The organism is Streptomyces sp. NPDC056224, from assembly GCF_042267665.1.
In the GTDB taxonomy this organism is placed as follows: Bacteria; Actinomycetota; Actinomycetes; order Streptomycetales; family Streptomycetaceae; genus Streptomyces.
Genome location: NZ_JBHJTK010000050.1, coordinates 1 through 48807 on the forward strand (window position 1 = coordinate 1; position 48807 = coordinate 48807).

At 71.2% G+C, this 48807-nt stretch carries 44 protein-coding genes and 2 pseudogenes; 23 read left to right on the plus strand and 23 right to left on the minus strand.

The window, feature by feature from the left end; genetic code table 11:
• Positions 1 to 49: 49 nt before the first annotated feature.
• Entirely contained in the window at positions 50 to 577 is a 528-nt protein-coding gene (locus ACFCZ1_RS33610) for a DUF4245 domain-containing protein (RefSeq protein ID WP_376682106.1), read from the minus strand.
• Between the two features lie 227 nt (positions 578 to 804).
• On the opposite strand from ACFCZ1_RS33610, the gene glpX reads away from it, so the two are divergent.
• Positions 805 to 1836 (plus strand): class II fructose-bisphosphatase, encoded by a 1032-nt coding sequence (gene glpX, locus ACFCZ1_RS33615; protein ID WP_376682066.1) that lies wholly within the window; start codon positions 805 to 807, stop codon positions 1834 to 1836.
• A gap of 126 nt (positions 1837 to 1962) precedes the next feature.
• On the opposite strand, the gene ACFCZ1_RS33620 is transcribed toward glpX, so the two are convergent.
• The 3 genes from ACFCZ1_RS33620 to ACFCZ1_RS33630 form a co-directional block, all read right to left on the minus strand.
• A complete protein-coding gene (locus ACFCZ1_RS33620) occupies positions 1963 to 2361 on the minus strand; it encodes a WhiB family transcriptional regulator (RefSeq protein WP_376682067.1) in 399 nt (132 codons plus the stop codon).
• 183 nt (positions 2362 to 2544) lie between these two features.
• Positions 2545 to 3144 (minus strand): TIGR03086 family metal-binding protein, encoded by a 600-nt coding sequence (locus ACFCZ1_RS33625; protein ID WP_376682068.1) that lies wholly within the window; start codon positions 3142 to 3144, stop codon positions 2545 to 2547.
• Between the two features lie 62 nt (positions 3145 to 3206).
• Entirely contained in the window at positions 3207 to 3884 is a 678-nt protein-coding gene (locus tag ACFCZ1_RS33630) for a DUF1707 domain-containing protein (protein WP_376682069.1), read from the minus strand.
• Positions 3885 to 4041: 157 nt separating this feature from the next.
• On the opposite strand from ACFCZ1_RS33630, the gene ACFCZ1_RS33635 reads away from it, so the two are divergent.
• The 3 genes from ACFCZ1_RS33635 to ACFCZ1_RS33645 all read left to right on the plus strand — a co-directional run bounded on the left by ACFCZ1_RS33635 (position 4042) and on the right by ACFCZ1_RS33645 (position 7438).
• Positions 4042 to 5709 (plus strand): fumarate hydratase, encoded by a 1668-nt coding sequence (locus ACFCZ1_RS33635; protein ID WP_376682070.1) that lies wholly within the window; start codon positions 4042 to 4044, stop codon positions 5707 to 5709.
• Positions 5710 to 5957: 248 nt separating this feature from the next.
• Positions 5958 to 6665 (plus strand): hypothetical protein, encoded by a 708-nt coding sequence (locus ACFCZ1_RS33640; protein WP_376682071.1) that lies wholly within the window; start codon positions 5958 to 5960, stop codon positions 6663 to 6665.
• A gap of 173 nt (positions 6666 to 6838) precedes the next feature.
• Positions 6839 to 7438, plus strand: a complete 600-nt coding sequence (locus ACFCZ1_RS33645) for a hypothetical protein (RefSeq protein WP_376682072.1) — start codon at positions 6839 to 6841, stop codon at positions 7436 to 7438.
• On the opposite strand, the gene ACFCZ1_RS33650 is transcribed toward ACFCZ1_RS33645, so the two are convergent.
• Positions 7404 to 7775 carry a hypothetical protein gene (locus tag ACFCZ1_RS33650; protein WP_376682073.1) on the minus strand — a complete coding sequence of 124 codons (372 nt, stop codon included), beginning with the start codon at positions 7773 to 7775 and terminating at the stop codon, positions 7404 to 7406. The two genes, ACFCZ1_RS33645 and ACFCZ1_RS33650, sit on opposite strands and share 35 nt — an antisense overlap.
• Positions 7776 to 7828: 53 nt before the next feature.
• Between ACFCZ1_RS33650 and ACFCZ1_RS33655 the strand changes: the two genes are divergently transcribed.
• Positions 7829 to 8602: a glycerophosphodiester phosphodiesterase gene (locus ACFCZ1_RS33655; protein ID WP_376682074.1), complete on the plus strand. Its 774-nt coding sequence runs from the start codon at positions 7829 to 7831 to the stop codon at positions 8600 to 8602.
• An 86-nt stretch (positions 8603 to 8688) separates the two neighbouring features.
• Here ACFCZ1_RS33655 and ACFCZ1_RS33660 read toward each other — a convergent pair whose 3' ends face one another.
• On the minus strand, positions 8689 to 10242 hold the full coding sequence (locus tag ACFCZ1_RS33660; RefSeq protein ID WP_376682075.1) for a ricin-type beta-trefoil lectin domain protein: 1554 nt from the start codon (positions 10240 to 10242) through the stop codon (positions 8689 to 8691).
• A 108-nt stretch (positions 10243 to 10350) separates the two neighbouring features.
• Between ACFCZ1_RS33660 and ACFCZ1_RS33665 the strand changes: the two genes are divergently transcribed.
• The 3 genes from ACFCZ1_RS33665 (at position 10351) to ACFCZ1_RS33675 (ending at position 15170) form a co-directional block, all read left to right on the plus strand.
• Positions 10351 to 11754 (plus strand): class II fumarate hydratase, encoded by a 1404-nt coding sequence (locus ACFCZ1_RS33665; RefSeq protein ID WP_376682076.1) that lies wholly within the window; start codon positions 10351 to 10353, stop codon positions 11752 to 11754.
• 139 nt (positions 11755 to 11893) lie between these two features.
• A complete protein-coding gene (locus tag ACFCZ1_RS33670) occupies positions 11894 to 12601 on the plus strand; it encodes a DUF402 domain-containing protein (protein WP_376682077.1) in 708 nt (235 codons plus the stop codon).
• Between the two features lie 256 nt (positions 12602 to 12857).
• Complete coding sequence (locus ACFCZ1_RS33675) at positions 12858 to 15170, plus strand: SpoIIE family protein phosphatase (RefSeq protein WP_376682078.1); 2313 nt, start codon at positions 12858 to 12860, stop codon at positions 15168 to 15170.
• Between the two features lie 270 nt (positions 15171 to 15440).
• Here ACFCZ1_RS33675 and ACFCZ1_RS33680 read toward each other — a convergent pair whose 3' ends face one another.
• Positions 15441 to 17729, minus strand: a complete 2289-nt coding sequence (locus tag ACFCZ1_RS33680) for a transglycosylase domain-containing protein (RefSeq protein WP_376682079.1) — start codon at positions 17727 to 17729, stop codon at positions 15441 to 15443.
• 242 nt (positions 17730 to 17971) lie between these two features.
• Between ACFCZ1_RS33680 and ACFCZ1_RS33685 the strand changes: the two genes are divergently transcribed.
• The 3 genes from ACFCZ1_RS33685 (at position 17972) to ACFCZ1_RS33695 (ending at position 20619) form a co-directional block, all read left to right on the plus strand.
• The gene (locus tag ACFCZ1_RS33685; RefSeq protein WP_376682080.1) at positions 17972 to 18889 is read left to right on the plus strand and encodes an SPFH domain-containing protein; all 918 of its coding nucleotides are present in this window, start codon (positions 17972 to 17974) and stop codon (positions 18887 to 18889) included.
• Positions 18835 to 19122: a hypothetical protein gene (locus tag ACFCZ1_RS33690; RefSeq protein ID WP_376682107.1), complete on the plus strand. Its 288-nt coding sequence runs from the start codon at positions 18835 to 18837 to the stop codon at positions 19120 to 19122. The genes ACFCZ1_RS33685 and ACFCZ1_RS33690 overlap by 55 nt, the downstream gene beginning before the upstream one ends.
• A 123-nt stretch (positions 19123 to 19245) precedes the next feature.
• Positions 19246 to 20619, plus strand: a complete 1374-nt coding sequence (locus ACFCZ1_RS33695; protein WP_376682081.1) for a serine hydrolase domain-containing protein — start codon at positions 19246 to 19248, stop codon at positions 20617 to 20619.
• Between the two features lie 19 nt (positions 20620 to 20638).
• Here the strand turns inward: ACFCZ1_RS33695 and ACFCZ1_RS33700 are convergent.
• Both ACFCZ1_RS33700 and ACFCZ1_RS33705 read right to left on the minus strand, forming a co-directional pair.
• Positions 20639 to 20779 (minus strand): annotated as a pseudogene (locus ACFCZ1_RS33700) (IS982 family transposase); the annotation flags it as partial.
• A gap of 85 nt (positions 20780 to 20864) precedes the next feature.
• Positions 20865 to 21596: an SDR family NAD(P)-dependent oxidoreductase gene (locus tag ACFCZ1_RS33705; RefSeq protein WP_376682082.1), complete on the minus strand. Its 732-nt coding sequence runs from the start codon at positions 21594 to 21596 to the stop codon at positions 20865 to 20867.
• Between the two features lie 95 nt (positions 21597 to 21691).
• Between ACFCZ1_RS33705 and ACFCZ1_RS33710 the strand changes: the two genes are divergently transcribed.
• Positions 21692 to 22543 (plus strand): LysR family transcriptional regulator, encoded by an 852-nt coding sequence (locus tag ACFCZ1_RS33710; RefSeq protein WP_376682083.1) that lies wholly within the window; start codon positions 21692 to 21694, stop codon positions 22541 to 22543.
• Between the two features lie 60 nt (positions 22544 to 22603).
• Here ACFCZ1_RS33710 and ACFCZ1_RS33715 read toward each other — a convergent pair whose 3' ends face one another.
• Positions 22604 to 23551 carry a hydrogen peroxide-inducible genes activator gene (locus ACFCZ1_RS33715; RefSeq protein ID WP_376682084.1) on the minus strand — a complete coding sequence of 316 codons (948 nt, stop codon included), beginning with the start codon at positions 23549 to 23551 and terminating at the stop codon, positions 22604 to 22606.
• A 135-nt stretch (positions 23552 to 23686) separates the two neighbouring features.
• On the opposite strand from ACFCZ1_RS33715, the gene ACFCZ1_RS33720 reads away from it, so the two are divergent.
• Both ACFCZ1_RS33720 and ACFCZ1_RS33725 read left to right on the plus strand, forming a co-directional pair.
• On the plus strand, positions 23687 to 24241 hold the full coding sequence (locus tag ACFCZ1_RS33720; RefSeq protein WP_376682085.1) for a peroxiredoxin: 555 nt from the start codon (positions 23687 to 23689) through the stop codon (positions 24239 to 24241).
• A 3-nt stretch (positions 24242 to 24244) separates the two neighbouring features.
• Complete coding sequence (locus tag ACFCZ1_RS33725; RefSeq protein WP_376682086.1) at positions 24245 to 24784, plus strand: alkyl hydroperoxide reductase; 540 nt, start codon at positions 24245 to 24247, stop codon at positions 24782 to 24784.
• 60 nt (positions 24785 to 24844) lie between these two features.
• On the opposite strand, the gene ACFCZ1_RS33730 is transcribed toward ACFCZ1_RS33725, so the two are convergent.
• The 5 genes from ACFCZ1_RS33730 to ACFCZ1_RS33750 all read right to left on the minus strand — a co-directional run bounded on the left by ACFCZ1_RS33730 (position 24845) and on the right by ACFCZ1_RS33750 (position 30538).
• Positions 24845 to 25522, minus strand: coding sequence for a hypothetical protein (locus tag ACFCZ1_RS33730; protein WP_376682087.1), 678 nt, complete (start codon positions 25520 to 25522; stop codon positions 24845 to 24847).
• A complete protein-coding gene (locus tag ACFCZ1_RS33735; protein WP_376682088.1) occupies positions 25519 to 26856 on the minus strand; it encodes an AI-2E family transporter in 1338 nt (445 codons plus the stop codon). The genes ACFCZ1_RS33730 and ACFCZ1_RS33735 overlap by 4 nt, the downstream gene beginning before the upstream one ends.
• Before the next feature lie 138 nt (positions 26857 to 26994).
• On the minus strand, positions 26995 to 27699 hold the full coding sequence (locus ACFCZ1_RS33740) for a transglycosylase SLT domain-containing protein (protein ID WP_376682089.1): 705 nt from the start codon (positions 27697 to 27699) through the stop codon (positions 26995 to 26997).
• A gap of 423 nt (positions 27700 to 28122) precedes the next feature.
• Positions 28123 to 29439: a PhoH family protein gene (locus ACFCZ1_RS33745; RefSeq protein WP_376682090.1), complete on the minus strand. Its 1317-nt coding sequence runs from the start codon at positions 29437 to 29439 to the stop codon at positions 28123 to 28125.
• A 337-nt stretch (positions 29440 to 29776) separates the two neighbouring features.
• Positions 29777 to 30538 (minus strand): isoprenyl transferase, encoded by a 762-nt coding sequence (locus tag ACFCZ1_RS33750; RefSeq protein WP_362399049.1) that lies wholly within the window; start codon positions 30536 to 30538, stop codon positions 29777 to 29779.
• A gap of 127 nt (positions 30539 to 30665) precedes the next feature.
• Here ACFCZ1_RS33750 and mgrA point away from each other — a divergent pair, with 127 nt between their 5' ends.
• A complete protein-coding gene (gene mgrA, locus ACFCZ1_RS33755; RefSeq protein ID WP_376682091.1) occupies positions 30666 to 31703 on the plus strand; it encodes an L-glyceraldehyde 3-phosphate reductase in 1038 nt (345 codons plus the stop codon).
• A gap of 142 nt (positions 31704 to 31845) precedes the next feature.
• Here the strand turns inward: mgrA and ACFCZ1_RS33760 are convergent, their stop codons facing one another.
• Complete coding sequence (locus ACFCZ1_RS33760) at positions 31846 to 32571, minus strand: prepilin peptidase (protein WP_376682092.1); 726 nt, start codon at positions 32569 to 32571, stop codon at positions 31846 to 31848.
• Positions 32572 to 32968: 397 nt separating this feature from the next.
• Between ACFCZ1_RS33760 and ACFCZ1_RS33765 the strand changes: the two genes are divergently transcribed.
• The 3 genes from ACFCZ1_RS33765 to ACFCZ1_RS33775 all read left to right on the plus strand — a co-directional run bounded on the left by ACFCZ1_RS33765 (position 32969) and on the right by ACFCZ1_RS33775 (position 35637).
• Complete coding sequence (locus ACFCZ1_RS33765) at positions 32969 to 33337, plus strand: DUF192 domain-containing protein (RefSeq protein WP_376682093.1); 369 nt, start codon at positions 32969 to 32971, stop codon at positions 33335 to 33337.
• Between the two features lie 59 nt (positions 33338 to 33396).
• Positions 33397 to 34014 carry an SMI1/KNR4 family protein gene (locus ACFCZ1_RS33770; RefSeq protein ID WP_376682094.1) on the plus strand — a complete coding sequence of 206 codons (618 nt, stop codon included), beginning with the start codon at positions 33397 to 33399 and terminating at the stop codon, positions 34012 to 34014.
• Between the two features lie 336 nt (positions 34015 to 34350).
• On the plus strand, positions 34351 to 35637 hold the full coding sequence (locus tag ACFCZ1_RS33775) for an extracellular solute-binding protein (protein ID WP_376682095.1): 1287 nt from the start codon (positions 34351 to 34353) through the stop codon (positions 35635 to 35637).
• A 246-nt stretch (positions 35638 to 35883) separates the two neighbouring features.
• Here ACFCZ1_RS33775 and ACFCZ1_RS33780 read toward each other — a convergent pair whose 3' ends face one another.
• Entirely contained in the window at positions 35884 to 36540 is a 657-nt protein-coding gene (locus tag ACFCZ1_RS33780) for a hypothetical protein (protein ID WP_376682096.1), read from the minus strand.
• A 189-nt stretch (positions 36541 to 36729) separates the two neighbouring features.
• Here ACFCZ1_RS33780 and ACFCZ1_RS33785 point away from each other — a divergent pair, with 189 nt between their 5' ends.
• Complete coding sequence (locus ACFCZ1_RS33785) at positions 36730 to 37887, plus strand: serine hydrolase domain-containing protein (protein ID WP_376682097.1); 1158 nt, start codon at positions 36730 to 36732, stop codon at positions 37885 to 37887.
• 1 nt (position 37888) lies between these two features.
• Here ACFCZ1_RS33785 and ACFCZ1_RS33790 read toward each other — a convergent pair whose 3' ends face one another.
• The 3 genes from ACFCZ1_RS33790 to ACFCZ1_RS33800 all read right to left on the minus strand — a co-directional run bounded on the left by ACFCZ1_RS33790 (position 37889) and on the right by ACFCZ1_RS33800 (position 41184).
• Positions 37889 to 38215 (minus strand): nuclear transport factor 2 family protein, encoded by a 327-nt coding sequence (locus tag ACFCZ1_RS33790; RefSeq protein ID WP_376682098.1) that lies wholly within the window; start codon positions 38213 to 38215, stop codon positions 37889 to 37891.
• 234 nt (positions 38216 to 38449) lie between these two features.
• Entirely contained in the window at positions 38450 to 39280 is an 831-nt protein-coding gene (locus ACFCZ1_RS33795) for a polysaccharide deacetylase family protein (RefSeq protein ID WP_376682099.1), read from the minus strand.
• A 296-nt stretch (positions 39281 to 39576) separates the two neighbouring features.
• Entirely contained in the window at positions 39577 to 41184 is a 1608-nt protein-coding gene (locus ACFCZ1_RS33800) for an MDR family MFS transporter (protein WP_376682100.1), read from the minus strand.
• 143 nt (positions 41185 to 41327) lie between these two features.
• Here ACFCZ1_RS33800 and ACFCZ1_RS33805 point away from each other — a divergent pair, with 143 nt between their 5' ends.
• From ACFCZ1_RS33805 to ACFCZ1_RS33815, 3 genes are all read left to right on the plus strand, one after another.
• Positions 41328 to 41927, plus strand: a complete 600-nt coding sequence (locus ACFCZ1_RS33805) for a TetR/AcrR family transcriptional regulator (protein ID WP_376682101.1) — start codon at positions 41328 to 41330, stop codon at positions 41925 to 41927.
• A gap of 100 nt (positions 41928 to 42027) precedes the next feature.
• On the plus strand, positions 42028 to 42798 hold the full coding sequence (locus tag ACFCZ1_RS33810; protein ID WP_376682102.1) for a hypothetical protein: 771 nt from the start codon (positions 42028 to 42030) through the stop codon (positions 42796 to 42798).
• A gap of 47 nt (positions 42799 to 42845) precedes the next feature.
• On the plus strand, positions 42846 to 45653 hold the full coding sequence (locus ACFCZ1_RS33815; RefSeq protein ID WP_376682103.1) for a VWA domain-containing protein: 2808 nt from the start codon (positions 42846 to 42848) through the stop codon (positions 45651 to 45653).
• A gap of 69 nt (positions 45654 to 45722) precedes the next feature.
• Here the strand turns inward: ACFCZ1_RS33815 and ACFCZ1_RS33820 are convergent, their stop codons facing one another.
• Entirely contained in the window at positions 45723 to 46145 is a 423-nt protein-coding gene (locus ACFCZ1_RS33820) for a nuclear transport factor 2 family protein (RefSeq protein WP_376682104.1), read from the minus strand.
• Between the two features lie 95 nt (positions 46146 to 46240).
• On the opposite strand from ACFCZ1_RS33820, the gene ACFCZ1_RS33825 reads away from it, so the two are divergent.
• Positions 46241 to 46795 (plus strand): TetR/AcrR family transcriptional regulator, encoded by a 555-nt coding sequence (locus ACFCZ1_RS33825; RefSeq protein ID WP_376682105.1) that lies wholly within the window; start codon positions 46241 to 46243, stop codon positions 46793 to 46795.
• A 312-nt stretch (positions 46796 to 47107) separates the two neighbouring features.
• Here the strand turns inward: ACFCZ1_RS33825 and ACFCZ1_RS33830 are convergent, their stop codons facing one another.
• Positions 47108 to 47752, minus strand: coding sequence for a hypothetical protein (locus tag ACFCZ1_RS33830; RefSeq protein ID WP_376682108.1), 645 nt, complete (start codon positions 47750 to 47752; stop codon positions 47108 to 47110).
• Positions 47753 to 47766: 14 nt separating this feature from the next.
• A pseudogene (locus ACFCZ1_RS33835) lies at positions 47767 to 48807 on the minus strand (hypothetical protein); the annotation flags it as partial.

A 48807-nucleotide genomic window follows, 5' to 3' on the forward strand; every position in this document is an offset into this window, starting at 1 on the left:
CACCCCGGACACCGGGGTGCGCGGCCGTTTTCACGTACCGCCGGAAGGGCTACTGGCCCTGCTGCCCCTGCTTGAACTCCAGCGCCGCCGCCATCGCGCCGAGCCCGTCGAAGGAGGCCGTCCCGGTGACCACCGTGACGTAGCCCTGCTCCTGCTTCACGAGGGCGTCGTACTTCTCGCCCTCCCAGCGCTCCCAGGCCGCGTCGCCGACCTGCTGGGTCTGCCCCGTCGGCTTCGCCTGCTGGGTGATCCTGCCGAGGTACTTGCCCGAGGTGTCCGTGGACTGCTCCACCGCCACGTACTGCTTGCCCGGGTCGAGGAAGCCCAGGTGCCAGGCGGCGGCGTTCTTGCGCTGGTACGACACCGAGGTCGCCCGCCAGTCCTCCGGGAGGCCCACGGGGGCGGCCACGGGGTACGGGGCGGCGCGCCGGGCCGTGAGCGTCTCCACGCGGTAGTCGACCGTGCGCGTCGGATCGGCGTTCTCGTCATGCGGGATGAAGAGATAGATCCCCGCGACCACGACGCCGATCACTGCCAGCGACCGGACCATGTCCCAGATCGTCTGCTTGCCTTTCATACCTGCCACGGCACCATCGTCCCGCATCGCCGGGAGCGATCTCCGCCGGGGTGGGCCCCGGGCGGCGGCGCGGCGCGCCCGCGGGCGGCGCAAGACGTCCGCTCAGGCCAATCGGCTGACCGATATTCCGCTCATACGTGACCCGCCCTGCTCAATATGTCGACGTACCGATAGAGTTCCAGTCACCCTCACATCCCGGCCGTCGTCGTACAGAAAGGTGCGCTCCGATGACCGAGCACAACCTGCCGCCCCAGCTCGAAGTCTCTCCCGAGGCCCCCGACCGCAACCTCGCCCTGGAACTCGTCCGGGTGACCGAGGCCGCCGCCATGGCCGCGGGCCGGTGGGTCGGACGCGGCGACAAGCTCGGCGCCGACGGCGCCGCGGTCAACGCGATGCGGACCCTGATCTCCACCGTCTCGATGAACGGCGTCGTCGTCATCGGCGAGGGCGAGAAGGACGAAGCCCCCATGCTCTTCAACGGCGAGCGGGTCGGCGACGGCACCGGCGCCGAGGTCGACATCGCCGTGGACCCGATCGACGGCACCACCCTGAACGCCAAGGGCATGCCGAACGCCATCGCGGTGCTCGCCGCCGCCGACCGCGGCACCATGTTCGACCCGTCCGCGGTCTTCTACATGGAGAAGCTCGTCACCGGCCCGGAGGCCGCCGACTTCGTCGACATCAACGCCCCCGTCTCGGTCAACATCCGGCGCGTCGCCAAGGCCAAGAACATGGCCGTCGAGGACGTCACCGTGGTCATCCTGGACCGCCCCCGCCACGAGGGCATCGTCAAGGAGATCCGCGAGACCGGCGCCCGGATCAAGTTCATCTCGGACGGCGACGTCGCCGGGTCGGTCATGGCGGTGCGCGAGGGAACCGGCGTGGACCTGCTCCTGGGCATCGGCGGCACCCCCGAGGGCATCATCTCGGCCTGCGCCATCAAGTGCCTCGGCGGCACGATCCAGGGCAAGCTGTGGCCGAAGGACGAAGCCGAGCGCCAGAAGGCCCTCGACGCGGGCCACGACCTGGACCGGGTGCTGCACACGAACGACCTGGTGTCCGGCGAGAACGTCTTCTTCGTCGCCACCGGCATCACCGACGGCGAACTGCTGCGCGGCGTCCACTACCGCTCGGAGACCGCGACCACGTCCTCGCTGGTCATGCGCTCGAAGTCGGGCACGATCCGGCAGATCGACTCGACGCACCGCCTGTCGAAGCTGCGCGCCTACAGCGCCATCGACTTCGACCGCGCGCAGTAGGCGCGGAGGCGGGCACAACGAGAGGGGCGGTCACCGTGTGCGGCGGCGACCGCCCCTCTGCCGTGTCCTGTACCTCGCTACCGGGCTGCGCGCTCCCGGGACGGGCCGGCCCGTCCCGGGCGGCCCCTACCCGGCGGCGGCTATCGATCCGGTCCCCGGCGCCTGGCGCAGCTCCGCGGTCCTGCGCCGCATCCGCCCCAGCACCACCCGGCGCTCGGCTGCGGTGAGGCCGCCCCAGACCCCGTACGGCTCGGGCTGGAGCAGGGCGTGCTCCCGGCAGGCGACCATGACCGGGCAGCGGGCACAGACGCGTTTGGCGGCTTCCTCGCGGGACAGCCGGGCAGCGGTGGGCTCCTTGGAAGGGGCGAAGAAGAGCCCCGCCTCGTCGCGGCGGCACACCGCCTCCGCATGCCATGGACCGTCTTCTTCCCTCGCCGGCACCCGCGGCTTCGGCACGGCGGACGCGCGCTCCTGAAGACTCTGGACGGCGGCAACCTGCAGGGACTGATGCGGCGGATGCGGCACGGTCTACTCCTGACGACGGATACGGGAGCGAGAGACGATGCACCTGTCCCTACCCGCTGTGCGCGCCCCTATGCACTGGGTGCCAGGGCGCGGCGGGGGTTCGTCCGAAACGCGCCCCTGCCCGCACCCACGCGGCGCCCCCGTCGGCGCCCCAGCCCGGCAGGGCCCCCGCCCGGCGGGCCGTCACGCCCCCGGCGGCGCCCAGGCGGGATCACGGCCCAGGAAGGCGAGCAGCGAGGCGACCGGGCCGGTGTCGGCCCCGGGCCCGGCGGGCAGCGCGGGGCCGTAGGCGAAGCCGCGCAGGGGCTCGGCGAGCGCGTCGGCGGCCGGGCGCAGGGCGGCGGCGAGGGCGGGGGTCAGCGGCGGCTCCTGGCCGGTGGCGACGGCGATGTCCCAGGCGTGCACGGCCGCGTCGAGGGCGGCCGCGCCGACGGCCGTCTCGGCGGACACCGTGAACGGGGGCAGCGGTACGGCGACCTCCGCGGCCCCGGGAGCGACCCCGGTGAAGGCCTCGGCCGCGGCGGCGAGCGCCGGCTCCAGCAGCTGCGCCGGGGGGCCCGCCATGGCGCCGGAGGGCGCGAAGGGGTCCTCGGTGGGGCCGGGGCCGCCGGTGAGGCCGGCGGCGTACGCGAGCTGGTCGCCGGCCGCGTGCTGGAACACCTGGGTGACGTTCCACTTCTCGCACGGCGTCGGGCGGTCCCAGCCGTCGGCGGGTACGCCGATGACGGCGATGCGCAGGGCTTCGTGCGCCTGGTCGAGCAGGTCCCACTTGGATGCGGTCATGGGCCGGATCCTAGAAGCTCTCCGGCCAAATACCGTTGGAGCACGGTCGTTTGGCGCGGCGGTCAGCCGTCCAGCCGCTTGCGCAACCTGTTGGCCAGATCGACCAGGCGGGCGCCGGGCTTGGGCCGTGCCTCGATGTTGCCCAGCAGCGCGAAGCCGCGGACGATCACCACGGGGGCCTGCGGGTCGGTCTCCCCGCGGCCCTCGCCGCGCACCTCGAAGTTGCCGAGGACGCCGCTGCCGTAGCCGCGCAGGGTGATGTTCTCCGGAACCAGGATCTCGACGTTGCCGAGGACGGAGGTCACGTTGACCTCGGTGACCTGCTGCTCGAAGACCGCCTCGGTGAGGTCGATGGTGATGTCCCCCATGACCGAGACCGCGCGGGTGAAGGCCCCCGGGCGCCAGCGGCCCTTGCGGGCGGAGCTGCTGCACACGGCGACGATCGTCTCCACCGGTCCGCCGGGTCCGCCGGGTCCGGGAGCCGGGGCGTACGCGAACGGGGTATGGCCGGCGCCGGGCGCGGGAAGGTCCCGTACGAGCACGTCCAGCTCACCCACCGTCTTGACGGCATACAGCGAATCCAGGCGCTCGGAGTGCTCCTCGGAGCTCAGCCGGCCCTCGGCCAGGGCGTCGGCCAGGATCTGTGCGATCCGGTCCCGGTCGGCGTCGGAGGCGCGCAGCCCGGCGGGGGCGGGGGCCGAGGCGGCGGCGGGGGCGGCGGGGTGCTTTTCCAGGTCCACGGCACCCAGCATAGCGAGACACGATAGATCGCGATACTCCCGCACGGACGCGAGTGAGCCTTACCTCACAACCACGGGCACGGCGGGAGGTTCTACGCTGGTGAACTGCGCTGCCAATTGGTCGTCAGTGCTGTCTGCCGAGTGAGGAATGGCCCCAATGCCGGAGTTCGCGTACACCGACCTGCTGCCCCTGGGCGAGGACACCACCCCCTACCGGCTGGTGACCGCCGAGGGCGTGTCCACCTTCGAGGCGGACGGCCGTACGTTCCTCAAGGTCGAGCCGGAGGCGCTGCGCAAGCTCGCCGAAGAGGCCATCCACGACATCCAGCACTTCCTGCGCCCGGCGCACCTCGCGCAGCTGCGCCGCATCATCGACGACCCCGAGGCCTCGTCGAACGACAAGTTCGTCGCGCTCGACCTCCTGAAGAACGCCAACATCGCGGCGGCCGGCGTCCTGCCCATGTGCCAGGACACCGGCACGGCGATCGTCATGGGCAAGCGCGGCCAGAACGTGCTGACGTCGGGCGGCGACGAGGCGGCCCTCTCCCGCGGCATCTACGACGCGTACACGCGGCTGAACCTGCGCTACTCGCAGATGGCCCCGATCACCATGTGGGAGGAGAAGAACACCGGCTCGAACCTGCCCGCGCAGATCGAGCTGTACGCGACCGACGGCGGCGCGTACAAGTTCCTCTTCATGGCCAAGGGCGGCGGCTCGGCGAACAAGTCGTTCCTCTACCAGGAGACCAAGGCGGTCCTCAACGAGGCCTCCATGATGAAGTTCCTGGAGGAGAAGATCCGCTCGCTGGGTACGGCGGCCTGCCCGCCCTACCACCTGGCGATCGTGGTCGGCGGCACCTCGGCCGAGCACGCGCTGAAGACCGCCAAGTACGCCTCCGCGCACTACCTGGACGAGCTGCCGCGCGAGGGTTCCGCGCTGGGCCACGGCTTCCGCGACGAGGCGCTGGAGCAGCAGGTCTTCGAGCTCACCCAGAAGATCGGCATCGGCGCGCAGTTCGGCGGCAAGTACTTCTGCCACGACGTCCGCGTCGTGCGCCTGCCGCGCCACGGCGCGTCCCTGCCGGTCGCGATCGCCGTGTCCTGCTCGGCGGACCGCCAGGCCACCGCGAAGATCACCGCCGAGGGCGTCTTCCTGGAGCAGCTGGAGCGCGACCCGGCCCGCTTCCTCCCCGACACCACGGACGAGCACCTGAACGAGGCATCGGACGTCGTCTCCATCGACCTGAACCAGCCGATGGACGACATCCTGGCGACGCTGACCAAGCACCCGGTCAAGACCCGCCTGTCGCTGACCGGCCCGCTGGTCGTGGCGCGCGACATCGCGCACGCCAAGATCAAGGAGCTGCTGGACTCGGGCGCGGAGATGCCGCAGTACCTGAAGGACCACCCGGTCTACTACGCGGGCCCCGCGAAGACCCCCGAGGGCTACGCCTCGGGCTCCTTCGGCCCGACGACGGCCGGCCGCATGGACAGCTACGTCGAGCAGTTCCAGGCGGCGGGCGGCTCGAAGGTCATGCTGGCCAAGGGCAACCGCTCGCAGCAGGTGACGGACGCGTGCGGCGCGCACGGCGGCTTCTACTTGGGCTCGATCGGCGGCCCTGCGGCCCGGCTGGCCCAGGACTGCATCAAGAAGGTCGAGGTCCTGGAGTACGAGGAGCTCGGCATGGAGGCCGTCTGGAAGATCGAGGTCGAGGACTTCCCCGCCTTCATCGTGGTCGACGACAAGGGCAACGACTTCTTCCAGAACCCGGCCCCGGAGCCGACGTTCACCCACATCCCGGTCCGCGGTCCCGGCCTCGGCTGACCCCGTACCGGCACCTGTCGAGAGCCCCTGGCGCACCCGCCGGGGGCTCTTTGCCTGACGGCGAACACACGGGTGGGCCGCGGGCGAGGCTGTTGGCGTACTCAAACAGCCCACCCGATGCGGGAGTTGACGATGAAGAACCGTACGCGCGCCCTTGCCCTCGCCGGATCCGCCGCCCCGGCGGCCCCGGAGCCGACGTTCACCCACGTCCCGGTCCGCGGCCCGGGATCCGGGACAACCACGAAGCCATGGGCAAGGGCCTGGAAAAGGCCGGAGACGGCATCGCCGACGGTGCCAAGAAGCTCGGCAGCGCGCTGAACCCGTTCGGCCAGGAGGGCAGAGACATGCACACCCAGAGCACCCCGTTCCAGCTGAGCACGTGGCAGGGCGGCGACAAGGGTCAGATCCGCCGGACCGGTTGGCAGGGGAAGTCTCCGGAGTGGGGCGAGATCACGGTCGCCTCGCTGCCCCACGCACACGACAACGTCCGCGCCACCGAGGTCACCGGCGGCCACATCCCCACCGTCGTCTTCGAGTCCCGCGGCATCCAGGTGATGGTCACCGAACGGCCGACGCTGAACGGGCCCACGCTGCGCGTCGGGGGCGCCTCGGTGTACCTGAAGCGGAACCGGTGGGGGGCCACGCACCGGGGCCGCGCCCTGCACATGAGCTACGGCGGCGACAAGTACCGGCTCTGGGCGGTCAATCGCCGAGAGTACGTCCTCATGCGCGAGGCGGACAACGAGGACCGCGGTGTCACCGTCAAGGTCAAGGAATCCGGCATGGCCAGGTGGAAGCGCGTCGACGTGAGCGTGACCGGCCGGGCCCTCGGGGCCGACATCGCGCTCGCCCTCGTCTTCGCCGGGGTCGACCGGTCCGTACTGACCAGGCGGGGTGCCGTGCGCGCGGGCCTCTCGCGGGTCTTCCACGTGGCGGCGGACTCCGCCCTGGGGTGACCACCGACCGACCGATGGATGGCGCCGCACCGGCGGCCGGGCGGGTGGGGGTTCCTCCCCCGTTCGGGGGAGGAACCCCCACCCATGTCCGCCGATCGGCAGATGGATCACGGGCGGGCCGCGGGCGAGGCTGTTGGCGTACTCAAACAGCCCACCCGATGCGGGAGTTGACGATGAAGAACCGTACGCGCGCCCTTGCCCTCGCCGGATCCGCCGCCCTGGTGGCCACCCTGGTCGCGGCGGCCCCCGCCCCGGCGGCCCCGGCCGCGCCGAAGGTCGCCTCCGTGCACGGGGGCGGCACGATCTTCTTCCCCTACTCCGCCAAGGACGACATCCGCTTCACGGTCGACGCCGAGTCGACCCCGTGGACCAGGCCGTTCCCGGCCCCGGGCGGCGAGAAGGGGATGCCGACGGACGCGCGCGGCCGGGTGACCATTTCCCACTACTTCACGGAGTCCGGCTCCACCGCCACCGCCGAGGCGGAGGTGGACTGCCTGGTCACGGGCGGCAAGACCGCCACCCTGACGGCCGTGGTCAAGACCTCGAACGTCGGCTGGGAGGGCAAGCGGATCGGGATCAGCGTCCAGGACGGCCAGCGGGGCGAGCCGGACCGCGTCGGCTTCTCCTGGGCCGTCGCCAACGTCGACGTGAAGCCGGACGGCACGGCAGCGGCGGGAACGGTGGGCACCTGCATGGCCCCGGCCCCCTTCACGGAGGTCACGAAGGGCGGCTTCAAGGTCAGCCCGGCTCCGCTGGCCCCGCTGCCGCGCTGAGCACCTGCGCCTCGACCGGGGTGGCCTCCACGCCGTGCTCCCGCGCGTGACGCAGCTGGGGCAGGGAGAGCCCGAACACCTCGCGGACCGCCTTGAGCGGGGCTCCGTCCGGTCCGCCGACGGCGAGTCGGACGGAGCCCTCGCAGGCCACGATGCGCTCCCGGACCCATTCCGGCGCCGGACCCCAGCCACCCCCGCACGCGTAGACCCCGGACGCGTCGCAGGACTGCGACTCCTCCCACCTGAGCCTGCCGTCGACGATGCGCTGCCATGCCTCGAAGCGGCAGTCCTCGCAGGGCTCGCAGTGCAGGACGGCGTACATCTCCTGTTCCGGCATCGGAGCAGCATGCGGCACCGGGCCGGTCGCCGCATCCGGATAACGTCTACTCCATGAACCGGCAGTCCATGCTCCCCGCCACCGCCCTCGACATCCGGGTGGTCGCCCACCGTGGGGCCTCCCACGAGCACCCCGAGCACACCATGGCCGCCTACCGGCAGGCCATCGCCGATGGAGCCGACGCGCTCGAATGCGACGTACGGCTCACCGCCGACGGGAAGCTGGTGTGCGTGCACGACCGGCGCGTGGAGCGGACCTCCGACGGGCGGGGGGTGGTCTCCGAGATGACGTACGCGGAGCTCGCCTCGCTCGACTTCGGGCGGTGGAAGGGCGAGGAGCACCGAGAGGCCCGGGTGCTGCTCTTCGAGGACCTGCTGCGCGAGGCCCTGGCCGCGCCCCGGCCGGTCGGGCTCGCCGTCGAGACCAAGCACCCGACCCGGGCGGGCGGCCGGCTGGAGGCCGAGCTCGCGCGGATGCTCCGGGAGTACGGGCTCGCGGACGGGGGTTCGAGGCGCGTCGAGGTGATGAGCTTCTCCCGGAACGCGTTGACGAGGATGCACCGGCTCGCGCCCGGGCTGCCGACCGTCTACCTGATCGAGCGGGCGGTGCGGCCCGTACGGCCTCCGTTCGCGACGCACGCGGGGCCGGGGATCGACCTCGTCAGGCGGGATCCGGGGCTGGTGGGGCGGCTGAAGGCGAAGGGACTGCGGGTGCGCGTGTGGACCGTGGACGAGCCCGAGGACGTGGATCTCTGCGTGCGGCTCGGCGTGGACACGATCATCACCAACCGGCCGCGGGAGATCCGCAAGCTGCTCGACACCCGCTGAGGGAGGGCAGCCCTGCCACAGCAGTGGGAAACACCCGGCCGGGGTGCGCCGGCCGGGTGTGGGGGGTCTTCGGTCGAGCGGGGCGGTTACGACGCGAAGCGCTGGTTCGCCGAACCGTTGCAGGTCTGCAGGCGCAGCGCGTCATGGGCGGCGGCGACCGTCAGGCACATGCCCGGGGCGGCCGCGGGGCGCAGGGTGGCACCGTCGCGGACGAACCGCTGGTTCGCTCCGGCGTGGCAGTTCCACAGGATCAGGCCGGTGCCGGAGCCGTAGCCGGCGCCGGGCACGTCGAGGCAGCGGTCGTGGGTCAGCCCGATGTGGACGGACTTCTTCGCGGAGTCGTACCACCAGTCCTGGTTGCGGCCGCCGTGGCAGTCCCAGCCCAGGACGGCCGTTTCGTTGGCGCTGGAGCCGCCCTTCGCGTCGAGGCAGTTGCCGTTCGCCTCGTTCTTCAGCGGTGCGTAGAGGGAGTCCCAGGCTCCGGCCTGGAGCACCGGGGTGCCCGTGCTCGCGGGGTCGGCGCAGGAGGCCTCGCGCAGGCCCGAGTCGTAGAGCTGGGTCAGGCAGGACGCGAATGCCCCGTGGCCCCTGTAGTTGGGGTGGAAGGACTGGCGGGCGGTGTTCTCGTCCCACGGGAAGTGGTCCCCGAGGTCCAGGTAGAGGCCGCGGGCCCAGGTGTCCTCCATGCACACCTCGTGGCCGTGGAAGAGCCGCGAGTTGTCCAGGTAGGTCGCGCCGGAGGCGAGGGCGGCTGCGCGCATGCCCTTCTCGAAGGTGGGCACCGCGTAGTTGCGGCCCCAGGTGGCGTCGGAGTCGTAGCCGGCGCAGCCCCCGGGGAGCTTGCCGGGGAAGTTCGGGTTGTCGTAGAAGTCGGGGCCGATGGGGCTGGGGTAGCCCATCACGACGAGCTTGTAGTCCGAGTCGGCGTAGCCCGCGTCGCGCATGACCGTCTTGAGGTCGGCGACGGTCGCCTCCACCTTGGGCCTCAGGCCGTCGACGCGCGCCTGCCAGCCGGGACCGTACTTGGGCTCGCAGGTGCCCTGGCTGAGCACCCAGCGGGTGACGCAGTCGGTCATGACGGGGCCGAACTGGAGGTCGTCGTTGGCTCCGGCGACCAGCAGCACCATCTTGATCTTCGTGTTGCGGGCCTTGACGGCGAGGTTGTCGCTCTGCACCAGTTCGTCGGCGTACTGCTTGCTGCCGCCGATCCTGATGTTCCCGGTGTACCCGCCGGAGCAGGCGACGTTGAAGGTGAGGTCGGCCGGGATGCCCGTGCGGTGGATCGCCGAGTCCGGCGAGCGGTGGCACTGGTTGGACGACGTGTTGGTCGCGGGGTCGTAGTTACCGACCCCCTCGCCGGATATCTCGCTGTCGCCCAGCGAGATCAGGCCGGTCTTGCGCTCGTTCAGCGGCCGGACGGCCGCGTCGCCGTAGATCTTGACGGCCTCCGCCGCGCGGATCGCCTCCAGCTCGGGCGACAGCGGGGTCACGACCCCCGCCGAGGCGGCCGCGGGGGCGGCCGCAAGGGTGGCCGCCTGGGCCATGGGGGTGATGGCGGTGACGCCCCCGAGGGCGGCCGCGACCGCCGCGACGGCGGCGAAGGTACATCTGAACCTGGATTTCGCGTGTGCACGTGCCATGAACGCCTCCCCGAATGCCGGTGTTACCCACGGTATTTACTGGTCAGTAGGGGACTTGGGAACACTTCGAACAAGACAATTGCTCAACTTTTTGAGGAGGCCCCGAACATGACAGACGATCAGCAGGCCGAAGCGTTCCGGACCGAGCACGACTCCATGGGTGACGTACGGGTGCCGGCGCACGCCAAATGGCGCGCCCAGACCCAGCGCGCGGTGGAGAACTTCCCCATCTCGGGGCAGCGCCTGGAGCGCGCCCACATCGAGGCACTCGCCCGCGTCAAGGCGGCGGCGGCCTCGGTCAACGCCCGCCTCGGCGTCGTGGACCAGGACATCGCCGACGCGATCCGGTCCGCCGCCGCCGAGGTCGCGGACGGCCGCTGGGACGACCACTTCCCCGTCGACGTCTTCCAGACCGGGTCCGGCACCTCGTCCAACATGAACGCCAACGAGGTGATCGCCACCCTGGCCACCGAGCGGCTGGGCCGTGACGTCCACCCCAACGACCACGTCAACGCCTCGCAGAGCTCCAACGACGTCTTCCCGTCCTCCCTCCACATCGCCGCCACCGCCGCCGTCACGCGCGACCTGATCCCGGCCCTGGAGCACCTGGCCGCGGCGCTGGAGCGCAAGTCCGCCGAGTTCGCCCAGGTGGTCAAGGCAGGGCGGACCCACCTGATGGACGCCACCCCGGTCACCCTCGGCCAGGAGTTCGGCGGGTACGCCGCCCAGATCGGCTACGGCGTCGAACGGCTGCGCGCGGCCCTGCCCCGCCTCGCCGAACTGCCCCTGGGCGGCACCGCGGTGGGCACCGGGATCAACACCCCGCCCGGGTTCTCCGCCGCCGTGATCGCCGAGGTCGCCGCGGACACGGAGCTGCCGCTCACCGAGGCCCGCAACCACTTCGAGGCCCAGGGGGCGCGGGACGCACTGGTGGAGACCTCCGGCATGCTCCGCACGGTCGCCGTCTCGCTCACCAAGATCTCCAACGACCTGCGCTGGATGGGCTCCGGGCCGCGCGCCGGATTGGCCGAAATCAATCTCCCCGACCTCCAGCCGGGGTCCTCGATCATGCCGGGGAAGGTCAATCCGGTCGTCCCGGAGGCCGTACTGATGGTCGCCGCACAGGTGATGGGCAACGACGCGACCGTCGCGGTGGCGGGCGCGGCCGGCAACTTCGAACTCAACGTGATGCTCCCGGTGATGGCCCGGAACCTCCTGGAATCGATCCGGCTGCTCGCGAGCGCGAGCCGCCTGCTGGCCGACCGCACCGTCGACGGAATCACCGCCAACACCGCCCGGGCCAGGGAGTACGCCGAGTCCTCGCCCTCCGTCGTCACCCCGCTCAACCGGTACATCGGCTACGAGGAGGCCGCCAAGGTCGCCAAGAGGGCGCTCGCCGAACGGAAGACGATCAGGGAGGTCGTCCTGGAGTCCGGATACGTCGACCGCGGCGCCCTGACGGCGGATCAGCTGGACGAGGCCCTGGACGTCCTGCGCATGACGCACCCCTGAGAGGCCCGGGAACCGGCCCCGGGCGGGGGCCGGATCCGGTCGGTTCCCGTCCCCCGACCCTCCCCCTGGCTTCGCCGCCGGGACCCCCAGGTGACCCGCACCGCAGCGGGCGCCGGGGCCCCCGCCCTAAGATCTGCGCATGACAGGTACCTTCCGGCCCGGGAACGGCGCGGCGCCGCGCGGCGTGCAGGGCACGCGCTGGGCGCCCGGGGAGCAGATCCTGTGGCGCTACCGTGACCACGCCCCGGGCCTGAAGGGCCAGGTGCACATCTGCCGCCCGATGACCGTCGTACAGGACACCGAGGAGCTGCTGGCCGTCTGGATGGCCCCGGGCACCGAGTGCGTCAAGCCGGTCCTCGCCGACGGCACGGCCGTCCACCAGGAGCCGCTCGCCACCCGCTACACCGCGCCGCGGACCACCGCACGGGCACACTGGTTCGGCGCGGGGGTGCTGAAGCTGGCCCGGCCCGGCGACCCGTGGTCGGTGTGGCTGTTCTGGGGGCACGGCTGGCGGTTCAAGAACTGGTACGTGAACCTGGAGGAACCCCTGTCGCGGTGGTCCCGGGGGGTCGACTCCGCGGACCACTTCCTCGACATCGCCGTCTACCCGGACCGCAGCTGGGAGCTGCTGGACGAGGACGAGTTCGCCCAGGCGCAGCGTTCCGGCCTGATGGACCGTGAGCAGGCGCGGCGGGTCCGGGAGGCCGGCCGGGCGGCGGTCCGGGTGATCGAGGAGTGGGGGACGCCGTTCTCCGGCGGCTGGCAGGACTGGCGGCCCGATCCGGCCTGGACGGTTCCGGTCCTGCCGGAGGACTGGGACGCCACCCCGGCGCATATGACCTCATGAGACCCTTGATGCGCCCCCGGGGTCCAACCGTAGGATCGTCCTCCGGAAGGTCGCGCGCGCGAGGCGGTGCGGTCGTACCGTGCACCTGCAAGTGTCGTGCCGTACACGGAACTTGACCGGAGGTCGACGCAGGGCGAGAGGTAACGAGGGGGACGCGGAATCCGGAGTGATGGTGCCCCGGCCGCAGAGCGGGTATACCGCGACTGACCGAGTTGAGTGCAGCGCACATCGAGCGCAGACGGACGGAATTCCACGCGTGACGGAGTACCCCACCTCTCAGGAGGGCCCGCAGCCCGTCGCCTCCGGCGGAGGTACGGACGAGGCCGGCCACGGCAAGGCGCCCATCGCCGCCGCCGAGGCCGTACGCACGCATGCGCCGGGCACCGGCGCCGGCTCCGGAACGGTGCCGGGCGGACCGGACGCCGCGGCTTCCGACGCGCGCGCGGCCCGCTCCGCGGCGGGCGCGGGCGGCGCCGCCGGGCTCCCGCGGCCCCGGGGAGAGGGCGGTGCGGCCGCGGCCGCCTCGGCCGACCTGCCGGCCGCCGCAGGGCCCGGCGAGGGCCGGGGCAGCGCCCGTCCGCGGGACGGCGAGGCCGCCCGCAACGCGGCGGGACCGGGCGGGGCCCAGGAGGCCGCCGGGCCGGTCCGCGGCCCTCGCGGCGCCGGGGCCGGGTCCCCGCTCGACGGCGAGGCCGTCGGCGCGGGCATGGACCTCATCGGTGCCGCGCGCGGCCCGCAGGACGTCCCCGGGCAGGGTGCCGCGCACCCGGCGGGGGGTGAGCCGGCGCGCCGCGAAGGGGACCGGCTGCGCTTCGTCGGCGCCGCGACCCGGCGGATCGCCCGCGGCATCGACCTCGACGAGATCGTCCTCGGCCTGTGCCGCGCCACCGTGCCCACCTTCTCGGACGCGATCCTCGTCTACCTGCGCGACCCGCTCCCGGTCGGCGACGAACGCCCCGTCGGCCCGGTCGCCTTAAGGCTGCGCCGCACCGACCGGCTCCGGCCGATCGACGATCTCACCGACGCCGCGCTGAACGGCACCATCGGGGCGGGCATGGACGTCGCCGGGGCCGCGGGGGCCACCGGCGAACTCGACTTCAGCCAGCTGCCGCTGGTCGGCCCGCAGGGTGACCTGCCCGCGGCCGAGGTGTGCGAGATCCGGCCCGGCGGAGCGCTCGCCGAGGTGCTGCGCGGCGTACGGCCCGTCTTCGGTTCCTCCGCCGCCGCCAAGGCCGCGCTGCCGGAGCTGCTGGGAGTGGACCATCCGCTGCCGCGCGGCAACCGGGCCGTCCTCGCGCCGCTGCGCGGGCGCCGCCGGGTGATCGGCGCCGCCGTGTTCCTGCGCAGCCCCGAGCGGCCCGCCTTCGAGCAGAACGACCTCCTGGTGGCCGCCCAGCTGGCCACCCACACCGCGCTCGGCATCGACAAGGCCGTCCTGTACGGCCGCGAGGCGTACATCGCCGACGAACTCCAGCGCACCATGCTGCCCGACAGCCTGCCGCAGCCCACCGGCGTGCGGCTCGCCTCGCGCTACCTGCCCGCCGCCGAAACGGCGCGGGTCGGCGGCGACTGGTACGACGCCATACCGCTGCCCGGCAGCCGCGTCGCGCTCGTCGTCGGCGACGTCATGGGCCACTCCATGACCTCCGCCGCGATCATGGGCCAGCTGCGCACCACCGCGCAGACCCTCGCCCAGCTGGACCTGCCGCCCGCCGAGGTCCTGCACCACCTGGACGAGCAGGCGCAGCGCCTGGGCTCCGACCGGATGGCCACCTGCCTGTACGCCGTCTACGACCCGGTCGCGCACCGGATCACCATCGCCAACGCCGGCCACCCGCCGCCGGTGCTGCTGCACCTGGGCGGCCGGGCCGAGGTGCTCCGCGTACCCCCCGGCGCCCCCATCGGCGTCGGCGGCGTGGACTTCGAGGCCGTGGAGCTGGACGCGCCCGCCGGGGCCACCCTGCTGCTGTACACCGACGGCCTGGTGGAATCGCGCCTGCGGGACGTGTGGACCGGCATCGAGCAGCTCCGCGAGCGGCTGGCGAACACCGCGCAGCTGACCGGCCTGGACCACCCGCCGCCGCTGGAGGCGCTGTGCGACGACGTCCTGGACATGCTCGGCCCGGGCGACCGGGACGACGACATCGCGCTGCTCGCGGCCCGCTTCGACGGGATCGCGCCCAGTGACGTCGCGTACTGGTTCCTGGACCCGGAGGAGACCGCACCGGGCCGGGCCCGCCGGTTCGCCCGCCGCGCGCTGACCCGGTGGGGCCTGGAGGAGCTCCAGGACTCGCTGGAACTTCTGGTCAGCGAGGTGGTCACCAATGCCGTCCGGTACGCGGAGCGGCCCGTGACCCTGCGCCTGCTGCGTACGGACGTACTGCGCTGCGAGGTCGGGGACGACTCCCCGCAGCTGCCCCGGCAGCGCCGGGCCCGGGACACCGACGAGGGCGGCCGCGGCCTGTTCCTGGTCAACCGGATGGCCCGCCGGTGGGGTGCCACCCGGCTGAGCAGCGGAAAGGTGGTCTGGTTCGAACTCGCGTTGCCGGGGGCGCATGACCGGCGTTGACGCTTCGGGGCGTCGAACGCGGCCCGCCCGTACACGCCCCGCCCTTTCGCGCCCGCCCCGTACGGCGGGCGGGCCACGGCGGGCGGGCCGGTCCGCGAGGCGCAGTCGCCGCACCGCCGGGACGCCGGCGGGGCCGGCCCGGCCCGAGGGCCCGCCAGGTCCTGGACGACGCGGCTCCCGGGCGGCTGAGGCCGCTCAGCACACCGCCGCCCCGCAGCGATCACGCTGCGGGGCGGCGGTGTCTGTTTTTCTGTCCGTCGCGTCAGTCCGTCACTGGTGGGACTCCGGGAACAGCGGGTCCGGCGGCTTCGGGCCGCCGGTCTTGGTCGCCGTCGGCGTCGGGGTCGGCGTCGGGGTGGCCGACTTCGTCGGAGTGCCGGTCGGGTCCGGCGACTTGGTGGCGCTCTTCGTCGGGTCCGGGGACTGCGGCGCGCTGCTGGTGGCGGCCGGGGAGCTGGAGGACGGGCTCGCGGTGGCCGACGGGGAGGCGCTGCGGGACGGCGCCTGCGGGACGCCCATCTCCGCCTCCTTCAGGTCGAACTTGTCGGTGTCCTCGCCCTTGAGCACGGCGAGGGTGTAGGCCCTCCAGATCGAGGCCGGGAAGCTGGAACCGCCCGCGCGCCCCAGGCCGGCGGTGCCGGTCAGGGTGACCTGGCTGTGGCTGGTGGGGTCCTCGCCGAACATCGCTACGACGGTGACCAGCTCCGGCGTGTAACCGGTGAACCAGCCCGCCACGTTGGACTCGGTGGTGCCGGTCTTGCCCGCGGCCTCGTAGGCGCTGCTGCGGACCTTGTTGCCGGAGCCGCCTTCGTCGTTGACCACGCCGGTGAGCACCTTGGTGACGGTGTCGGCGGTCTTGCGGCTGATGGCCTGGCTGCCGATGGCCTGCTCGGGAACGAAATCGCGGTCCTTGTGCCCGGCCTTCTTGATGATGGTCGGCGTGACCTTCTTGCCGTGGTTGTCGAGCGTGGCGTAAACGCCCGCCATTTCCACGGTGTTGGCGCTCATGGTGCCCAGCGCCATGGCCGGCTTGTCCTCGGGCCAGCCCTCGCGGTCCTTCATGCCGAGTTCCAGGGCCGTCTTCTTCACGGCGGGCGGCTTGACGTCAACGATCATCTGGGCGTAGACGGAGTTCACCGAATAGTTGGTCGCGTCCTGGACCGTGATCATCGGGTCGCCGAAGTTCCGGTTGTCCTGGTTCTGCGGGTTGAACGGGATCTTGCTGCCGATGACCTGACGCTTGCTCGTGCCGTCGTAGAGCGTGTTCGGGGTGATCGGCTTGCCGTCCTGGGTGGTGGCGTTGTTCTCCAGGGCGGAGGCGAGCACGATGGGCTTGAAGGTCGAGCCCGGCTGGTAGTCGGTGCGCAGGGCGTTGCTCTCGGACTTCTCCTCCAGGCCCTGGCCGCCGTACATGGCGACGATCGCGCCGGTCTTGGCGTCCACGGAGGTCGCGCCGGCCTGGACGCTCTGGTCCTGGGGCTTGCCCTTGGTGTCCTTGCGGTCGAGCTTGGACTCCAGCTCGTCCAGGACCGCCTTCTCCAGCGCCGCCTGCTTCGCCTTGTCGACGTTGAGCGTGACGTTCCAGCCGCCGGCCGTGATCTGGGCGTCGGTGATGCCCTGCTTGTTCATCTCGTCGTTGGCGGCCTGGACCAGGTAGCCCTTCTGCCCGTCCATGCCCGGGCGGGGCTTGGGCTTGATGGGCGGCGGAAGGGTCATGGTCTTGCGCTTGGCCGCGTCCAGCTTGCCCATCTCGACCATGTTGTCGAGGACTGCGTTGAAGCGGATGTTGACCAGCCTGGTGCCGTTCGGGCCGGCGGTCGCCAGGTCGTACTGGCTGGGGGCCTGGATGACGGCGGCGAGGTACGCGCCCTGCTCCAGGGTCAGCTTCTCGGCGTCGACGCCGTAGAAGGCCTGGGCCGCGGCCTGGATGCCGTAGGCGTTGCGGCCGTAGAAGTTGGTGTTCAGGTAGCCGGCGAGGATCTCGGGCTTCTTCATGCGCTGGTCGACCTTGAGGGAGATCACGAGCTCCCGGATCTTGCGCGTCGGCGACTGGTCCTGCGTCAGGTAGTAGTTCTTGACGTACTGCTGAGTGATCGTCGAGCCGCCGGCCGTGCCCTTGCCCCGGACCGTGTTGAACAGGCCCCGGGCCACGCCCACCACGTCGATGCCGCGGTCCTCGTAGAAGGACTTGTTCTCGATGGCGATGAACGCGGTCTGGACTTCCTCGGGGATCTTGTTGATCGGCACGATCTCGCGGTTCATCTCACCGGTACGGGCCATGACCGAGCCGTCGGAGTACCGGTAGGTGTTGCTCTGGAGCGTGGCCTGCTTGTTCGGGTCGGTGGGTTCGTTCACCGAGAAGTAGAGGATGACCGCCGTGGCCATCAGCAGCAGGATCAGCCCGAGGAACGTCCCGAGGATCTTCTTCCAGGTGAAGAAGCGGCGTATGCCGGAGCGTTTGCCGCTGGCCCCCTTGCCCGTGGCCCCCTTCGCGCGTCCGCCCGGCGTACGCCGCGCACCGCGCTGCTGCTGTGCCTTACGCGCCTCTGCTCGGCCCATCGCTCCCGCTCCGCTCGATAACCCCCCGACGTCAGCTCAGAAAACTAACACCGCAGGCTGTGACAAAGGTTGACCAACCAAGGCCAATATCGGTCAATTCGGACGTGAGAATCAGCACCCACACCAATGGAACCGACGCACATCAGAGCCCGAGGGTTGCCGCCCGTGCGAACCGGAAAGAAAAGTGATATCACTTTGCTAGGCGGCTGGACCGGCCGCGACCACAGGAACGGGGACAGATCATGATCAATGCGACGGGCACCGAGGGCGCACCGGCCGGGGTGCGCGAGTTCACCGCGCGCAGCGTGGGCGGCGGCCTCGCGCTGCTGCTCGGTCTGGCCGGCGTCGCGGCGGGCGCGGGCCTGATCGCGACCGGCGCGGTACTGACGGCCGTCGCCGCCAAGGCCTCCCTGATAGCCGCCGGCGTCCTGCTGGTCGTCGCCGCCCTCATCGCGATGAGCGGGCTCAACACGGTCGCGCCGGGCGAGGCCCGGGTGGTCCAGCTGTTCGGCCGCTACCGGGGCACCATCCGCGCGGACGGACTGCGCTGGGTCAACCCGCTGACCTCGCGCGAGAAGATCTCCACCCGGGTGCGCAACCACGAAACGGCCGTCCTGAAGGTCAACGACGCCTACGGCAACCCCATCGAGCTGGCGGCCGTCGTGGTGTGGCGGGTCGAGGACACGGCGCGGGCCACCTTCGAGGTCGACGACTTCACCGAGTTCGTCGAGACCCAGACCGAGGCGGCGGTCCGGCACATCGCGATCGAGTACCCGTACGACGCGCACGAGGAGGGCGGCCTCTCGCTCCGCGGGAACGCCGAGGAGATCACCGAGAAGCTGGCCGTCGAACTGCACGCGCGGGTCGAGGCGGCCGGGGTGCACATCATCGAGTCGCGCTTCACGCATCTCGCGTACGCTCCGGAGATCGCCTCCGCGATGCTCCAGCGCCAGCAGGCGGGCGCGGTCGTGGCGGCCCGCAAGCAGATCGTCGAGGGCGCGGTGGGCATGGTCGAACTGGCTCTGACCCGTCTGCAGGAGGAGGAGATCGTGGACCTGGACCCGGAGCGCAAGGCCGCCATGGTCTCGAACCTGATGGTGGTCCTCTGCGGGGACCGCGCCGCGCAGCCGGTGCTCAACACGGGCACCCTGTACCAGTGACCTCGTCCGGGGAAGGCGGCCGGGCGGGCCGGCAGCCGCGCAAACAGGTGCTGCTGCGGCTCGACCCGCAGGTGTACGACGCGCTGGCCCGCTGGGCGGGCGAGGAGCTGCGCAGCGCGAACGCGCAGATCGAGTTCCTGCTGCGCCGCGCCCTGGCCGACTCCGGTCGCCTGCCGGGCGGGGCCGCCCCGATCCCGCCGCGGGGCCGCCCCCGCACCTCGCCCGACTCCTGACCCGCCCTCCGGGCCGACCGGCCGGGTCGGCCGAACCGGCCGGCACACCCCTGTCGGGTACCTCCGGCCGGCCGGAGGTACCCCGGACCTGCCGAACATGGCGTTTCCGCCCAAAATGGTGGCATGAGGACCTCCCGAACGGTTGAGAGCACCTCGAACGGACCGCGCCGGAGAGGGGTCCGCGAACTCCTCCGCGGATCAGTCCGCGCCGGAACCCCGCGCCGCGCCCACCGCACGGCCCTGCGGGCGGTGTGCGTGGCCGTCCTGATCGCGGGCGGCGCCCTGCCGCCCGGCGCGACGGCCCTGGCGCTCGATGATCCGTCGCGCCCGCCCGCGGCGAGCGCGACCCCCGTTCCACCCGCCCTGAAGCCGATCGATCCGGCCGCCTTCCAGGCCGCCGTGGACCGCGCGGCGAAGAAGCTCATGGTGCCCGGCGCGGTGGTCCTGCTCCGCACCCCGCAGGGGACCTTCCGCGCGATCGTCGGCACGACGGAACGCGGCACGGCCGCACCGCCGGACAGTGGCGACCACTTCCGGATCGCCTCCAACACGAAGACCATGACGGCGGCGCTGATCACCCTGCTCGCCCAGGACGGCAAGCTCCGGCTGAGCGATCCGGTGTCCGCGTACGTCGCGGGGGTGCCGGGCGGCGGGCACATCACCATCGCCGACCTGCTGAAGATGCGCAGCGGGCTCTACAACTACACCATGGCCCCCGAACTCTCGGCAGCCCTGGACGCCGACCCCGCGAAGGCCTACACCCCCCAGGACGTCCTGGCCCTCGCGTTCCGCCGCCCGCCGAACTTCGCGCCCGACGCGTCCTACGAGTACAGCAACACCAACTACGCCCTGCTGGGCCTGGTCGCCGAGAAGGCCGGCGGCCGGCCCCTGGCCCGGCAGTTGCAGGACCGGCTGTTCACCCCGCTCGGGTTGAAGGGGACCTCGCTCCCGGGCATCCACGACCGGTCGCTCCCCCAGCCCTACTCGCACGGCTACATGTACGGCAAAACGGCGTACGCCCTGATAGACCAGCCCTACCCCGCCGCGATGAGCGAGGCGGCGCGGACGGGGAAGCTCCAGCCCCTCGACTACACCCACCAGAACCCCTCCTACGCCACGGCCCCCGGAGGAGTCGTCTCCACCGCGGACGACCTGGCCACATGGATCAAGGCGCTGGTGACGGGCAGGGTCCTGAACGCCGCGTCCCAGCAGCAGTGGCTCCGCAGCCCGCAGGCCGAGGATCCGGCGGCCCCGGACGGCCAGAAGTACGGCTACGGCATCGCCTACCAGCGCTTCGGCCCGGGCGCCGCGATGTACTACCACGGGGGTGAACTCCCGGGCTTCAACTCCTTCATCGGCCACGACCCGGACAACGACGTCACCCTCGTGGTCTGGACGAACCTGACCCTGTCCCCCGACGGCCGCACCACGGCCCAGGCCCTGCTGCCCACCGTCCTCAACCAGATCTACGCCGGGCTCGACCTCCCCACCGCCTGAGCCCCGTCCGCTAGATGGTGGCCTTGCGCAGGCGCCGGTTGTAGCCGGACTGTCCGGGCAGGTAGGGGAACAGGTGCCGCAGGTGGGCCTGGGCGTGGCGGGTCCAGCGGCGTTCGGAGGTGAAGCCGAGCAGGGCCTGCATCACCGCGAGGGTGACCAGCCAAGAGCAGGGACGGCCATCACGGATCTGTTCGAGATGCGTGGGCGCGGCGGCATCAGCCTGGCGGGGATGGCCGCGGTGCACATCACCAGGGCACTGCGCCGGCGTCGTCGAAGAACCGTCCGGTGGGGCCGTCGTCGGGCAGGGTCGCGAGTTTGATGGCGATCGCCGCGCCCTGTTCGGGGGTGCGCACGCCGCGGAAGCCGTTGAGGTCGGTGGCGACGTAGCCCGGGCAGCCGGTGTTGATCAGGATGTTCGTGCCGCTCAGCTCCCGGGCGTATTGGAGGGTGACGGCGTTCAGGAACGTCTTCGACGGCGCGTACGCCGCGGACACCGGACCTGTCGTCTGCTCGGCGGCGGGTCCTGACTGCCGGGTGAGGGAGCCGACGCTGCTGGACATGTTCACGATCCGTGGTGCGGCGGAGCGGCGCAGCAGCGGCAGCATCGCGTTGGTGACGCGGATGACGCCGATCACGTTGGTGTCCACGACCGTGTGGATGGTGGCGGGGTCGATCCGGGTGGGCTCCTGTGGCATGTCGCCTGCGATGGCGGCGTTGTTGACGAGCACGTCGAGGCGTCCGGCCCGTTCGTCGATCAGCCGTGCGGCGGCGGTCGCGCTCGCGTCGTCGGTCACGTCCAGCGGTACGGCGAACGCGTCGATGCCGGCGGCGCGCAGTTTCTCCACCGCGGCGCTTCGGCGCCGGTCGTCGCGGGCGCCGACGCCGACGCTCCAGCCGAGGGCGCCCAGGCCTACGGCGATCTCGTAGCCGATTCCCTTGTTCGCGCCGGTGACCAGCGCGATCGTTCGTTCAGTCATAGGGACGATGCTGCCTTCGGGCCCCGGCGGGGGTCCAAGACCGATCGGGTGCGCAACGATACCGTCAGGGTATTGATCCGGGATAGCGTGGCCGGATGGAGACCCGGGAACTGCGGTATTTCGTCGCTGTCGCTGAAGAGCTGCATTTCGGGCGTGCCGCGCAGCGGCTCGGGATCGCGCAGCCACCGTTGTCACGGGCGATCCAGCGGCTCGAACGCCGGCTCGGGGCGGTGCTGTTGGATCGGACCAGTCGCGCTGTCACGCTGACCGAGGCCGGCTCGGTGCTGTTGGTTGAGGGCCGGGCGGCTCTCGACGCGGTCGAGGCCGCCGAGCGTCGGACCCGCCGCGCCGCCCTTTCCGTGACCGGCCGCCCCGGCCTGGTCCTGGTCACGAAGGCCAGCGCGTCCAGGGAACTGCTGGCGAGACTGCTCGACGCGTACGCCGCCGAACCCGGCGCGGTCCCCGTCGACGTCATCCTGTGCGGTCCGGCCGAGCAGGAACGACTCCTGCGCGAGGGCCGGGCCGACGTGGCGCTGCTGCACCGGCCGTTCGACTCGACGGCCGGATTCCACACCGAAGAGCTCAGCACGGAGAGTCAGGTTGTGGTCCTGCCGGCCGGGCATCCGCTCACCGCCCGGGCCCATGTGCACATGGCCGACATCACCGGGCTGCCGGGCCTGCCCCTGCCACGCTGGCCCGACCCCGACGGCACCTACCCGCCCGGCCCCGGACCGCAGGTCCGCGACCACGCACAGTTGTTGCAGCTCGTCGCGCTCGGCCGTGCCTGTGCGGTCTCACCGGAGTCGTGCCGAGCCCAACTGCACGGTGACCTCGCCGCCGTGCCCGTGCTGGACGCGCCGACGGTCACCACCGTGATCGCCTGGCCACCGCACAGCCGGTCCAGGGCCGTCGCCGACCTCATCCGGACTGCGACACGTCTCCAGTAGCTCCCACCCGCCCGGCCAGGCTCCACCCATCTCGACCACTCACACCTTCGCCTCATTCATCTAGCCGGCGGGCCACACCGGCAGCGGGCGCACCGCTTCGCGCAGGGCTCCCGCGATCGCCCGGAACTCCTCCTGCCGGGCCGTCCCCGTACGCATCGCGAGCGCGATCCGCCGGGACGGCGCGGGTTCGGCGAAGTACCCGGTGGCCAGGTAGTCGTTGCGGGCGGTCTCCAGCCGCAGCGCGGTGCGCGGCAACAGCGTCACGCCCAACCCCCCGGCGACCAGCTGTACGAGGGTGGACAGTCCGGCGGCGGTCGTGGTGACGTCCGCCCCGTCGGTGCGCCCGGCCTCGCGGCAGATGTCCAGGGCCTGGTCGCGCAGGCAGTGCCCCTCGTCGAGCAACAGCAGTTGCAGGCCGCGCAGTTCCTCGCGCGGGATGTCCTTGCGTCCGGCCAGCGGATGCTCCCGCGGTGCCAGGAGGACGAAGTCCTCGTCGAAGAGGGGCAGTTCGGTGACCCCGGGGACACCGAGCGGCACCGCGAGCAGCAGCAGGTCCAGCCGCCCGCCGGCCAGCCCCTCCAGCAGCGAGGCCGTCTGCTCCTCGTGCACCTGGAGGTCCATCCGCGGATAGCGCCGGTGGAACAGCCCGAGCACGGTCGGCAGCAGGTACGGGGCCACGGTGGGGATCACCCCGAGCCGCAGCGCGCCGGTGAAGGGGGCCCGTACGGCCTCGGCCTCCTCCAGCAGCCCGCCCATGGCGTCGAGCACCACTCGCGCCCGCGCCGCGATCCGCTCCCCGGCCGGGGACAGCAGCACCTTGCGGGTGGTGCGCTCCAGCAGCTGTACGCCGAGCGCCTCCTCCAGCGCGGACACGGCTCCGGACAGCGCGGGCTGGCTCATCCCGATGGCCGCGGCGGCGTCCCGGAAGTGCAGATGCTCGGCGACGGCCGCGAACGCCCGCAACTGAGCGAGGGTCGGTTGCTTCGCTCCCCTATTACCCACAGCCACTGATAGGTACCTCCGATCACCCACCACAAGAGTAGCTATTTCCGTAATCAATGCAGCTGTGTCAGCATGTGAGATCCGTCCAACCCTCTCGGAAAACCCCCAAAAGGGGCAATTTCCATTCTGCAAGGAGAGCACGTGCTCACTGTCGGCGACCAGTTCCCCACGTACGACCTCACCGCTTGTGTCTCGCTCGAAGCCGGATCCGAGTTCGCGCAGATCGACCACAAGACGTACGAGGGCAAGTGGAAGGTCGTCTTCGCCTGGCCTCTCGACTTCACCTTCGTGTGCCCGACGGAGATCGCCGCCTTCGGCAAGCTGAACGAGGAGTTCGCCGACCGCGACGCCCAGATCCTCGGCTTCTCGCTCGACTCCGAGTACGTCCACCACGCCTGGCGCAAGGACCACGCGGACCTGCGTGACCTGCCCTTCCCGATGATGTCCGACATCAAGCGCGAGCTCTCCACCGACCTCGGCATCCTCGGCCAGGACGGCCTTCCGATGCGCGCCGTCTTCATCGTGGACCCGAACGACGAGATCCAGTTCTCGATGGTGACCGCCGGTTCCGTGGGCCGTAACCCCAAGGAGGTCCTGCGGGTCCTCGACGCCCTGCAGACCGACGAGCTGTGCCCCTGCAACTGGAACAAGGGCGACAGCACCATCGACGCCGGCGCGCTGCTGGCCGGTGAGTGACGGATGTCCCTCGACACCCTGAAGTCCGCCATACCGGACTTCGCCAAGGACCTGAAGCTGAACCTCGGCTCGGTCATCGGCAACCAGGACACGCTCTCGCAGCAGCAGCTGTGGGGCACCGTCCTGTCCTGCGCGATCGCCGCCCGCTCCCCGCGCGTCCTGCGTGAGCTGGAGCCCGAGGCGAAGGCGAACCTGTCCGCGGAGGCGTACACCGCCGCCAAGTCCGCCGCGGCGGTCATGGCGATGAACAACGTCTTCTACCGCACGCGGCACCTGCTCTCCGACCCGGAGTACGGCACCCTGCGCGCCGGCCTGCGGATGAACGTCATCGGCAACCCGGGCGTGGAGAAGGTCGACTTCGAGCTGTGGTCGCTCGCGGTCTCCGCGATCAACGGCTGCGGCCAGTGCCTCGACTCGCACGAGCAGGTCCTGCGCAAGGCCGGTGTCGACCGGGAGACCGTCCAGGAGGCCTTCAAGATCGCCTCGGTGATCCAGGCCGTGGCCGTCACCCTCGACGCCGAGGCCGCCCTCGCCACCGAGTAGCGGCGGCCCGTACGACGAGCAGGGCCCCGCGGCCGTTCCCGGCCGCGGGGCCCCTGTCGTTCACCTCTTCAGTGCGGCCATCAGCGTGCGCACGTCCTCGATCATGGCCGCCTTGATCGCGTCATCGTCCGGTTCGGGCGTGTCCGGCTCTCCGTACCAGTCGAACTTGAGCGTGAAGACCGCACCGCCGTCCAGCACTTGGAGCCGGTGACCCACGCCCGAGCGGCTGATCAGTGCCCGCTCGCCGAGCCCGGGCACCTGCTCCACCTCCGCGGCCGCGTCCCACATGTAGGACAGGGACTCGGGAGCGGCGCCGAACTCCGCGCGGGGGTCCGTCTTCTTGTGCAACTGGACCAGCGCCTCGGCCCCGTACCTCATGCTGCCTTCGGCGGGGTACGTGTTGTACATGCAGTACGACCAGTCCAGCGCGGGGTGCTCGCCGTGGCGCGGGGCGTCCCCGCTGAGCTTCGTGGCGGCCCTGGAGACCGCGCTCAGCGGCGCCTCCTTGCAGAGGTTCTCCGCGTTCCGGTACGCGATCCTGGGCGCACCGCTGAATCGATCCTGCGACCCGGCCAGCGTCCCGGCCCAGACCAGCGAGGCCAGCAGCGCCCCGCCCAGTGCCCACAGCCACGGCCGCGCGGGCCGTCGTGCGGGCCCGCGCGACGCGTCCGGCTGCGCCTCCCCGGCGGGCGGTGCGTCCGGCCCCCATTCCCCGTCGAGCTCGGGTTCGCCGATCACCGCTGCTCCGTGCCCGCCTGGCCCAGAGCCGTCGATCCGTGCGGCGCGGGGCCCACCGAGGTCGCGTCGTGCAGGTGTTCCTCGTGCGAGTACGCCCGCAGGTAGCCCACCACCGTGTTGGTGACCGCGACCAGCGGTACGGCGACCACCGCTCCGCCGATGCCCGCGATCATCCCGCCGGCCGCCACGGCGAGCACCACCGCGAGCGGGTGCACCCGTACGGCCCGGCCCAGGATGAAGGGCTGGAGCACGTGACCCTCGATCTGCTGCACCGCCAGCACCACGATCACCACCATCAGCGCGGTGAACACGCCCTGGGTCACCAGCGCCACGACCACCGCGAGCGCGCCCGAGACCACGGCGCCCACGAGCGGGATGAAGGCGAACAGGAAGATGAAGACGGCCAGCGGCACGGCCATGGGCACGTTGAGGAAGTAGAGGCCGAGGCCGATGAAGGTGGCGTCGATGAGCGCGACGAGGACGGTGCCGCGCACGTACGCGGTCAGCGTGCGCCAGGCGCGCGGGCCCGCTCCCGCCACTCCGGGCCGGGCGGCGGCCGGGACGAGGCCGAGCGTCCAGGTCCAGATGCGCTTGCCGTCGTAGAGCAGGAACAGCGTCGAGAACATCGCGAGCAGCATCCCGGTCAGGACCTCGACGAGCACCGTCACGCCTTGCAGGCCGGCCGAGGTGATCTGCTCGGTGTTGGTTCCGATGGTCTCGCTGAGGTTCTTCGCGATGTCGGTGATCTGCTTCTCGGTCACGTGGAACGGACTGTCCAGTGCCCAGAGTTTCAGTTCGTTGATTCCGTCGCGGACCCGGTCGGAGAGGTCGTCGAGGTTCTCCATCACCTGCCAGACCACGAACCAGCCGACCAGTCCGATGACCACGAAGCCGAGGATCGCGGTGACCGCGGTGGCGAGGCCGCGCGGCAGGCCGAGGCGGCGCAGCCGGACCACGAAGGGCTGGAGCAGCGCGGTGACCAGCATCGCGGCGGCGAAGGCGAGGACGACCAGGCGGACTTCGCTGATGACCTTCATCATCACCCAGAGCATCCCGGCCAGGAGCAGGAGCCGCCAGCTGACCTCGGCGGCGACCCGCATGCCCCAGGGGACCACCGACAACGGGTCGGGGCGTTCGGGGACCGCGGGGACGACGCCGGCGGGAGCGGCGGATCCCGGCGCCGCGGCAGCGGCCTGCGCCCGGTCGGCCCCGGCGGGGAGCGGCAGGTCGCCCCTGCTCTCGGCCTCGACCTCGGCCCGCCGTTCGTCGAGCCGCGCCTCCATCCGGTTCAGCTTGCTCCCGAGCCGGCCGAGCCAGCCTGCCCTCTTCGACATGTCGTTCCCTTCCCCCCGCCCACTGGTCACACCTCGAAAGACCGTACACGCGAGAGCCCCGCACCGTAGGACGGTGCGGGGCTGTCGGAAGTTGAGCGAGGTGCGGCGGGGCTGCCCGTCGGCCGCCCCGGCCCGGTGCTAGTACCAGTCGTTGGCCTGGTGGAAGCTCCAGGCTCCGCACGGGCTGCCGTAGCGCTCGTTCATGTAGTTCAGGCCCCACTTGATCTGCGTGGCGGGGTTGGTGCGCCAGTCGGCACCGGCCGAGGACATCTTCGAACCCGGGAGCGCCTGGACCAGACCGTAGGCACCCGAGGACGAGTTGACGGCCTTGTAGTTCCAGGTGGATTCCGCGTTGACGATGTTCGAGAAGCACTGGAACTGGCCGGCCGGGATCATCTGCTGGGCGATGGCCTTGACCTGCGCGACCGTGTAGGAGCTCTGGACCGCGAAGTCACCGGCGTCGCGGGCGGCGGAGCGGCTGGCGATCTGCTCCTTCTCCTCGCGTTCCCGCTTGGCCTTGGCGTCCGCCTCCGCCTTGGCCTTCTCCGCTTCCGCCTTCTTGGACTTGGCGTCCTCGGCGGCCTGGATGCGGGCCGCCTCCTCGGCCGAGCGCTTGGCGTCGGCGTCGGCGGCGTGGGCGATGGCGTCGGCCTGCTGGGTCAGGGACCCGCTCTGGACCTGCGCCTGGTCGCCGACCGGGATGTCAGTGAGGAGAGTCGCGCCGGACGCTGTCGTTTCGAGATCGTTCGTGGGGTCGCCAGTGGCAACGCCAACGACTGCGCCGACGGTGGTGACCGCGGTGGCCGAAGCCACTGCGAACCCCCGGACCGAGATCCGGCTCACATGATGTCCTTCCAGCAACGTCCGCAGTGACCGCGCGGGCGCGAGAGTGCCCCTCGACACTGGCCTCCGTGGTTCTGCGGTCACTGGAGACGCTGGCCCGTGGGCAACTCCCTCGCGGGGGCTGCACGTGAAACTCCGGGCGGCATACGGCGATCGACTGTGGAGTTGTGGTGCTGCGCGTACCTTCCGGGTGGTACCGGAGATACAACTGTGCCGTATGCGGGGCCTGACGGAAAACAGACTCTGCCGGACCTCGACACCGCAGGGCAATTCTGTGTTGCGTGGGAAAGGTCACACCTGGGATGTCCCCGCAATTTTGGCAAAAGGGCTGTGCAGCGCGACGCCGCCCGGCTAGGCTCTCGGGCCTTTGCCGGGCGGCGTCAACTCACCTTCCCGCTATGGGGGTTTTGCCCCCTGTGCGCCTTACAGCGATTCGAGCATCTCGGTGACGAGCGCGGCGATCGGGGAACGCTCGGAGCGGGCCAGCGTCACGTGCGCGAAGAGCGGATGCCCCTTCAGCTTCTCGACCACGGCGACGACTCCGTCGTACCGGCCGACCCGCAGGTTGTCCCGCTGGGCGACGTCGTGGGTGAGAACGACCCGCGAATTCGCACCGATTCGGGACAGAACGGTCAGCAGGACGTTCCGCTCCAGCGACTGGGCCTCGTCCACGATCACGAAGGCGTCGTGCAGCGAGCGGCCGCGGATGTGCGTGAGCGGCAGGACCTCCAGCATCCCGCGGTTCAGCACCTCCTCGATGACCTCGCGCCCGGCGACCGAGGAGAGGGTGTCGAAGACCGCCTGCGCCCAGGGGCTCATCTTCTCGTGGGCGTCCCCCGGCAGGTAGCCGAGGTCCTGGCCGCCCACCGCGTACAGCGGCCGGAAGACCATCACCTTCTGGTGCTGCCGCCGCTCCAGTACGGCCTCCAGGCCGGCGCAGAGCGCCAGCGCCGACTTCCCGGTACCGGCCCGGCCGCCCATCGAGATGATCCCGATCTCTGGATCGAGGAGGAGGTCCAGGGCGATGCGCTGCTCGGCGCTGCGGCCGTGCAGCCCGAAGGCCTCGCGGTCGCCCCGTACGAGCTTCACGTTGCCGTCGGCCGTGACCCGGCCCAGCGCCTTGCCGCGCTCGGACTGCAGGACCAGCCCGGTGTGCACGGGCATCTCGGCGGCCTCGGGCACGTAGAGCCGCTCCTCCGAGTAGAGGAGGTCCACCTGTTCCCCGGAGAGGGCGAGTTCGCTCATGCCGGTCCAGCCGGCGTCCGTGATGGCGAGCTCCGCCCGGTACTCCTCGGCCAGCAGGCCCACGGAGGAGGCCTTGATGCGCAGCGGGAGATCCTTCGAGACCACCGTGACGTCGTAGCCCTCGGCCTGGAGATTGCGGGCGACCGCGAGGATCCGCGAGTCGTTGTCCCCCAGTCGGAAGCCGGCGGGCAGGACACCCGGGTCGGAGTGGTTGAGCTCGACACGCAGGGTGCCGCCGAGATCGCCCAGCGGGATGGGGGCGTCGAGGCGTCCGTACCGGACCCGGAAGTCGTCGAGCAGGCGCAGGGCCTGGCGCGCGAAGTAGCCGAGTTCGGGATGGTGCCTCTTTGCCTCCAGCTCGGTGATCACCACGATCGGGAGCACGACCTCGTGCTCGTCGAAACGGGTGATCGCGTGGGGGTCTGCCAGCAGGACGCTGGTGTCGAGGACGTAGGTCCGCCTGTCTGGCAGGCGGCGCTTTGTGCTGGTCACCACGGAAGGACGTACCCCCTCGGAAGAGGTCGGGCCATGAAGACCGGACCGGTCATCGGCACCCATGCCGGGGCCGATTTCCGGCCCTCCCACTTCGTCCGTGCGAACCGCACGTGCGTCCTGGTGCAAAGGGCCTCCCGGGCGGACGACCCCATGTCGTCCGCTGAGATTCGACACCCGTGGATCGGGCGTCGACCTGAAAGGGGTATTCCCAGATCAGGCCAGGCCATGCCATGGCATATGACGGACGCTCTGTGAATCCTGGGTGAAGGCTTGGGAGGGAGGGTGCGGCGGTGACCGAGGGGGCGCCGGAGGACACTCCGGGTGAACTTGGAGCGGATCAGGTGCCGTAGCGCCGGTGGCGGGCGGCGTAGTCGCGCAGCGCCCGGAGGAAGTCGACCTTGCGGAAGGCCGGCCAGAAGACCTCGCAGAAGTAGTACTCGGAATGCGCGCTCTGCCACAGCATGAATCCGGACAGCCGCTGCTCGCCGCTGGTGCGGATCACGAGGTCCGGGTCGGGCTGGCCGCGCGTGTAGAGGTGCTCGGCGATGTGGTCGATGTCCAGGATCTCGGCGAGCTCCTCGAAGGAGGTGCCCTTCTGCGCGTGCTCCAGGAGCAGCGAGCGGACCGCGTCGGCGATCTCCTGACGGCCGCCGTAGCCGACGGCGACGTTGACGAGTATCCCGTCGACGTCGTGCGTGGCTTGCTCGGCCTCCTTCAGCACGGTCTGCGTCCGGGCGGGCAGGATGTCGAGGTTGCCGACGTGGTGGACGCGCCAGCGGCCGTCCGCGGCGAGGCCCCGCACGGTGTTCTCGATGATGTTGAGCAGCGGGCGGAGCTCGACCTCCGGCCGGTCCAGGTTGTCCGTGGAGAGCATCCACAGGGTGACGACCTCGACGTCGGTCTCGGTGCACCAGCCCAGCATCTCGGAGATCTTGTCGGCTCCGGCCTGGTGGCCCTGTTCCGTCGTACCTCCGGACGCCTTCGCCCAGCGCCTGTTCCCGTCCAGGATGACGCCGATGTGCTTGGGCGCCGCGTCATGGTCGAGGCGGCCTTCCACCCGGCGTGCGTAGAGCCTGTACACCAGGTCGCGCAGCTTCACGATCTTCCAGCCCCTCCGTGCAATGCCCCCGTGCGAATTGCGGTCTCCCCCGAGGCGGCCACATTACTGCGCGGCGAGAGGGGGTACCCAACTCGGTCTGTCACAACTCCGTGATAGGGAGGACAACGTGACTGATACCAATCCCTATCGGGCAGAGCCCTCGCGCTACGACTCCATGGAGTACCGGCGCACCGGCCACAGCGGCCTCAAGCTTCCCGCCGTCTCCCTCGGCCTCTGGCACAACTTCGGAGACGACAAGTCCCTGGAGTCCCAGCGGGCGATCCTGCGCCGGGCCTTCGACCTCGGCATCACCCACTTCGACCTGGCGAACAACTACGGTCCGCCGCCCGGCTCGGCCGAGCTGAACTTCGGCAAGATCTTTTCGCAGGACTTCGCGCCCCACCGCGACGAGCTGATCCTGTCGACCAAGGCCGGCTACCTGATGCACCCGGGGCCGTACGGCGAGTGGGGCAGCCGGAAGTACCTCCTCAGCTCGCTGGACGCCTCGCTGAAGCGGATGGGCGTGGACTACGTCGACGTCTTCTACTCGCACCGCTTCGACCCGGAGACCCCGCTGGAGGAGACCATGGGCGCCCTGGCGTCCGCGGTCCAGCAGGGCAAGGCGCTCTATGTCGGCGTCTCCTCGTACACCGCGGAGCAGACGGCCGAGGCGGTGCGGATCCTTCGCGGGATGGGCGTGCGTCCGCTGATCCACCAGCCCTCGTACTCCATGATCAACCGGTGGACGGAGGAGGACGGGCTGCTGGACACCCTGGAGGACGCCGGTATGGGCTGCATCTCCTTCGCACCGCTGGCGCAGGGGCTGCTGACGGGCAAGTACCTGAAGGAGATCCCGGCGGGCTCACGGGCCACCCAGGGCAAGTCCCTCGATCCGGGTCTGCTGTCGGACGAGGTGATCCGCAGGCTGAACGGGCTGAACGGCATCGCCGCGCGGCGCGGCCAGTCGCTGGCGCAGCTGGCGCTGAAGTGGGTGCTCCGCGACGACCGGATGACCTCGGCGCTGATCGGCGCGTCGAGCGTGAAGCAGCTGGAGGAGAACGTGGCCGCGCTGGGCGGGGATCCGCTCTCCGAGGCCGAATTGAAGGAGATCGATTCCTTCGCGGTCTCCACCCCCGGCACCAATCTCTGGGCCCAGCGCGGCTGACCTGCGCGTTTGACGCGCAGCGCGGCTGGGTTGCGGGGAAACAAAAAACGGGCCGGTCCGTGGGGGGGATACGGACCGGCCCGAGGGGGGGGTTCCACCATAACCCTTCGTAAAGCGAGATGCGTGCATTGCCGCGAGATGATTACGCTCCGAAACCGCCCAGCAGCACTCCGGTGAGTGCTCCGGCCGTCATGAAGGGGCCGAACGCGAAGCCCTGCTTGCGTGTCGCGGCGCCGCTCAGCACGAGGGACAGGCCGTACAGGGCCCCGTAGAGGAGGCCGAGGAAGGCCCCGGCGGCCCATACCCCCCACCCGTACCACCCAAGAGCGACCCCCAGCGAGAGCGCCAGCTTGACGTCGCCGAAGCCCATCCCGCCGGGGTTGATCAGGAACAGCACGAGGTACCCGGCGGCGAGCAGGCCGCCGCCGAGCAGCGCGTGCCGCCAGTCGCCTCCGGCGCGGGGCAGGAGGGCGGCCGACCCGAGCCCGGCGGCGACGGCCGCGGCGAGCGGCAGCGTCAGCACGTCGGGGAGCCGGTGCACGGCCCGGTCGACGAGGGCGAGCAGCACGAGCGCCGGGGCGAGTCCGACGTAGGCCACGGCCTCGGGGCGGGCCCCGACGGCGGCCCCGAGGGCGGCGCAGACCGCCCCGGTGAGGGCGGCGAGGGGGGCGGCGCGCCTGCCGTACGCGTGGCGCGCGGTGGACCGGCAGCGGGCAGGACCGAGCCAGCCGGGCAGCACGTGCCCCTCCGGGCAGCGCTCGCGCCAGGGCTCCCCGGGGTCGACGGACAGCCGGTAGGCGGCGCGCGGCAGGAGCAGCCCCGCGGCGGTGCCGTACGCGGCGGCGAGAACGATCACGATGACGCCCATCCGGCGACGGTAGGGCCGGCGGGCGGTCGCGGCATAGCCCGGAATGGCCGGGACGGGGGCGGGACGGTCGCGGCACGGCGCAGGCGGGGGCAGGCCGACGTGGCACGGCCGAGGCGAGGCCGGGGCGCTCCCGGATGGCCCGGCATGGCCGAGGCGGGAGCCGGGCGTGGCCGGGCATGACCGAGGCGGTCGCGGCACGGCCAGGCATGACCGAGGCGGGGCCCGGGCGTGGCCCGGCGTGGCCGCGGCGGGAGCCGGCCAGGCCGAGGCGTGGCCCGGCACGACCGGGGCGGGAGCCGGCATGGCCGCGGCGGGAACCGGCATGGCCGCGGCGGGGCCCGGGCGTGGCTGTGCCGGGGGCCTGGGCGGGCCCCGGCGGAGCCCTTAGGCTGCCGCCATGGCGAACTGGCGGGACGGCGAGGGCCTCCTCACGGTCGGGACGGTGACGGTTCCGCTGGAGGTCGCCGCCTCGTACGGGGCCCGGACGCGGGGGCTGCTCGGGCGGGACGGGATCGAGGGGGCCATGCTGCTCACCCCGGCGGCGAGCGTGCACACCTTCCGGATGCGGTTCGCCATCGACGTGGCGTACCTCGGCAGGGACCTCGACGTGCTCGCCGTCGTCACGATGCCCCCCGGACGCCTCGGGCTGCCCCGGCTCCGGTCGCGGCACGTCCTGGAGGCCGAAGCCGGGGCGATGGCCGGGTGGGGGCTCCGGATCGGGACCACCGTGAACCTGGACGTACCCGGGCGTCTCACGCGCGAGTAGGCGGGGCCCGGCACCGGCGGTAGGTTGGGGCGGTTGAGCTGGGGTGTCAGGGGAGCCGCATGACGGAGAACGCGCACATCAAGGCGCTGGAGCAGATCATGCCGGCGACGCACGGCGCCGACGAGGACATCGACTGGCAGGCGGCCGAGGCGGCCTGGGGTACCCGGTTCCCGGCGGATTTCGTGGCCTTCATGGGGCGCTTCGGAGCCGGATCCATCAACGGCGAGGCCAGCGTCCTGCTCCCCCTCCCCAAGCCGGGCCTCCAGTGGGACCCGGCGGAGATGGCCGAGGAGACCGACAACGCACGCCAGGTCTGGGAGGCGGAGGGCGGCCGGTCCGCCTTCGACGTGGACCCGGAGTCGATCATCGCCTGGGGCGTCACCGGCGGGTCCGACATCCTCTGCTGGCTCACCTCCGACCCCGACCCGGACCGGTGGCCGGTCCTGGTGTGCGGACGGCACACCGCCGACTCGTTCGCGGTGTATCCGTACGGCATGGCCGAATTCCTCCACCGGCTGTGCGCCGACGAGTTCGACGTCAGCCCGGTCAGCATCACCTTCTGGGACGGCGGCCACCTCAGCTTCGTCCACTGGCGCAAGGCCCAGCGGCGCTGGCAGGAGGGCCGCAACCCCGAGACGGGCGAGCCCGACCCGTACGCGGGCGAGTTCGCCGACTAGCCGGTCCGGGACCTGTCCGGCCGATCGTGTGCGGAGCCGGATGACCGCCAGGACACGTCCCGGCCGAAAAGAACGCCGTCAGACCCGCCGAGCCCGTTCCGTGACCGGAAACGGGCTTTTCGGCGTGTCTACGCGCGTCCATTGCGTTGACCGCATATCGGAAAACACCAGCCGGAAAAGCCCCGGTTGGAGCATTGCCCACAAGTGCGGCCCCCATGGAATCAACCGTCCGTCCTCAGGAGAGAATTCCGGCCAACGGGCCACGGATGGACACCCCCGCCCGGAGCAACTCATAGGTAATAACGGGATCCAAAAGAAAATCAGGGGAATACACCCGTGCGACGAAGAAATTTCGGCGCGACCTCCACCACGGTCGTGCTCGGTCTGCTGATACCTCTGGCCGGATGCGGCGGTTCCGGAGACACCGCAGGTGGCGACGGCACGCTGCACCTCGTCGCCGCGGAATACGGCGATACTCCGGCCACCAGCTCGAAGGCTTTCTGGGACAAGGTGACCGGCGATTTCACCTCCGCCCACCCCGGCATCAAGGTCGAGGTCGAACTCCTGCCGTGGGCCGACATCGACCGCGAGGTCTCCCGCATGGTCAAGGCCGGGAAAGCACCGGACTTGGCACTCATGGGCGCGTACTCGGACTTCGCCGCCCAGGGCAAGCTCTATCCCGCGGACGAACTGCTCTCGGTCAGCGCCGAGGCGAACTTCCTCCAGCCCCTCGCCGAGGCCGGCACCGTCGGCAGCACCCTCTACGGCCTGCCCTTCGTGGCGAGCAGCCGCCTCCTCTTCTACAACGAGGCGCTGTTCAGGCAGGCCGGCGTCAGTACTCCGCCCAAGACCTGGTCCGACCTCAAGTCCGCGGCCGGCAAGCTCAAGGACAAGGGCGTGAAGTTCCCGTACGCCCTGCCCCTGGGTCCGGAGGAGGCGCACGCCGAAGCGATGATCTGGGAGCTGAGCAACGGCGGCGGCTATGCGGACAGCAGCGGCAACTACAGCCTGGCCTCCGACCAGAACATCCAGACCTGGCGCTGGGTCAAGGAGCAGCTGGTCGCCCCCGGGCTGACCGGCCCGACCCCGCCGTCCCGGCTCAACCGCGCCGACGCCTTCGCCGCCTTCCTGAAGGGCGAGGTCGGCATGCTCAACGGATACCCCTCGCTCCTCCACGAGGCGCGCGCCAGGGGCATCGGCGTCGGCGCCGTCACCATGCCGGTCTCGGACACCCTGGGCTCCGGGGAGAGCCCGCCGACCGTGGGCGTGGCCGACTGGATGATGGCCTTCAGGCAGAACGGCAAGCGTGCGGAGATCGGCACGTTCCTGGAGTTCCTCTACCAGGACAAGAACCTGTCGGACTTCGCCAACCGCTACCACCTGCTGCCGTCCACCGTCACCGCCTCGCGCCCCCAGTCCGGCGGCGGCCTCGACAAGAACGACCAGCAGTTCCTCACCGCGCTCTACGGCGCCCAGCTCTACCCGGTGAACGACCCGTCCTGGGTGACGGTCAGCGACACCGTCAAGCGCAACATCGGACGTGCGGTGGAACCGGGCGCCGACGCCAAGGACGTCCTGGAGGACATCGCAGCCAAGGCGCACGAGGCCACCAAGAAGCACTGACGGACAGCGGATCGCCAGACCACCTGACCGTCGGACCACCGGACCACAGGACCGTCGAACTGGCGAACCGTCGAAGGAGCTCGTGACACGCGGCCTTCACCCCGTGCCGCAGCCCGTCCCATGCGGCACCATGGCCTATTGCGGCTCTTGATCCAAGGCCGCCGGCCCAGTCGCCCACCGAGCACCCACAAGGTGCGCAGGGCGGCCGGCCTCACCTCTGACGGCCCTGCCGCCCCTGCGCCTCGCCTACACCTGCCCCGGTCCCCGCCCCGGTCCCTGCCCCTGCTTCCCGTGGTCCGCGGAGAACGCCGTCCGGTGCTGCTCACAGCTGGAGTCCCAGCGCAGCGTGCCCGTGAGCGTCCCGTAGCCGGAGCGCGTCACCGACCACTCCACCGTGTACTCCCCGGTGTCGCAGGCGATCCGCTCGCCGCCCGCGATCCGCTCCCGCCCCGTCGCCGGCTTCCCGGCCAGCTCCCGGCGCACCTCCCCCGCCTTGGCGCCCTTGGAGGTGCGCAGCACGGCGTGCACGACGACCGGGTGCGTGCCCTCCTTGGTCGTCATCGCCTTCTTCACGAGCGTCGAGTCCGACACCGACCAGGCGAACTCGTACGAGGGCTGCCACGCGAGGGTCTTCGGGTCGGGCACCCGCCGCTCGTGGTCCGGGGCTGCGGAGTGGCCGGGGCGGGTGACCATCTTGTACATGATCCCGGGGTGGAAGCGGAACTGCCCCTCCACCTTGTGCATCTCGTCCTTGGTCCACATCGACTTCATGCTCTGCTCGCCGCCGGCGGGGTCCTGGAGGTACGCCGTTCCCTCCGCGGCGGTGGCCGCCTGGCCGAGGGCGGGGGCGAGGGCCGCGGCGGTGGTCACGAGGGCGAGGGCGGCGATGCGGGTGCGCTTCATGCCCGGTCCAACGGGGCCCCGCGGCGGGCCGGAACGACGCCGGACGCGCATTCACCCGTACGGGAGGCGGACGCATCGGACCCGGAGCCGGGAGCCGGAGCCGGGAGCCGGGGCCGGGAGCCGGAATACCGGCTGATCAACTCCCGTTGCAGACAGTCGGATACGACGAGACGATCTACGGGGGATCCGATGAGCGTACGTACGAGTGTGCCGGCGGGCGTGCCGGTGAACGGGACGGTGGCGCCCGGCTGGGAGCCGGTGCGGGAGGAGTTCGCGGCCGTGGTGGCGGCCCAGCCGCACTCGCCCGAGGCCCAGTTCGTGGTGCACCACCGGGGCCGGCGCGTGGTGGACCTGTGGGCCGGCGAGGACACCGACGCGGACACCCTGAGCGGCGTCTACTCGATCGCGAAGGGCGCGGCCCACCTGGTGGTGGCGCTGCTGGTACAGGACGGCGTACTGGACCTGGACCGGCCCGTGTCCTCGTACTGGCCGGAGTTCACCGGTTACGGCAAGGAGCGGCTGACGCTGCGCCGGCTGATGAGTCACCAGGCCGGGCTGATCAACGTCGACGAGGGTTTCGACTACGACGAGATGGCGGACGACGCGCTGATCGCTGCGCGGCTGGCCGCCCAGAAGCCGTACTGGGAGCCCGGGACGGCGTACGGCTACCACGCCTTCGTGATCGGCGCGCTGACCGGCGAGGTGGTGCGGCGGGCGACGGGCCGCACCATCCAGGAGGTGTACGAGGAGCGGGTGCGCGCCCCGTACGGCCTCGACCTCTACCTGGGGCTGCCCGCCGCCGAGGAGGGCCGGTGGAAGCCGGTGCTGGAGATGCTGCCGACGCCGGAGCAGCTGGCGGAGCGGGCCGCCGGCGGGCCGGCGCCGGAGCTGCTGGCCATCGCCTTCAACGCGCACCGGGAGACGCCGATGGACCTGATCGCCTTCGCCAACCACCCGAAGGTACGGGCGCTCGGCCCGGCCTCGGTGGGCGGCACCGGCACGGCCCGCGGTATCGCCGGCATGTACGCGGCGGCCATCGGCGAGGTGGACGGCCGGGCGCCGCTGCTGAAGCCGGAGATCCTGGCGGAGTGCGCGAAGCCGCACACCCCGGGTGTGGACCTGGTGACCGCGGAGGCGGACCACTTCGCGCTGGGCTTCGCGCGGCAGCCCGCGGTGGGCCCCGAGGCCTTCGGGCACAGCGGCGCGGCGGGCGCCCAGGGCTTCGCGGACCCGGTCACGGGCATCGCCTACGCGTACACGCGCCGGCGTTACGCCTTCCCGGGCGGGGCGGCGCCGGAGAACGGGCGCCTGACGGCGGCGGTGCTGGGGGTGGCGCGGGGCCTGTGATTCAGGCCTGGCCGGTCTCGAAGCGGCTGATCTTGCCGTCGGGGGTGACGTCGAAGCGCCATGCGGTGCGCATCTCGCCCCAGGTGTCGTTGCGGTAGGCCACGATGAGGGCGCGGCCGCCGTCGGACTCCTTCTGGACGTCCATGTGGCCGCCGGAGTCGAAGATCTCGCGGTCGATCCACTCGCGGAGGTCGCGGTCCGAGCCGTCGTCGGACATGGTCGCATCGGGGGTCAGCAGCGCGAGGAAGGCGTCCTTGTCGTGCGCGTTGACGGTGGTGACGAAGGAGCCGACGGCGGGGTCGGAGAGTTTGCCGGGGCTGATGGTCACGGGGGCCTCCTGGTCGGGGCTGGTGCGAACCGGCCGGTCCGGTGGGACCGGCCGGCCTGATTGGACCGGCCGGTCCGGTTGGACTGGCCGGCCTGGTGGGACCGGCCGGGCCGACCGGTCTGGCCGGGCGTACGTTCGTGCGTGCGTGCGTGCGCGACCAGGGAACACCCCGGGGCGGTCCGGGTCGTCGACCCTCACCCGTTCGCCGCCGGACGGCGTGTCAGCCCACCCGCGTCAGGACCCGTCGGGGGTCTCCGGGGCGGTGCGGACCGGGAAGCCGGTCGGTCGGCCCTGCTCCCCCAGCCAGGCCAGCACCTGGTCGAGCGCCTCGACGGTCTGCGTGCGGTTGCCGCCCCCGTCGTGGAAGAGCACCGTCGGGCCGTTGCCGATCTCGCGCTTCACGGTGTCGACGATGGCGGCCGTCCCCGGCTTGCCGAAGTCCTTGGTGTCGACGTTCCAGCCGAGCGGGCGCATGCCGTTCGCGGCGGCCAGGCGGCGGCTGTCGGGGGTGAAGGCGCCGCCGGGGGCGCGGTAGTAGTCGACCTTCGCGCCGCCGCCCGCGGCTTCCTCGATCAGCCGCTTCGCGTCGAGGATCTGCTGCTCCTGGTAGGCCACGGGCTTCTTGTCCATGGCCGTGTCGTGGTCCATGGTGTGGTCGCAGAGCCGGTGGCCGGCCGCGACGACCTTCTTGACAAGGGCGGGGTGGGCCTTGGCCTGCGGGCCGACCATGCAGAAGGTCGCCTTCGCGTCGTGCTTCTTCAGCACGTCGAGGACCTTCGGGGTCCACCGTGGGTCGGGGCCGTCGTCGATGGTGATGTTGACCGCGTTCCCGCCGCTCTCCGACGCGTGGGCTATGCCCTCGGGTATCCGCTCCGGTTGCCGCTGCGGCCCGCCCGCGGCGTCGCCGCCGTCCGGCTGGCGCGACACGTTCGAGCCGGGGGTCTCGTGCCCCGACTCCACCAGCGTCGTCACTCCCCAGATCGTCGCGGCGACGGCGACGGCCGACGCCGCGACGGCTGCGCGGGCCCGGATGCCCTTCTCGTTGACGCGCGCCAAGAAACCCATGTCCACTCCCCATCCGCCTGTGAGCGTTCTGTGGATCAGGACGTGCGCCGACGGCGGGGAGTTCCAGCCGATTAGCCGGTAAATTCCATGTAATAGAGCGTTGGTCACCAGATGCCGGAGTTGCGGGAGTTACGACGGTTGCTGAACTGGCCGAAGCGGCGGCGCGGTTGACGCACGCAGCGGAAAGGCCCGGCCCCGGGGGATCCGTTCATCCACCAGGGCCGGGCCGTTGTACGCCGAGCCGTCGTGCGCCGACTTCGAGTGTCAGTACGTCGGCGCGTCAGTGCGTCAGTGCGTCAGTGCGCGAGGGACTCCTGCGGAGCCGGGGCGGTCTTGCCGCCCTCCGCGTCGCCCTCCGCGCCGTCGGCGGTCGGGGCCGGACCCGCGCCCCGCAGCGGGACCTCCTTGACGAACCAGGCGGCCGCGAAGCCCAGTACGGCGATCGCCGCGCCGAGCAGGAACGCGGAGTGCGTACCGGCCGCCACCGCGTGCTGGTAGGCGTCGCGCACGGCCTCCGGCAGCTTGGCCAGGCTCGCCGCGTCCAGCTGGGCGGAGCCCGCGGCGCCCGCGGCCTCGGGGCCCAGGCGGTCGGACATGGTGTGGGTGACCTGGGAGGTGAAGAGCGAGCCCATCAGCGCCACGCCGAAGGACCCGCCGAGCGTACGGAACAGGGTCGCCGAGGAGGACGCGACGCCCATGTCCTTCATCTCGACGCTGTTCTGCGCGACCAGCATGGTGATCTGCATCAGGAAGCCGAGCCCGGCGCCGAGGACCGCCATGTACAGGCCGGAGACGAGGCGCGAGGTGTCGGTGTCCATCGTCGCGAGCAGGAAGAGCCCGACGACCATGAACGCGCCGCCGACGATCGGGAAGACCTTGTACTTGCCGCTGTTGGTGGTGATGCGGCCCGCGACCAGCGAGACGACCATCATCGAGAGCAGCATGGGCAGCAGGAGCAGACCCGAGTTGGTGGCGGAGGCGCCCTGGACGGCCTGCTGGAACAGCGGGAGGTAGAGCACGCCGCCGAACATGCCGAAGCCGACGAGGAAGCCGATCGCGGACATGAGGGTGAAGTTGCGGCTGCGGAAGATGTGCAGCGGCATGACCGGCTCGGCGGCCTTGGTCTCGACGTAGAGGAACGCGGCGATCGAGACCAGTCCGACGATGATCAGGCCGATGATCTGGCCGGAGCCCCAGGCGTACTCGGTGCCGCCCCACGTCGTGACCAGGACGGTGGAGGTGATGGCGAGGGTGAGGAGCGCCGCCCCCAGGTAGTCGATCTTCGGGCGCTCACCCTCTCCCGTCTTCTTGGGGAGGTGCAGGACGGCGGTGACCATGGCGAGCGCGACCGCGCCGAGCGGCAGGTTGATGTAGAAGGACCAGCGCCAGCCCATGTGGTCGGTGATGGTGCCGCCGACCAGCGGTCCGCCGATCATGGCGAGGGCCATCACGCCGGCCATCATGCCCTGGTACTTGCCGCGCTCACGGGGCGGGATCAGGTCGCCGATGATCGCCATGACGCCGACCATCAGACCGCCGGCGCCGAGGCCCTGGATCGCGCGGAAGCCGATCAGCTGGCCCATGTCCTGGGCCATGCCGCTGAGCGCGGAGCCGATCAGGAAGATGACGATCGAGGTGAGGAAGGAGCCCTTCCGCCCGTACATGTCGCCGATCTTGCCCCAGATCGGGGTGGAGGCCGCGGTGGCCAGCGTGTAGGCGGTGACCACCCAGGAAAGGTGCTCCAGGCCGCCGAGCTCGCCGACGATGGTGGGCATCGCGGTACCGATGATCATGTTGTCGAGCATGGCCAGCAGCATCGCGATCATGAGCGCCATGAGGACGACGCGTACGCTGCGCGGCTTCACCTCCCCCGAGGTTTCGGCCGTTTTGACTGTCTCGCTCATGTCCACTCCCCTGGCACTTCTTCTTCACTGCTGCTCTTCACGCACCGGCTCTTACTTGCCGACCGGCTAGTTCACTACACTGGGGGAAGGTAGACCCGTCACTAGCCGGGCGTCAAGTAAGTAAATTCTGGGGAGAACCGATCATGACGACCAGCTCCAGCAGCGGTCCGCAGCCGCGCCGTGGCAACACGCGCCAGCGCATCCAGGACGTCGCACTGGAGCTGTTCGCCGAGCAGGGATACGAGAAGACGTCGCTGCGCGAGATCGCGGAGCGGCTCGAGGTCACGAAGGCGGCGCTGTACTACCACTTCAAGACCAAGGAAGACATCATCATCAGCCTCTTCGAGGACCTGACGCGGCCGATCGACGAGCTGATCACGTGGGCGGAGGGGCAGCCGCGCACCCTGGAGACCAAGTGCGAGGTGCTGCGCCGCTACAGCGAGGCGATGGCGGCCGGCGCCCCGCTGTACCGCTTCATGCAGGAGAACCAGGCGACGATGCGGGAGCTGAGCATCGGCGAGACGGTGAAGCAGCGGCTCTTCCGGCTGGTGGAGCTGCTGCGCACGGAGGACGGCCCGCTGACGGACCAGGTCCGCTGCGTGAGCGCCCTGTTCACACTGCACGCCGGGATGATGTTCCTCCAGCACGTGGAGGGCGACCCGGAGGAGACCCGCCAGGCGGCCCTGGCGGTCGCGACGGACCTCATCACCCAGGCCCACCACCACGACCACGACGCCGCCTGAGCGCGGCCGGCGGCTTACCGGGGTGCGCGAGGATCCGCTCCCCGGACGCTCCTGACCGTATCCCGTACACCTGCATGCCCAAGGCCTTACAGTCCGTGGCATGTTGGAGCTATTTCAGGTCCTCGGCGGCATAGCCGGATTCGGTGGCGTGGCTCTCGGAGTGCTGTTCCTCCTTTACCGGGACCTCGTCCGCAACATCATTCAGCACAGGATGTTCCGCACCCTGACTTCGGGACAGGCCACGGGCCTGTTCGGGGCTGTGATCGTCTTCGCCTTCGCCATAGCCATCCTGGGGATCTTCGCCACCCTCGCCGTCGGCGAGGGAGCCCAGCAGTTCATGATCCTGGTCGGCATCCTGCTGGCGTTCCTCCTGGCCTCCCTGCTGGTCGTGGGACGGCTCTTCACCGGGGGGCGCCGGAACCGGCCGGACCCCGGGGCGACGGAGGAGCGGTCACTGGCCAAGGTGGCGCGGCTGATCGCGGCGAACGAGCCCGACCAGGCGCAGCGCGCGCTCGACTCGGCGGGGATCGACCGCGAGGCCGAGGAGTTCTGGTACTGGAAAGCCAGGATCGCTCTCGCCCGCTCCAACCCGACGGTGGCCGCGGGATACGTCGACGAGGCCCTGAAGATCGAGCCCCGGAACGGGCACAGCATCGCCCTCAAGATCAGGATCCTGCTGGTCGGCCGGGGCCCGGCGGACCGTGACGAGGCAGTGCGGCTCGCCGCCGCCAGCGAGGGGATCAGCAGCGAACTGGACGTCTGGCTGCGGCTCTTGCGCGCGGAGGGAATGTTCGATGTGCGGGTGCGGACCAACACGGAGTTGGACGAACGCTGCCCGCTCCCCGCCCGCCACGGCCAGGCCGCGGCCTGACGCCCGGCCCGGCCGACGCGACGAAGAAGGAATCGGAGAAGGTACGCATGACACAAGATCCCGGCGGCTCCACGCCCTCCACCCCGGCCGTCCTGTACCTCGCCGGAGCGGCGAGGAGCCGCTTCTGGTCCTTGTCCGCCCGCCGGCAAGAGCGGGAGTGCCGCCACCGGGCGACGCGGCGCGGACTCTCGCTGCTGGACCGGACCGCGCGCACCCCGCAGGAGGTGGACGACTTACTGAGGGATTTACCGGATGGCGTGGTCGTGGCCGAGCCGGCCATCAACGACCACGACGAGCTGCGGAAGGCACTCATGAGTGCCGACACCTTCCTTGAGTCGCTCCTGGGGCTGGGCGCCACACTCAGGCTCTGCAACGTCCGGGGCACACCGTCGCCTGCCGTCGACCGCTGGTCGGACGGCACGGCCGTACTCCTCGCCGTCGCCCCCTTCCCGGGCATGCCCAGCGCGGATCGGGTCCGCCGAACACGCGAGTGCGAGGAGTACGCGGAGCGGTGCGGGCTTCGCGTGGGCACGGTCATCGACAGCCCGGAGGCCCACCTCCGCTTCATCACGAAGGAGCTCTCGCGGCCGGCGAGGGGGACGGTACCCACGATCGTGATCCACCCCGACGCTCTCGCCCTCGCCCCGGACGCCGAGGGGAGGCCCGGCCGGCTCGGCGCGGCAGGCAGGTGGCTCCTCCAGGGGCGCGTGGTCCACTCCGCGTTGCAGCTGCGCAGCTCGCGTGCGTCCCAGGGGGCCTCGCCCAGCCGGGCGGACGAGCCCGGGGAGCGTATCGGCGGTGTTGAGAGGGAAGCGCCCGGGCTTGAGCGTCGGCTCGAGGAGGTCCCACTCGAAAGGCGGGACGAGGAGCGGGACGAGGAGCGGGACGAGGAGCGGGACGAGGAGCGGTACGAGGAGCGGAGGCTCGATCAGCGGCGCAAGCAGCTGTACGAGGAGCGACGGTACGAGGAGCAGGACAGGGAGAGTACGCGCGAGCAGCTGTACGAGGAGCGGAGGCGCGAGTCCGAGGTGCGGCGGCGCGCGGAGCGCCGGCTCGTGGACTACCTGGGGAGCGACCCCGAGCCTCCCGCCGCTCGCTCGGCATCACCGACCCCGGCCGCTGAAAGGCGCAGAAGGACGACCCGCGATCCTCGGCCCGCCCAGGCCGAGCAGGCCCAGGCCCAGGCCCAGGCCCAGGCCGCGGCCGCGGCCCCGGCCTACGGCTACCCCCAGTCCCCTTCCTTCCCCGACCCCCCTTCCTTCCCCGCCTTCCCACTCCCCTCGCGCGCCCCCGGCCGCCCCCTCCCGCACGACGGCCTGTTCATCCGTCGGCGCAGCGCCTACGGGACCCGCTCCGTGGTCGGTGTCACCGAACTCATCGACAGCGGTGTGCTGATCGAACAGGACCACATCCGCTTCGACGACTTCGTGGCCGCGCGCACCGACCAGGTCCCCGGCCCGCCCGAGGGCGAGGCGCTCGCCGTCAGCCACGGGCTCGCCCTGGTGCCCGGCGACTCCAAAGCCCACGACGACACCACCCACTTCGTCGAAATCGCGCTGAAGGCGGGCGCGGAGGCGCAGCCGGGCGTGCCCGCGAAGGAACCCCTGCCGGTGAACTTCGTCTTCGTCGTGGACACGAGCAGCTCCATGGCGGGCGAGAAGCTCGACACGGTCAAGTCCGCGCTGCAGGAGATCTACGAACGGCTGCGGCCGACGGACTCGCTCGGCATCATCACGTTCGCCACCGATGTGTCCACCCTCTTGCAGGCGACCCGCAAGGAGGACCTGCCGCCGGAGAGGTTCGCCTCGACCGTGGCCGGCATGACCGCCTGCGGCGGGACCGACATCCAGCTCGGCGTGCAGTACGGCATCGCGGAGATCGGCCGCCGCGCGAGCACCAGCCGTACCGTCAACCGGCTCTACCTCTTCTCGGACGGTGACCCGACCTCCGGCGAACGGAACTGGACCACCGTCCGGAAGAACGTCGCGGCCCGGCTGCGCGGTGATCTGACCCTCTCGTGCTTCGGCTTCGGTACGGACGCACGGATGGCCGAGCTCTCGGCCCTCGCCGGGACCGCCCGCGGCCACTGCACCTTCGTCACCCGCCCGGAGCAGGTCCGCTCCGGCCTGCTGGAGGACCTGGAGCGGCGTGACCACCTCGCCGCGATCGACATTCAGCTCCGGATCGACATCGACCCGGCGGTGACGGTGTGGCACCTGTACGGGCATGACCTGGTCACCGATCCGCGGGCACGGGCGCGGGTGTTCCGCGAGTCCCGTGGCGCGGCCCACCGCGCACGGGAGCAGTACGGCACGGAGGTGCTGCCCGATCTGATCACCGGCGACAAGGGCATCCGGATCTTCGCCCCTGACCTGGCCTTCGGCGAGACGTACTGGGTGGTACTGGAGATCCAGGTGCCGGAAGGACCCGTGCCGGCGGGCGGGATCGGTACGGCGACCGTGCAGTACGTGGACACCGTGGCACGCGATAACCGCAGCCGGGAGATCGCGCTGTCGGACGCGGCCACGCTCGCGGAGGAGACCGTGACCGTGCACGCGGTGGGCCTGCGGACGAGCGAGATCACCTTCCACGCGCTCGACGACCTGTACGACAACGACCGCGATGCCGCCGGGCAGCGTCTGACGCAGCACATCGAGGTCCTCAAGCAGGTCCACCGGACCGTACCCGCGCCCGAGTTCGTCAACGACCAGGTGACGATCGAGAAGCTGCTCGCACTGGCGGGGACGCTGGGCACGACCGCCGCCTTCACCGATTCCGCCGTGTCCCCCGCCGCCCCGCGCATCCGGGGCATGAACCGCTTCGCGCAGGTCAGATCGGGCTTCGCCGCCTTCTGACCGGCCCGCGTGCCGGGAGCCGCCGGGGCCGGGCACGGGCTCCGGCGGCGGGAGAGCCCAGCGCCCGCATCACCGGAGGCGGCGGTCGGCGGCGGCGATCGGGACGTCGTTGATGCTCGCCTCGCGACGGCCCATCAGGCCGTCCGGGGTGAACTCCCACTGCTCGTTGCCGTGGCTGCGCCACCACTGGCCGGCGGCGTCGTGCCACTCGTACTCGAAGCGGACGGAGATGCGGTTACCGGTGTACGCCCAGAGCTCCTTGCGGAGCCGGTAGTCGAGCTCGCGCTCCCACTTCGCGGCGAGGAACTCGCGGATCTCGGCGCGGCCGGTGAGGAAGCGGTCGCGGTTGCGCCACTGCGAATCCTCCGTGTAGGCGAGGGCCACGCGCTCGGGGTCACGGCTGTTCCAAGCGTCCTGGGCGGCCTGCACCTTGGCCCGGGCCGACTCCTCGGTGAAGGGCGGCAGCGGCGGGCGGACAGCGCTTTCGTTCATGACGGGCCCTCTCGCGAACTCATGGGAAGAACGGTCGTTCTCACCGTAGAGAACGAGCGTTCTCCGCGCAACCGATCCTGGACTACGCTGCCCCCATGGACGACGAAGAGGCCCGCACCCGACTCCTGGACACGGCGGAGGAGCTGTTCTACGCCGAGGGCATCCAGGCCGTCGGCATGGACCGCATCCGCGCGGGGTCGGGGGTCCCGCTCAAGCGGCTCTACCGGATCTTCCCGGCGAAGGAAGCCCTGGTCACGGCGTACCTGGAGCGCCGCGACCGCCGCTGGATGACGAGCCTGCGCGAAGCGGTGACGACGCCGGCCGCAGCCGCAGACCCCGTCGCGGCCGTCTTCGGCTGGCTGGCGGACTGGTTCTCGGAGCCGGACTTCCGGGGCTGCGCGTTCTTGAACGCCTTCGGCGAACTCAGCGCCGCCCACGCCGGGGTACTCGACGTCGTACGCCGTCACAAGGCGGAGCTTCGGGCCCTGCTCGCCGACCTGGCCGGCCCGGCCGACCCGGCTCGGGAGGACCTGGCGGACCAGCTCCTGATCCTGGTCGAGGGCGCCACGGTGGTCGCCGCCCTGGACCCCGGCCCGGAACCGGCCCACCTGGCCCGCGAGATGGCACGTCGGCTGCTGTCCGCCCGCTAGGCCGAACAGCCGGCCGTACGGGCAGACGGCGCAGGGAGGTCCGCCACCGCTCGCTCACGCCCACTCCCGGACCGCGTGAAGGACCCGCTCGTCAGATCGGCCCGGGCGGAGTCGGCCCATGCAGATCCGAGTGGTAGAACTCGGTACCGACCAGCCGGGCGTCGACGAGCCTCGCCGTCGGCCGGGTGGCCGGGGCCGCCGCCATTCTCCACGCCCCCGTGCGGGCCTCCGAACCGGTTCCGGTCGGGGATCCCGACTCCTTCACCTGCTTGTCCAGCACCGCCAGGTTGCCGTTGAAACGGATACCGCCGCCTACCCCAATACGGTATCGGTGAGGTCCGGCCCACGCCCGTCGATGATGTCGGGAGCCTCGAGCCCGTAGCCGTCGGCTCGACCGTAGTACGTAGGCTCGCCGGGCTCCGCCTCGACCCCGAGCAACTGGTCGAGCTCCTGCAGGGCTGCCGCGAGCCGCGGCGCGTTGTTGGCATGGGTGGCCGGGTGCGGCTCGCCCCGGAAATCACACTGACCCCATACGTCGTGGTACACGGACAGTTCGGCCGAAGGGCCGATCTCGTCGGGTGACACCATGAGTTCGACCAGGCGGTACTCGTTGTGGCGTGTTCCGCTCGCGTCGAACCAGGCTCCGGATCCCAACACGAGGATGCCGCCCATCTCTGCCTGCAGATGGCCGCCCGGCTGACAGGCGCGGAGGGCACCGGGCAGTGCCGGATCACCGAGCGAACGCCCGGCGAGGTCCAGGCGGCTGTGGATGCCGAGGCCGCCCTTGCCGACCTGGAACCAGTTCCACTCAAGTGAGGCCGGCTCCAGCAAAGCGTGCTTCTGAAGCACCGCACCCATGCGCGCCGCGGTCCTGAGAGCGGACTCCAGACCGGGCTCCGCCACGTCGTCCAGGTCCCAGAACCACGAGCCGCACTCCTTCGGCGCGCGCATCAGCATCGACATCGACTTCCTTACGGCTTGGTGGCATTGGTCGGAAATATGGTGACGGACCCGTCGTCGAATCGTAGCTCGAAGGAGGCGTTGCTCCGGTCAGCGGCCCTTTGGACGGTTTGGATTTCACGCTCCGTGAGCTCGCCCCTGAGGCCCCTGATATCCAGAAGCGCGTGCTTGACGTCGACTCCGGGCCCGCCGAGCTGCTTCTCCGCGATCTTCTTGACTGCCGACTTGATGCCCGCGACGCTGTCCACGTCCTTGAGCTGGGCGCCGAATTCGATGCGCCCGTCGGGGGTGCGGACCAGCACGTCCAGGTCGAGCTTCTGGGCGGGAAGCTTCAGCTCGAACTCGATGTTCTTGATTCCCTTGGACTGGAGATCCGCAGCGTACTCCAGCGCCTGGTGCACAGCGGGAATCATGCCGTTCTGCTTGACCTGGAACAGAAGGCCCTCAGGGTTCTTGAACCCGGGGGTGTCCGCAAATCGGCCGCTCGCGATGTATTCCGCAACTGCTGCCCCGTATTCCGACTTCTTCAGCTGCACGAGCATGCGGCCCTGGTCCACCGGCGGAACCTTTGCGTTCTTGAGAGCCTCCGTCACGGCGACCTCCCGCTCAGGGGCCATGGGCCCACTGGGCTGCTGGCCGATCCGGGGGCCTTCCAGAATGACCGGAGGCTGCTGCTCAGGCATCCCGGGGCCGTTCCCGACACCGTCGCCGGTCCCACCTCCGCCACCTGGCGTCTCCGGGCCGTCCCCCGCGGACGGGCCGTCCGTGTGCCCGGTGCCGCCCGGGGCTTCCGGGTTTCCACCGTTCGTGGACGGGCCGTGGCCGGGGCCGTCGCCGTGGCCGCCGGGGCCGTCCGTGTGGCCCGCGGTCGACGGGGTGTCCGTGTGGACGCCGCCCGTGGTCGGGGTGTCCGAGCGGGGGCCAGGGGCGGACGGGTTGTGGGTGTCCACGCTGTTGCGCGGCATGTTGTCGGGGGCGTGGCCGCCGGGGGTGTGGTCCGGGGCGTGGCCGGTCGGGGTGTGGTCGCTCCTGTGGAGCGGGTCGGAGATGTC

Excerpts from the sequence above, each read along its gene's own strand:
- ACFCZ1_RS33610 (WP_376682106.1), bottom strand. The coding sequence starts at position 577 with ATGAAAGGCAAGCAGACGATCTGGGACATGGTCCGGTCGCTGGCAGTG.
- glpX (WP_376682066.1), top strand. The coding sequence starts at position 805 with ATGACCGAGCACAACCTGCCGCCCCAGCTCGAAGTCTCTCCCGAGGCC.
- ACFCZ1_RS33625 (WP_376682068.1), bottom strand. The coding sequence starts at position 3,144 with ATGACCGCATCCAAGTGGGACCTGCTCGACCAGGCGCACGAAGCCCTG.
- ACFCZ1_RS33635 (WP_376682070.1), top strand. The coding sequence starts at position 4,042 with ATGCCGGAGTTCGCGTACACCGACCTGCTGCCCCTGGGCGAGGACACC.
- ACFCZ1_RS33640 (WP_376682071.1), top strand. The coding sequence starts at position 5,958 with ATGGGCAAGGGCCTGGAAAAGGCCGGAGACGGCATCGCCGACGGTGCC.
- ACFCZ1_RS33645 (WP_376682072.1), top strand. The coding sequence starts at position 6,839 with ATGAAGAACCGTACGCGCGCCCTTGCCCTCGCCGGATCCGCCGCCCTG.
- ACFCZ1_RS33650 (WP_376682073.1), bottom strand. The coding sequence starts at position 7,775 with ATGCCGGAACAGGAGATGTACGCCGTCCTGCACTGCGAGCCCTGCGAG.
- ACFCZ1_RS33655 (WP_376682074.1), top strand. The coding sequence starts at position 7,829 with ATGAACCGGCAGTCCATGCTCCCCGCCACCGCCCTCGACATCCGGGTG.
- ACFCZ1_RS33660 (WP_376682075.1), bottom strand. The coding sequence starts at position 10,242 with ATGGCACGTGCACACGCGAAATCCAGGTTCAGATGTACCTTCGCCGCC.
- ACFCZ1_RS33665 (WP_376682076.1), top strand. The coding sequence starts at position 10,351 with ATGACAGACGATCAGCAGGCCGAAGCGTTCCGGACCGAGCACGACTCC.
- ACFCZ1_RS33670 (WP_376682077.1), top strand. The coding sequence starts at position 11,894 with ATGACAGGTACCTTCCGGCCCGGGAACGGCGCGGCGCCGCGCGGCGTG.
- ACFCZ1_RS33680 (WP_376682079.1), bottom strand. The coding sequence starts at position 17,729 with ATGGGCCGAGCAGAGGCGCGTAAGGCACAGCAGCAGCGCGGTGCGCGG.
- ACFCZ1_RS33685 (WP_376682080.1), top strand. The coding sequence starts at position 17,972 with ATGATCAATGCGACGGGCACCGAGGGCGCACCGGCCGGGGTGCGCGAG.
- ACFCZ1_RS33695 (WP_376682081.1), top strand. The coding sequence starts at position 19,246 with ATGAGGACCTCCCGAACGGTTGAGAGCACCTCGAACGGACCGCGCCGG.
- ACFCZ1_RS33705 (WP_376682082.1), bottom strand. The coding sequence starts at position 21,596 with ATGACTGAACGAACGATCGCGCTGGTCACCGGCGCGAACAAGGGAATC.
- ACFCZ1_RS33710 (WP_376682083.1), top strand. The coding sequence starts at position 21,692 with ATGGAGACCCGGGAACTGCGGTATTTCGTCGCTGTCGCTGAAGAGCTG.
- ACFCZ1_RS33725 (WP_376682086.1), top strand. The coding sequence starts at position 24,245 with ATGTCCCTCGACACCCTGAAGTCCGCCATACCGGACTTCGCCAAGGAC.
- ACFCZ1_RS33735 (WP_376682088.1), bottom strand. The coding sequence starts at position 26,856 with ATGTCGAAGAGGGCAGGCTGGCTCGGCCGGCTCGGGAGCAAGCTGAAC.
- ACFCZ1_RS33760 (WP_376682092.1), bottom strand. The coding sequence starts at position 32,571 with ATGGGCGTCATCGTGATCGTTCTCGCCGCCGCGTACGGCACCGCCGCG.
- ACFCZ1_RS33765 (WP_376682093.1), top strand. The coding sequence starts at position 32,969 with ATGGCGAACTGGCGGGACGGCGAGGGCCTCCTCACGGTCGGGACGGTG.
- ACFCZ1_RS33770 (WP_376682094.1), top strand. The coding sequence starts at position 33,397 with ATGACGGAGAACGCGCACATCAAGGCGCTGGAGCAGATCATGCCGGCG.
- ACFCZ1_RS33780 (WP_376682096.1), bottom strand. The coding sequence starts at position 36,540 with ATGAAGCGCACCCGCATCGCCGCCCTCGCCCTCGTGACCACCGCCGCG.
- ACFCZ1_RS33785 (WP_376682097.1), top strand. The coding sequence starts at position 36,730 with ATGAGCGTACGTACGAGTGTGCCGGCGGGCGTGCCGGTGAACGGGACG.
- ACFCZ1_RS33795 (WP_376682099.1), bottom strand. The coding sequence starts at position 39,280 with ATGGGTTTCTTGGCGCGCGTCAACGAGAAGGGCATCCGGGCCCGCGCA.
- ACFCZ1_RS33800 (WP_376682100.1), bottom strand. The coding sequence starts at position 41,184 with ATGAGCGAGACAGTCAAAACGGCCGAAACCTCGGGGGAGGTGAAGCCG.
- ACFCZ1_RS33805 (WP_376682101.1), top strand. The coding sequence starts at position 41,328 with ATGACGACCAGCTCCAGCAGCGGTCCGCAGCCGCGCCGTGGCAACACG.
- ACFCZ1_RS33810 (WP_376682102.1), top strand. The coding sequence starts at position 42,028 with ATGTTGGAGCTATTTCAGGTCCTCGGCGGCATAGCCGGATTCGGTGGC.
- ACFCZ1_RS33815 (WP_376682103.1), top strand. The coding sequence starts at position 42,846 with ATGACACAAGATCCCGGCGGCTCCACGCCCTCCACCCCGGCCGTCCTG.
- ACFCZ1_RS33820 (WP_376682104.1), bottom strand. The coding sequence starts at position 46,145 with ATGAACGAAAGCGCTGTCCGCCCGCCGCTGCCGCCCTTCACCGAGGAG.
- ACFCZ1_RS33825 (WP_376682105.1), top strand. The coding sequence starts at position 46,241 with ATGGACGACGAAGAGGCCCGCACCCGACTCCTGGACACGGCGGAGGAG.
- ACFCZ1_RS33830 (WP_376682108.1), bottom strand. The coding sequence starts at position 47,752 with ATGCTGATGCGCGCGCCGAAGGAGTGCGGCTCGTGGTTCTGGGACCTG.